Annotated in this window: 50 protein-coding genes, 2 pseudogenes, 1 riboswitch and 1 other annotated feature (1 of these 54 running past the window's edge); of the genes and pseudogenes, 15 read left to right on the top strand and 37 right to left on the bottom strand. The window is 29.8% G+C overall.

Annotation, left to right across the window (positions count from 1 at the left end; genetic code table 11):
* On the top strand, window positions 1–99 hold the final stretch of the coding sequence (locus L1S46_RS20980) for a galactose ABC transporter substrate-binding protein (RefSeq protein WP_236897613.1). It extends 954 nt beyond the left edge of the window; 99 of the gene's 1,053 nt are visible here — the last part of the coding sequence; its start codon lies beyond the left edge, outside the window; the stop codon is at window positions 97–99.
* A gap of 275 nt (window positions 100–374) precedes the next feature.
* Here L1S46_RS20980 and L1S46_RS20975 read toward each other — a convergent pair whose 3' ends face one another.
* Entirely contained in the window at window positions 375–1,061 is a 687-nt protein-coding gene (locus L1S46_RS20975) for a hypothetical protein (protein ID WP_236897612.1), read from the bottom strand.
* 532 nt (window positions 1,062–1,593) lie between these two features.
* Between L1S46_RS20975 and L1S46_RS20970 the strand changes: the two genes are divergently transcribed.
* Complete coding sequence (locus tag L1S46_RS20970) at window positions 1,594–3,189, top strand: NHL repeat-containing protein (protein ID WP_077828878.1); 1,596 nt, start codon at window positions 1,594–1,596, stop codon at window positions 3,187–3,189.
* A gap of 231 nt (window positions 3,190–3,420) precedes the next feature.
* On the opposite strand, the gene L1S46_RS20965 is transcribed toward L1S46_RS20970, so the two are convergent.
* From L1S46_RS20965 to L1S46_RS20880, 19 genes are all read right to left on the bottom strand, one after another.
* Entirely contained in the window at window positions 3,421–5,415 is a 1,995-nt protein-coding gene (locus tag L1S46_RS20965; RefSeq protein WP_077828879.1) for a methyl-accepting chemotaxis protein, read from the bottom strand.
* A 662-nt stretch (window positions 5,416–6,077) separates the two neighbouring features.
* Window positions 6,078–6,734 carry a 3-oxoacid CoA-transferase subunit B gene (locus L1S46_RS20960; protein WP_077828880.1) on the bottom strand — a complete coding sequence of 219 codons (657 nt, stop codon included), beginning with the start codon at window positions 6,732–6,734 and terminating at the stop codon, window positions 6,078–6,080.
* Window positions 6,734–7,390 carry an acetate CoA-transferase subunit alpha gene (atoD, locus tag L1S46_RS20955; protein WP_026889037.1) on the bottom strand — a complete coding sequence of 219 codons (657 nt, stop codon included), beginning with the start codon at window positions 7,388–7,390 and terminating at the stop codon, window positions 6,734–6,736. The genes L1S46_RS20960 and atoD overlap by 1 nt, the downstream gene beginning before the upstream one ends.
* A gap of 44 nt (window positions 7,391–7,434) precedes the next feature.
* The gene (locus tag L1S46_RS20950; protein ID WP_023975780.1) at window positions 7,435–7,734 is read right to left on the bottom strand and encodes a hypothetical protein; all 300 of its coding nucleotides are present in this window, start codon (window positions 7,732–7,734) and stop codon (window positions 7,435–7,437) included.
* Window positions 7,735–7,738: 4 nt separating this feature from the next.
* A complete protein-coding gene (locus L1S46_RS20945) occupies window positions 7,739–9,094 on the bottom strand; it encodes an acyclic terpene utilization AtuA family protein (protein ID WP_238900840.1) in 1,356 nt (451 codons plus the stop codon).
* Window positions 9,095–9,479: 385 nt separating this feature from the next.
* The gene (locus tag L1S46_RS20940; protein WP_077828882.1) at window positions 9,480–10,778 is read right to left on the bottom strand and encodes a citrate:proton symporter; all 1,299 of its coding nucleotides are present in this window, start codon (window positions 10,776–10,778) and stop codon (window positions 9,480–9,482) included.
* 452 nt (window positions 10,779–11,230) lie between these two features.
* Complete coding sequence (locus tag L1S46_RS20935) at window positions 11,231–12,571, bottom strand: sigma 54-interacting transcriptional regulator (RefSeq protein WP_173707034.1); 1,341 nt, start codon at window positions 12,569–12,571, stop codon at window positions 11,231–11,233.
* Window positions 12,572–12,712: 141 nt separating this feature from the next.
* Window positions 12,713–15,805 carry an efflux RND transporter permease subunit gene (locus L1S46_RS20930; protein ID WP_077828884.1) on the bottom strand — a complete coding sequence of 1,031 codons (3,093 nt, stop codon included), beginning with the start codon at window positions 15,803–15,805 and terminating at the stop codon, window positions 12,713–12,715.
* A gap of 12 nt (window positions 15,806–15,817) precedes the next feature.
* Window positions 15,818–17,080 (bottom strand): efflux RND transporter periplasmic adaptor subunit, encoded by a 1,263-nt coding sequence (locus L1S46_RS20925; protein ID WP_077828885.1) that lies wholly within the window; start codon window positions 17,078–17,080, stop codon window positions 15,818–15,820.
* Between the two features lie 686 nt (window positions 17,081–17,766).
* The gene (locus L1S46_RS20920) at window positions 17,767–18,465 is read right to left on the bottom strand and encodes a response regulator transcription factor (RefSeq protein WP_077828886.1); all 699 of its coding nucleotides are present in this window, start codon (window positions 18,463–18,465) and stop codon (window positions 17,767–17,769) included.
* A 174-nt stretch (window positions 18,466–18,639) separates the two neighbouring features.
* Window positions 18,640–20,094, bottom strand: a complete 1,455-nt coding sequence (locus L1S46_RS20915) for an ATP-binding protein (RefSeq protein WP_236897610.1) — start codon at window positions 20,092–20,094, stop codon at window positions 18,640–18,642.
* A 417-nt stretch (window positions 20,095–20,511) separates the two neighbouring features.
* Window positions 20,512–22,056 carry a DHA2 family efflux MFS transporter permease subunit gene (locus L1S46_RS20910; protein ID WP_077828888.1) on the bottom strand — a complete coding sequence of 515 codons (1,545 nt, stop codon included), beginning with the start codon at window positions 22,054–22,056 and terminating at the stop codon, window positions 20,512–20,514.
* A gap of 8 nt (window positions 22,057–22,064) precedes the next feature.
* A complete protein-coding gene (locus L1S46_RS20905) occupies window positions 22,065–22,718 on the bottom strand; it encodes an HlyD family efflux transporter periplasmic adaptor subunit (RefSeq protein ID WP_077828889.1) in 654 nt (217 codons plus the stop codon).
* A 15-nt stretch (window positions 22,719–22,733) separates the two neighbouring features.
* On the bottom strand, window positions 22,734–23,720 hold the full coding sequence (locus tag L1S46_RS20900) for an efflux RND transporter periplasmic adaptor subunit (protein ID WP_012059119.1): 987 nt from the start codon (window positions 23,718–23,720) through the stop codon (window positions 22,734–22,736).
* Between the two features lie 28 nt (window positions 23,721–23,748).
* Window positions 23,749–23,955, bottom strand: a complete 207-nt coding sequence (locus tag L1S46_RS20895; RefSeq protein WP_236897608.1) for a hypothetical protein — start codon at window positions 23,953–23,955, stop codon at window positions 23,749–23,751.
* 348 nt (window positions 23,956–24,303) lie between these two features.
* Window positions 24,304–25,878, bottom strand: coding sequence for a DEAD/DEAH box helicase (locus L1S46_RS20890; protein ID WP_012059121.1), 1,575 nt, complete (start codon window positions 25,876–25,878; stop codon window positions 24,304–24,306).
* Between the two features lie 125 nt (window positions 25,879–26,003).
* Window positions 26,004–26,195: a cold-shock protein gene (locus L1S46_RS20885; protein ID WP_012059122.1), complete on the bottom strand. Its 192-nt coding sequence runs from the start codon at window positions 26,193–26,195 to the stop codon at window positions 26,004–26,006.
* 416 nt (window positions 26,196–26,611) lie between these two features.
* Window positions 26,612–26,746 (bottom strand): hypothetical protein, encoded by a 135-nt coding sequence (locus L1S46_RS26420; RefSeq protein ID WP_272904572.1) that lies wholly within the window; start codon window positions 26,744–26,746, stop codon window positions 26,612–26,614.
* A 59-nt stretch (window positions 26,747–26,805) separates the two neighbouring features.
* Window positions 26,806–27,504 (bottom strand): FadR/GntR family transcriptional regulator, encoded by a 699-nt coding sequence (locus L1S46_RS20880; protein WP_077828890.1) that lies wholly within the window; start codon window positions 27,502–27,504, stop codon window positions 26,806–26,808.
* Between the two features lie 356 nt (window positions 27,505–27,860).
* On the opposite strand from L1S46_RS20880, the pseudogene L1S46_RS20875 reads away from it, so the two are divergent.
* Window positions 27,861–28,009: pseudogene (locus L1S46_RS20875) on the top strand (YvrJ family protein).
* A gap of 88 nt (window positions 28,010–28,097) precedes the next feature.
* Here the strand turns inward: L1S46_RS20875 and nhaA are convergent.
* Entirely contained in the window at window positions 28,098–29,312 is a 1,215-nt protein-coding gene (gene nhaA, locus L1S46_RS20870) for a Na+/H+ antiporter NhaA (protein WP_077828891.1), read from the bottom strand.
* A 104-nt stretch (window positions 29,313–29,416) separates the two neighbouring features.
* Window positions 29,417–29,472: a sequence feature (sodium ion sensor (DUF1646 type); this cis-regulatory element may regulate processes involved in with the transportation of sodium ions), on the bottom strand.
* Window positions 29,473–29,558: 86 nt separating this feature from the next.
* Window positions 29,559–30,176, bottom strand: a complete 618-nt coding sequence (locus L1S46_RS20865; protein ID WP_077828892.1) for a GGDEF domain-containing protein — start codon at window positions 30,174–30,176, stop codon at window positions 29,559–29,561.
* A 312-nt stretch (window positions 30,177–30,488) separates the two neighbouring features.
* Window positions 30,489–30,620, top strand: a riboswitch (cyclic di-AMP (ydaO/yuaA leader).
* A gap of 118 nt (window positions 30,621–30,738) precedes the next feature.
* On the opposite strand from L1S46_RS20865, the gene dapB reads away from it, so the two are divergent.
* The 8 genes and pseudogenes from dapB (at window position 30,739) to L1S46_RS20825 (ending at window position 37,111) form a co-directional block, all read left to right on the top strand.
* Window positions 30,739–31,599: a 4-hydroxy-tetrahydrodipicolinate reductase gene (gene dapB, locus L1S46_RS20860; RefSeq protein ID WP_077828893.1), complete on the top strand. Its 861-nt coding sequence runs from the start codon at window positions 30,739–30,741 to the stop codon at window positions 31,597–31,599.
* Window positions 31,600–31,664: 65 nt separating this feature from the next.
* Window positions 31,665–31,811 (top strand): hypothetical protein, encoded by a 147-nt coding sequence (locus L1S46_RS20855; protein WP_207652005.1) that lies wholly within the window; start codon window positions 31,665–31,667, stop codon window positions 31,809–31,811.
* Window positions 31,802–32,104: pseudogene (locus L1S46_RS20850) on the top strand (putative beta-lysine N-acetyltransferase); the annotation flags it as partial. The gene L1S46_RS20855 and the pseudogene L1S46_RS20850, both read left to right, overlap by 10 nt.
* Before the next feature lie 247 nt (window positions 32,105–32,351).
* On the top strand, window positions 32,352–33,932 hold the full coding sequence (locus L1S46_RS20845; protein ID WP_012059132.1) for a ClC family H(+)/Cl(-) exchange transporter: 1,581 nt from the start codon (window positions 32,352–32,354) through the stop codon (window positions 33,930–33,932).
* 175 nt (window positions 33,933–34,107) lie between these two features.
* Complete coding sequence (locus tag L1S46_RS20840; RefSeq protein ID WP_236897606.1) at window positions 34,108–34,506, top strand: hypothetical protein; 399 nt, start codon at window positions 34,108–34,110, stop codon at window positions 34,504–34,506.
* A gap of 291 nt (window positions 34,507–34,797) precedes the next feature.
* Complete coding sequence (locus tag L1S46_RS20835) at window positions 34,798–35,589, top strand: SDR family NAD(P)-dependent oxidoreductase (protein ID WP_012059135.1); 792 nt, start codon at window positions 34,798–34,800, stop codon at window positions 35,587–35,589.
* A gap of 413 nt (window positions 35,590–36,002) precedes the next feature.
* A complete protein-coding gene (locus L1S46_RS20830) occupies window positions 36,003–36,731 on the top strand; it encodes a DUF421 domain-containing protein (RefSeq protein ID WP_012059136.1) in 729 nt (242 codons plus the stop codon).
* Window positions 36,732–36,745: 14 nt separating this feature from the next.
* The gene (locus L1S46_RS20825; RefSeq protein ID WP_017209145.1) at window positions 36,746–37,111 is read left to right on the top strand and encodes a DUF4363 family protein; all 366 of its coding nucleotides are present in this window, start codon (window positions 36,746–36,748) and stop codon (window positions 37,109–37,111) included.
* A gap of 60 nt (window positions 37,112–37,171) precedes the next feature.
* On the opposite strand, the gene L1S46_RS20820 is transcribed toward L1S46_RS20825, so the two are convergent.
* Together L1S46_RS20820 and L1S46_RS20815 are read right to left on the bottom strand one after the other, a co-directional pair.
* Window positions 37,172–37,534 carry a DsrE family protein gene (locus tag L1S46_RS20820; protein ID WP_012059138.1) on the bottom strand — a complete coding sequence of 121 codons (363 nt, stop codon included), beginning with the start codon at window positions 37,532–37,534 and terminating at the stop codon, window positions 37,172–37,174.
* Between the two features lie 189 nt (window positions 37,535–37,723).
* Complete coding sequence (locus L1S46_RS20815) at window positions 37,724–40,210, bottom strand: CoA-disulfide reductase (protein WP_236897604.1); 2,487 nt, start codon at window positions 40,208–40,210, stop codon at window positions 37,724–37,726.
* Window positions 40,211–41,032: 822 nt separating this feature from the next.
* Here L1S46_RS20815 and L1S46_RS20810 point away from each other — a divergent pair.
* Window positions 41,033–42,409: a DUF2334 domain-containing protein gene (locus L1S46_RS20810; RefSeq protein ID WP_236897602.1), complete on the top strand. Its 1,377-nt coding sequence runs from the start codon at window positions 41,033–41,035 to the stop codon at window positions 42,407–42,409.
* A 208-nt stretch (window positions 42,410–42,617) separates the two neighbouring features.
* Here L1S46_RS20810 and helD read toward each other — a convergent pair whose 3' ends face one another.
* From helD to L1S46_RS20770, 8 genes are all read right to left on the bottom strand, one after another.
* Window positions 42,618–44,885 carry an RNA polymerase recycling motor HelD gene (gene helD / locus L1S46_RS20805; RefSeq protein ID WP_077828897.1) on the bottom strand — a complete coding sequence of 756 codons (2,268 nt, stop codon included), beginning with the start codon at window positions 44,883–44,885 and terminating at the stop codon, window positions 42,618–42,620.
* A gap of 417 nt (window positions 44,886–45,302) precedes the next feature.
* Window positions 45,303–45,848 carry a metal-dependent hydrolase gene (locus tag L1S46_RS20800; RefSeq protein ID WP_077828898.1) on the bottom strand — a complete coding sequence of 182 codons (546 nt, stop codon included), beginning with the start codon at window positions 45,846–45,848 and terminating at the stop codon, window positions 45,303–45,305.
* Window positions 45,849–46,086: 238 nt separating this feature from the next.
* A complete protein-coding gene (locus L1S46_RS20795) occupies window positions 46,087–46,560 on the bottom strand; it encodes a spore coat protein (RefSeq protein ID WP_077828899.1) in 474 nt (157 codons plus the stop codon).
* A 118-nt stretch (window positions 46,561–46,678) separates the two neighbouring features.
* The gene (locus L1S46_RS20790) at window positions 46,679–48,094 is read right to left on the bottom strand and encodes a HAMP domain-containing sensor histidine kinase (protein WP_077828900.1); all 1,416 of its coding nucleotides are present in this window, start codon (window positions 48,092–48,094) and stop codon (window positions 46,679–46,681) included.
* A complete protein-coding gene (locus L1S46_RS20785) occupies window positions 48,091–48,807 on the bottom strand; it encodes a response regulator transcription factor (RefSeq protein WP_077828901.1) in 717 nt (238 codons plus the stop codon). The genes L1S46_RS20790 and L1S46_RS20785 overlap by 4 nt, the downstream gene beginning before the upstream one ends.
* A gap of 113 nt (window positions 48,808–48,920) precedes the next feature.
* Window positions 48,921–49,175 (bottom strand): SHOCT domain-containing protein, encoded by a 255-nt coding sequence (locus L1S46_RS20780; protein WP_039771429.1) that lies wholly within the window; start codon window positions 49,173–49,175, stop codon window positions 48,921–48,923.
* Between the two features lie 200 nt (window positions 49,176–49,375).
* On the bottom strand, window positions 49,376–51,484 hold the full coding sequence (locus L1S46_RS20775) for a methyl-accepting chemotaxis protein (RefSeq protein ID WP_238900839.1): 2,109 nt from the start codon (window positions 51,482–51,484) through the stop codon (window positions 49,376–49,378).
* A gap of 205 nt (window positions 51,485–51,689) precedes the next feature.
* Window positions 51,690–52,277, bottom strand: coding sequence for a cupin domain-containing protein (locus L1S46_RS20770; RefSeq protein WP_023975525.1), 588 nt, complete (start codon window positions 52,275–52,277; stop codon window positions 51,690–51,692).
* A 242-nt stretch (window positions 52,278–52,519) separates the two neighbouring features.
* Here L1S46_RS20770 and L1S46_RS20765 point away from each other — a divergent pair, with 242 nt between their 5' ends.
* The gene (locus L1S46_RS20765; protein ID WP_238900838.1) at window positions 52,520–52,819 is read left to right on the top strand and encodes a hypothetical protein; all 300 of its coding nucleotides are present in this window, start codon (window positions 52,520–52,522) and stop codon (window positions 52,817–52,819) included.
* Between the two features lie 20 nt (window positions 52,820–52,839).
* Here L1S46_RS20765 and L1S46_RS20760 read toward each other — a convergent pair whose 3' ends face one another.
* Window positions 52,840–52,998 (bottom strand): hypothetical protein, encoded by a 159-nt coding sequence (locus L1S46_RS20760; protein ID WP_012059150.1) that lies wholly within the window; start codon window positions 52,996–52,998, stop codon window positions 52,840–52,842.
* Window positions 52,999–53,331: 333 nt separating this feature from the next.
* On the opposite strand from L1S46_RS20760, the gene L1S46_RS20755 reads away from it, so the two are divergent.
* Window positions 53,332–54,228 carry a cation diffusion facilitator family transporter gene (locus tag L1S46_RS20755; protein ID WP_236897599.1) on the top strand — a complete coding sequence of 299 codons (897 nt, stop codon included), beginning with the start codon at window positions 53,332–53,334 and terminating at the stop codon, window positions 54,226–54,228.
* Window positions 54,229–54,421: 193 nt separating this feature from the next.
* Here L1S46_RS20755 and trxA read toward each other — a convergent pair whose 3' ends face one another.
* The 3 genes from trxA to L1S46_RS20740 form a co-directional block, all read right to left on the bottom strand.
* Window positions 54,422–54,739 (bottom strand): thioredoxin, encoded by a 318-nt coding sequence (gene trxA, locus L1S46_RS20750; RefSeq protein ID WP_012059152.1) that lies wholly within the window; start codon window positions 54,737–54,739, stop codon window positions 54,422–54,424.
* Window positions 54,740–54,884: 145 nt separating this feature from the next.
* Entirely contained in the window at window positions 54,885–55,487 is a 603-nt protein-coding gene (locus tag L1S46_RS20745) for a TlpA disulfide reductase family protein (RefSeq protein ID WP_012059153.1), read from the bottom strand.
* Between the two features lie 9 nt (window positions 55,488–55,496).
* Window positions 55,497–56,174, bottom strand: coding sequence for a cytochrome c biogenesis protein CcdA (locus L1S46_RS20740; protein WP_017209161.1), 678 nt, complete (start codon window positions 56,172–56,174; stop codon window positions 55,497–55,499).
* Between the two features lie 301 nt (window positions 56,175–56,475).
* Between L1S46_RS20740 and L1S46_RS20735 the strand changes: the two genes are divergently transcribed.
* A complete protein-coding gene (locus L1S46_RS20735) occupies window positions 56,476–56,832 on the top strand; it encodes a NifB/NifX family molybdenum-iron cluster-binding protein (RefSeq protein ID WP_017209162.1) in 357 nt (118 codons plus the stop codon).
* Window positions 56,833–56,920: 88 nt separating this feature from the next.
* On the opposite strand, the gene L1S46_RS20730 is transcribed toward L1S46_RS20735, so the two are convergent.
* Window positions 56,921–57,367, bottom strand: coding sequence for a DUF134 domain-containing protein (locus tag L1S46_RS20730; RefSeq protein WP_012059156.1), 447 nt, complete (start codon window positions 57,365–57,367; stop codon window positions 56,921–56,923).
* Window positions 57,368–57,671 lie beyond the last annotated feature (304 nt).

Genomic DNA, 57,671 nt, shown 5'->3' with positions numbered 1-57,671 from the left:
TCTGGCAACAATCCTCTTAATGGTACCAATTATAAATTTGATGAAAGTGGAGTTACAATTAACATCCCTTATCAGGAATACAAACCACAAAAGCAGTAACTGAATCACCTAGCTACTGCTTATAAAATTATTTCCTAGTCTTTTCCTACATCAATTCTATAATTGAAGCATATAATAAACAAAAAAATACTAAATATAAATTCTATTTTATACAAAATAACTCTAAGCCCTCATTCTGAGTGCATATTCTTTAGAATATATATTCTGAACCATGTCTGTTAAGGGGTTAAGAATTGCATACAGTTTAAATTTTTGCTTTACAAAATTACTATATATAATATATCTTTAGATTTGAAACTATCTTTTTATGTAGCTTATCCTTGGAATTCACCATTTAAAAACTGCCCTTGCTTTTTTGTTCCATTTATCAAAATCAACGTGCCTGTCCCATCTTCTCTATCATGTTTAAATTCCCCTTCATATTTATTACCATTAGCATAAACTAATGTTCCCATTCCATTCATTTCTCCAGCCTTACACTCACCTTCGTATTTTGCACCATTTGCGTAACTAAATGTACCTCTTCCTTCTATTTTATCATTTACAAATTCACCTTTATAGATATTGCCAGTAGAATAAGTTAGTTCCCCATTGCCTTCCATTTTTCCATTTTTAAATTCACCTACATACACATCACCATCTGTATATGCATATGTACCGCTTCCTTCCATTAATCCATTCTTGTATGAGCCTTCATATCTATCGCCATTAGGACTAGAATATATCCCTTTACCTTCCATTTCATCATTTGCAAACTCGCCTGTATATTTACAACCATTGGAATAAGTTAATGTACCTTTTCCTTCTCTTTTATTATTTTTAAATTCACCCACATATACATCACCATTTGCATAAGTATATGTTCCTACTCCGTCCTTCTTCTCACTCTTTATCTGTCCAACATATTTCTCCCCATTAGAATAATCAATAGTCTTTTCTTTATTAGAATCACATGAAATAAGTAAACCTGAACCAAGTACAAGCAAAATTCCACCTATCATAATGGAAGAATAATTTCTTTTACTAAAAACACCACTTTTCATTTTCCATATTTTTTACATTAATAGTATTATAACATACTATGCTGACATTTTGTGCTCTAACTTAAATGTCTATATTACATTTAAGTTTCTGTGCTAATATCCATAGATTATGCATTAACTAGCTCTTTTAATAGATCTCTATGTATCTCCATGATTTTCAAATATACACTGCATAAAAATATTGGAACTAAATTTCACAAAAAATATATATTCTTTTGGCACAATATAACATATTTCTCAATCCTTTCTTGATTGAAAATTTTATTATTGGTATAATAAGGCATTATCAAAAAATAACTAGTCAACCGTTCTGTCTATTTGTACTTGTTATTCTGTTTCATATGTTTAAAACTAATTTTTTGAAAATAGAATAACTTTATATTTGCTCAATATATCTAAAAAGCCATATCATGAATATATATAAAAAAAACATGCTTAAAAATACAAGTTATGTGTATTGAATATTTTTTTACATTATGGAGGTAATAAAATGACATATATAGCTATTCTTTTGGTTATATTAAAATCTCACCCAGTGCTGAGTATTTGGGGATGTATTCTTTTTGGTATCATTAGTCAGTTTGCTTTCCCAAAAAAAGCCAAATTCTATTTAGCAAAATTTTCTATAATCTTTTTTGTGATTATTATTGCTAATATCTTTGTAGGACATTTTTTAACTAATATCATTATTGACAATTTTGGTGAAAAAGGTGAAGCTATGATTTTAGATAATTCGCTAACATCAGACCAATATAATAATGAAAGAGTCTATCGTTATAATGTTATGATTAAGCCAGAGAATGATGGCAATGCTATTTCAACTTACTTTTTATCATCAGATTTTAATATTATTCATAACGATTCACTTAATAGATACTCCTATCCTTCAACTGGAGTCAAGTTTAATGTAAAGTATATAAAAGCTTATCCAAAAGCTTTTGTTATTATAGCCAATGATGATAGTGAATATGGCAGACAAATTCAGATTAATAAGTATTCATCAGAAAAATCTAAGATAGAGAACCAACTAAAGATGGATCCTGAAAACTCTGATCTTAAAGAAAAACTTAAAGAATTGGACAATAAAATTCAATCTATTATTGATAGCAATAGTGGTAATACTAGTGAAAACGCAACAAAGCTTCAGCTTAATAATTATTTATTAGAAAGATCTAATATAGAAGATCACTTAAAACTGGATCCTGAAAACTCTACTCTCAAGAAAAAGCTTGAAGAGTTAAATATAAAAATTCTTTCTATTAATAACAGTAATTTTGCTGGAGAATTAGTCGCTATATTTGGCGGAAAAGGTACAGATTCTGGAAAATTAAATGACGCAAGATATATTACAGTAGATTCTGATAATAATGTTTGGATAGCAGATTACACTGATGGGAGGATTCAGCAGTTTAATAACTCTGGTGAATTCATTAAGATGATTCAAATAAATGGAGATAAAAATGATTCCAAACTGATTAAAGGACTATCTGCAGATATGAATGGAAATTTATACGTCTCTTCTGGCAGCACGATTCAAAAATACAAAACAGCTGACGGTAGTTTATCCGCAACTTTTAAGGGAAATGATTATTATGGCCCTTTAGCAGTTGATAAGGATAATAATATATATTTGCTAACTTCTTCAGCAACAGAAAACACATTATTTAAGCTAAACTCTGATGGAGCAATACTTGCTCGTTTTAATAATATTATAAAGAAAGCTAATAAAGATGATCCAGGTATGAATGCTGACTTGGCATTAGATGGCTCTGGTAATATCTATATCTTTAGTGAATATAGCAAAAAGATATATGTATATAATTCTAATGGAGATTTCATTAAATATTTAGATTTAAAACTTAATAATGAAGATACCAACATTGAGACAATTTATATAGATAATAGCGATAATTTATATGTAAAAAGTTTTAATAGAAATTATAAATTTGACCTTAATGGCAATTTACTTAACATTTTACCTGATAAAAATTACTATAGTACTAGTGTGGATTCAAACAACAATATTTATATGTCAGATAATGATGATATATTTGAATATAATCTAAATAATCCTGCGCAGGAATAAAGAATTGACTAGCCACAATGCTCTTTAAGTAATTTTTAATTATCTTTAATGAATATTTCTCAATGTTCTGCAGATAATATAATTGTTCAAACTCAAACACAAAAAGAGATAGCAATTCCCCCATTCTCCCTGCTATCTCTTTTCTATATATTAAATTCTATAAATTCTATTTTTTATCTTAATTCTTCAAACAACTTAGAGCTTTATGTAATAATAATTATAAAATCTTTTTTAAACTTTGAATCTATTTACTTCTTCTATCATTTGATTTATCATATTACTAAGAATTTGTGCTGAAGAAGCCACTTCTTCTGTTGATGCATTCATTTCCTCTGATGATGCCGAGATTTCTTGTGCTGATGCTGAAACCTCCACTGAAATTGAAGATAATCCATTTATTCTGTTCAAAATAGTATCCTTATCATTTTCTATCTTACCAGCAGAACTCTTAACTACTTCGATTTTAGGAATCACTTCATCTACTGAGTGTATTATCTTTTTAAATGATGTTATTGAATTATCTATAATTCTAGCTTGATTCGCCATTTCACCATCCATTGCAACAGACTCCTTAACTATAGTTTCGGTGTTATTTGATATTTCATTTATTAATTTGCTAATATTTTCTGATGAACCTTTTGACTGTTCAGCGAGTTTTCTTATTTCCTCTGCAACTACTGAAAATCCTTTTCCTGCTTCTCCTGCTCTAGCTGCTTCAATAGCCGCATTTAATGCTAATAAATTAGTTTGTTCTGCAACACTATTGATCAAACTTGTAATTTCATTTATTTCATTTATTTCATTTCCAAGTGATTTTATCTTATCATTAAAATCTTTAAATGAATTACTTACATTTATTACTGATTGATTTAGCCTATTCATTTCAGTGCTACTATCATTTGCCATTAAACTTATTCCTCTAGAATTAGAGTCCACAACTTGTATTTCTCTAACCATTTCGGATAACTTATCGCTAAATTCATTAAGAATTTCTGTTATATGTATTAATTCCTCAGACTGATTGCTTGTTCCTTTTGCAACCTCAGATATTGCCTCAGTAACATTTTGTGATACATTTGCTATCTCTTCTGAAATAGAAGATAAATTTTCTGATTGCCCATTAATATTTGAAGAATTTTCTTTTATTTTTTCAATCATTGCTCTTAAAGATTCCTGCATTGATTTCATTGCATTAGTCATGACACCAATTTCATCTTTTGATTTCAAATACTTAGCAGAAATTTCTTCACATAAATTTCCTTCTGCTAATATATTCAAATGTTTAGAAGTGAATTTCAGCCCCTTGGAAATACTATTTGAAATCAGATAAATTATAGCTAATCCAATTATCAAAAATACTACCGATGATAATATGACTAAAATTTTCAAGCTGCCTAATTCTGATAGCTGCTCGCTTTGAGTCACTGAAATTCCTACTGACCAGTCAGTCCCCTGTACTGGTGCATACCCTACAATTTTATTTTCTCCCTCATAATCATATTCACCTTCGCCTGTTGCTTTAGTAATCATTTTACTTTCAATGTCTGCTAAAGCTTGAATCTTGGGTTCTTTCTTTGCTTCTTCTATAATATTTGACATTTTTAAAACTAAGTCTCTATTACTATTTGCAATAGTTGTACCATTTTTATTTATCATAAAGGCTACACCTGTCTGCCCAATTTTTACTTGATCCGTTAAATCACTTAATTTATTTCCATCTCGTGTTTCAATTAAAACCCCTGAAATTTCATTGTTGTTTTTTATAGGAACTGCATATATAACAACTACCGATCCATCAGTTTTGCTTATAGATGGATCAGTCACATTGCTTTTGCCACTTAAAGCTATCTTAAAATATTCTTTATCTTTGACCTTAGTATGTGTGCCCTCAGAAGTAGTAACATTTCCCTCCTTGTCTATAATACTTAGTCTAATACCTCCGGTTCTTTTTACTTCCTCTGAAAGAATCTGAATTTTGCTATCTGCTGAATTATTCGTATCTTTTATATCTGCTCTTGCCGCAATAGACTCTAGAGAACTTAACTCACCTTCAATCCTGCCTTGAATATTACTTGCAGTTTGCTTTGCAATTTCAGGCAAGGTATTTTTCAAATTTGATTTCAATGCCTTTGATGAATTCATAAAAGAAATTATACCTAATCCTATACATATAATTCCAACTAATATTCCAAAAGACATCATTAATTTCATTTTTATACTTTTCATAGTGTCCGCCTTTCCATAATTGGTAATCTAAATTAAAGACTTTTCTCTAAATTAAAATATTCTCTCTAAATTATTAACTCTTCACCACTTCTAATATTTCCATCTATTTCATCATTTAATTATTAAGCAATTATAATGCCAATTTTTGGCTTAATGTTTTCAAACTTAGATATATAGCTATATCACTTATAAGTCGAACTTAATTCTTAGAGATTATTATTCTAATATTTTAGAATATTTTTCAACATAATAATTATATTTCACTCCTCAAGCTACTAAAATCAACAAAATAACTTATTCTAAGAAATTAGAAGTTTATAATTAAATTTCTAATTTCTTAGAATAAGTTGATAATATTTTTATAGGATTTATTAAACATAAAAATTACCTCCATTTATTTGGAGGTAATTTGCGATGAGAAAAATATTTTTCATTATATATTAATCAGTTATTTTCTAACTACTTAAATATTTAGAGATAGGATACTTTAAAATTTACATTACAGTCATTAAATAACTTAACTAATCATGATAAATTCTGCATAATTTACGTGTTTTGTTTCTTAACTATAGCAGTTCCAATTCCCGCTTCAAGCACGCCTTAAATTATTACTTCTAAAAATACTTATATTCTTAGTTATTTGTAACATTCTTTCATGAACACTACTGCATTTTACATAAATCATTAGCAATAATAAGCTCCGCCTCTGTAGCTGACTTAATTTCTTCAATTGTATATCTAGGATTATATTCTTTTAACACAAGTCCACTATTTGTAACTTGCATAACTCCCATTTCTGTAACAATAAGGCTAACTTTGCCTACTGCTGTAAGTGGTAATTTACAATCTTTAAGTATCTTTGGCGATCCTTTAGCTGTATGAGTCATTGCAATAATAACTTTTTTTGCACCACTTACCAGATCCATTGCACCTCCCATCCCTGGAACCATTTTCCCTGGAACCATAAAGTTTGCTAAATTACCTTTTTGATCTACTTCCAAGGCGCCTAAAACAGTTGCATCTACATGTCCACCTCTAATTATCCCGAAAGAAGTAGCACTATCAAAGAATGCAGCACCTGTTTTTATTGTAACTGGTTGTCCGCCTGCATTAACAATATCTTTATCCGTTTCTGCTTCTGCAGGTTCTGAACCTAAACCAACAAAACCATTTTCTGATTGCAACACGACATTAACACCTTTTGGTATATAGTTAGCAACCATAGTTGGAAGCCCTATTCCTAAATTCACTACATCCCCATCTTTTAATTCCTTCGCAATCCTCTTTGCAATAAATTCTTTTACATTTTCCACTGCCATTAGTTTTTACCTCCAACAATGTAATCTACAAATATTCCAGGAGTCATTACATGATTTGGATCTAATTCTCCAGCCTCAACAATCCTTTCAGCACCTGCTATTACTAAATCAGCTGCTGTTGCCATTAATGGATTGAAATTTCTTGTAGAACCTTTGTAAAAAATATTTCCCTGTGTGTCTGCAATAGATCCTCCTATTAATGCTATATCCGCTCTCAATGGTAATTCTAAAAGGTATTCTTTATCTTTTACTTTTAATTTTTGCTTTCCTTCTTCGCAGATAGTTCCAACACCTGTTTCTGTCAGAAATCCACCTATACCTGCACCACCACACCTAATTTGTTCTGCTAATGTTCCCTGTGGAACTAAATCTACTATTAATTCTTTATTGTTCATCTGCCTTCCTGTTTCAGGATTAAGGCCTATATGAGATGCTATAACTTTTTTTACTCGTTTGTTTACGATAAGTTTTCCAATTCCCTTATCCGGCAATCCTGTGTCATTTGCAATAATTGTAAGGTTTTTCACCCCTTTTTCAAGTATTGCATCAATTAATATTTCTGGAGTCCCTACTGCCATGAATCCTCCTATCATTACAGTCATATCATCTTTTATAAACTCAATAACTTCACTAACACTTTTAATTTTATTAGCCATACCTCTTCTCCTTTGCTAATAATTATAATATTGAAAATAACTTTCTATATCTCCATATCAAGTAAGACTGAACTTAAACTCTTACCATGCATATCTAGTGATAATGATCTTGTTACGCCTCCACCTAATGCATCATACATAACGAAGTTTAATGCACCAATATTAGGTAATTCATATCTTACAACTTCTCCATGTACTATGTCTTTAAACCATTCTTTTACTTTATCTGTAGTCACTTTTTCTTTTATCACTTTATAATCTTCGGCTTTATAAGCTATAAGTGATATATTCGAAATATTTCCTTTGTCGCCTGTTCTTGAATGTGCAATCTCTCTTAATTTCATTTTTCTATACCTCCTCGTAAACTACTTTTATATTTATATCTTCACTTGGCACAAATATAGAAGCTACTGATACAATTTCTTTAACACCTTTCCTTGCTCCACCGCCTCCAGCTGGACCATTTGTATAAAGTGCCTCAACTTCATTTCCAATTATTGCTGCGTCTTCTTTTTTTAATGTTCTTCCAGCAACTCTAAGTCTTACCTCTTTAAAATCATTCTTTCCTTCATTTAGATAATTACTTAAAGAATCTTTGTATAGCGAATTTACCCCAATAAGATCTACTCTTAACTCTTCAATTGGTGCATTTATATACTCTAATCTCTTTTTGATTATCTCTCCAGCTAGCACAGCTCTTTCATAGGCTCCTGAGCCACCATAACTCATTTCCCCCTCACCAATATAGCAATCTTTATAACCTACACTAGTTTTAAATAACCCAGTTTGCGCTTTCCCGCTTGCACCATTTACTAAAACTCTATCTTTTTCAATTTCTTTAATAGTTACTTTTGAGAAGTCTGCTATAACATCTGGTGTAAAATAATTTTCCGGATCATGAATTTCATATATTATTTGTTCTTTACAAGTATCCTCTGTAACTATTCCACCTGCATCTTCAAGTTTTGTAATTACTATTTCCCCATCCTCTGATATTTCTGCTATTGGGAAACCTAAGTTCCATAGTTCTGGTACATCCTTATATCCTGGATCCGCATAATATCCACCAGTCACCTGTCCAGCACATTCTAATAGATGTCCCGCTAAAGTCCCTTTACCTAGAAGCTCATAATTATTCTTATCCCATCCAAATTCAAACATTAATGGTGCTAAAGTTAGTGATGGATCAGCAACTCTACCGGTTATTATAATATCTGCTCCGTTATTTAAAGCCTCTATTATCCCCTGAGTTCCGATGTACACATTGGCAGAAACTATTTGCTCTTTTATAGCTTCCAATTTTTCTCCTGTTTCAAGTATTTTGTAATCCATATATTTATCTATATTTCCGAAAATGTCATCTCCAAGAACTGCCGCAATTTTTAATCCTTCAATCCCTAATTCTTTTGCAATTTCACTTACTTTTTTGGCTGCCGCCACTGGATTTGCAGATCCCATGTTTGTTATAACCTTTATTTTATTCTTTTTGCATAAAGGCACCACATATTTCATTCTATATTCAAGCAGTTCATTATATCCCTTGCTTGGATCCTTCAATTTTTGTTGTTGTCCTATTGCTATTGTTCTCTCTGCTAAACATTCAAATATTATATAATCAAGTTTTCCCTTTTTCATAATCTCCACTGCTGGTTCTATTCTATCTCCTGCATAACCAGCTCCTGAACCTATTCTAACTTTTTTCACTTTAATGACCTCCTTATTGTCAATAATTTATATATTAGTATACTTAGCAACTATTGTGCCAAATCTGCAATTTTGTAAATTTAAATTTCTAAATTTACCTAATGTACTATTCTCAGAATATTATATTAAGGAATATGTAGCTTTCTAGGCAAAGTTTTATTTCTAAAATACTAGAAATAAAACTTTATTAACCGCCCTCTACCTTATATGAATCTATCCAATCATTACAGCATCACTTGAATTTCTAGAATTTAAGAATTATTAGTACTACTTTCTAAAATTCTAGATTCCTTAACAACTTCTTAATAGATTAAATCATTTTACAAATTCCACTTAAAACTAAATAATTATAATCTTAAATATAGTACTTTATTAATACATATGTTTAGAATTTAATTACCCCTATGAGTACCGCCGTTATTAGCATTACAATTGTTACTGCAAAAGCATAAGGTATTGTTTTTTTCTGATGCTCTCCAAGCTCTACTCCTGAAAGTCCTATCAATAAGAATGTTGAACCTGTAAGTGGACTGATTGGGAATCCAGTAGTCATCTGTCCAAGTAATGCTGCTCTGCCTATTTCTATGGCTGGAACACCAAATCCTTTTGCAGTTTCTGCAATTACTGGTAACACTCCAAAATAAAATGAATCTGGATCAAATATTAAACTAGCTGGCATTCCTATAATACCTACAATAACTGCAAGATGTTGTCCAAGCGCATTAGGAACTATAGAAATTAATACTTTAGCCATTGATTCAATCATTCCAGAATTTTGCATAATTCCTACAAATGCACCTGCTGCAAATAATATACTAGACATCAAAAGAGCTTCCTTTGCATGAGCATCAATTCTTTTCCTTTGCTCTTTTACATTTGGATAATTTATAATTAAAGCAATAGTGAATGAAATCATGAATACTGCTGTTGGTGCAAACATTCCTTTTATAAGTATTCCAATTGTAATAATAATAGTTAAAATATTAACCCAAAATAATTTAGGCCTAAAAAGTTTTTGTTTTTCTTCATCAATTATCATTTCACCTATATCAGTATTTAAAAGGTTTTCCTTTCCAATTCTTCCAACTTCCTTCTTAGCTAATCTATAATCTATAAATAATATGAATATAGCACCTACTAGAATAGGTACAAGAAGTGGGTTGAATAATTCCGTAGAAGATACCTTAAGAACAGACATTGCTCTAAGAGGAACTCCTCCCCAAGGCTCCATATTAACAAGACCAGCTGATAAAGCTACCACGGTTGCTAATGTGGTCCTTTTCATTCCTACTGCATCAAATAACGGAAGTAATGCTGGTATGACTACCAAGAAAGTTACTGCTCCATTACCATCCAAGTGAACAAACATAGATAGAATAGCTGTACCTAATACAATTTTTACTGGATCTCTTCCAACTAATTTAAATATCTTCTTGATAATTGGATCAAATGTCCCTGCATCAGTTAAAATTCCAAAGAATAACGTTGCAAAAATGAACATAGTTCCGGTTGGCGCTATGGATGTAATACCCTTGATTATAAAATCACCTGTACTTTTCCCAAATCCGCCTATTAGTGCTGCTACTGTCGGCACAGCTATGAGAGCTGTCACTGGCGTAGCTTTATTTGTCATTATTAGTGCTAGTAGGATAACTATAGTTATGAAACCAAGTATAGCTAACATTAATAACCCTCCTTTAATTTATATTTTCACTTTTATATATAGCAATAGCTGTGCCAAAATTAATTATTATCATATTTATTTTAGAATATTAAGAAAAATATGAAAAAAAGCACTATTTTTATATGTTGAAAACGTTCTTGATTGTTATAGTTAATGCGGATTTCTGCATCTTTAACTTCAAAATTTATTAATATAAAATAAGACCTATTACTCTCATGATTTTTATATTAAATTTAATAAACCGTCAATAAATATTCTAAAATCTTAGAATTACTTTCTGACGGTTTATCAAAAACTAGTTAATTGGTCGTTAATACCTCCAATCCTTGTTATCTTTTTAACATTGTATAGGTTAACATTTTCAATAGATTATAACCCTGTAATTAAGTTTTAAAAATTCATTCTAAAAACTAAGAAATACAAAATGCATCATTTATAATATTTTAGAAATATTATTTTAATTTGTTGTAAAGTGTAGCCAATGAAATTCCTAAAGCTTTCGCGGCCTTCTTTTTCCCTTCAACAGTATCTCCATAAACAGTAATAGCTTCATTTATTACTGAAATCTCTGCATCCTTTATTATTTCCTCAAGAGATTTTAATTTCATAATATTCTTTTTTATCCCCTCTGTCTGAATAATTTTAGGAAGATGTTCAGGATTAATAATATAGTCATCTGTCATATTCGCGGCAAACTCAATAGAATTTTTCAACTCTCTGATATTACCTGGCCAATCGTAATTATATAGTAAATTAACAGCTTCTTCAGAAATTTCGATATTTCTTTTTATTTTATAAGCCATTTGATTTATGAACTTATTTACTAATGGTTTTATATCTTGGCGTCTATTTCTTAATGGTGGTATGTTTATTGGAAATATTGCTATTCTGTAGTATAGATCCTTTCTAAATTTATTTTCTTCTATCATTTTTTCTAAGCTCTTATTAGTAGCTACTATTATTCTAACATCTATATGTATTTCTTTTAGTCCACTTACACGCCTAATAGTATTTTCTTGAAGTACTCTTAATAATTTTGCCTGAAGTCCATAATCTAGTTCAGATACTTCATCTAAAAAAAGCGTCCCTCCGCTGGCCAATTCAAAAAGTCCTTCTTTTCCTCCCTTTTTAGCCCCAGTAAATGCACCATCTTCATATCCAAAAAGTTCACTTTCTAATAAGTTACTATCAAACGTAGCACAATTTACTGCAACAAAAGGTCCATTTTTTCTATTGCTATATGCATGTATGGAATTAGCATATAGCTCTTTACCAGTTCCACTTTCACCAGTAATAAGTATATTAGATTCACTCCTTGCAGCTTTTTGAGACAATTTTTTAGTTTCCTCTGAATTTATATCAACACAAATTATGTCATCAAAAGTATACTTGACTTTATTCATGCTCTTAACTCTTTTTTCAAGATTACTTATTATTAAATTTGATTTATTTAATTGTTCTGTAAGTTTATATATTTCAGTTATTTCATTCAATATAGAAATACCACCAATTATTTCATTACTTTCAATAATTGGCACCATATTTACTATATATTCAGCATCTCCTACTTTTCTAGGAACCCTTAATAACTTTTCACCAGTTTTTATTACATGTGGAAGTCTAGATCCTGTTCTCACCTCAGACAAAGGCTTTTCAATTATATCTTCTCCACTAACTTCCGTTATCCTTGTATATGCCGGATTAGTATATTTTATAATCCCATTTTTATCGGCTATAAGAACTCCATCATGTAAGGAATCCAATATTATTCTTAACCAATTAGTTATCTCCACCATTCTCACTCCATTCCTTAAAAATATTTGTTAATTTTAATAATATCATAACTCCTTGTCTAAACATAGTTGAATTAATTCTTGATAGTTAAAAGAGACTATCCAAAACTGAATTTTGAATAATCTCTTTTATCTTTCACTTTATAAACTTATATTTCCATTCATATCTTCTGTTCCTTGTGATTCTTTAGAACGAATCTTTTTTCTAAACTTTCTTTTCAAATCATCAAAAACTGTATACATGATTGGTACTACAAATAATGTTAAAATTGTAGAAGTAACTAGTCCACCAATTACGGCTTCTGCCATTGGTGCACGCATTTCAGAACCCATACCCTTAGATATGGCAAGAGGAATCATCCCAAAGATCATAGCTAAAGTTGTCATAACTATTGGTCGCAATCTTATTAACCCTGATTGCTTTATAGCCTCTTCTCTTTCCATACCTTCGTTAATTCTTTGTTTAGCCGCATCTATAAGCAATATTCCGTTCTTTGCAACTAAGCCCATAAGCATTATTATACCTATTATTGACATTAAACTTAATTGAGTTTTGCAAACAAATAAGCCTAAAACAGCTCCAATGATTGCAAGTGGCAAAGAGAATAGTATAGATATAGGATCAACAAAGCTTTCAAACTGCGCTGCCATAACTAAATATAAGAATAATGCAGCCATAGCCATTGCTTGTTCTAAACTTCCAAGGCTGCTTGTCATAGATCCCCCAGCTCCTCCTAAAGATACTGAAATACCTTCTGGCATATTCATTTGAGTTTGAATCTTTTTCATGAAGGTATTCATGAAAGTACCTGAAGCTGAACCCGAAATATTACAAGAGATCTGCAATTCTGCAAGTCTATCATATCTAGTCAATTGTGCTGACGCTGTTTCAAAAACCTCGTCCGTTACTTCTGATAGCGGAACAAGCTTATTATTTGAACCTGAAACATAAACTTGTTTAAGATTATCAAGACTTGCACGTTGATCTTTTTGTAAATACAATACTACGTCATCTCTATTTTTTCCATCATCATATTTAGTTACAGTCGTACCACTAAATAAAGTCTTTAACGTAGTCGCAGCATCCGAACTGCTTACTCCTAAATCTGCCGCTTTATCGCGATTAACTTCTAAAGCTATTTCTGGAAGACCTGATTTATCATTACTACTTATTTCTCTTACCCCAGACTCTTTAGCCAATTCTTCTTTTACTTTTTGTCCAAAAGCTTGAAGCTCTTCCCTATTGTCTCCAACAAGCTCAAAAGTAGCATCTTTTGATGATCTTCCACCACTTGCCATAGAGGCAGCTGCTACTGACACTTGTGCTCCTGGTATGTTCTGTAGATTTCCACTAAGTTTTCTAGCAAAATCTCTTGAATTTTCTTTACGTTTGTTTTTGTCTGTTAGTTCTATTTTAATTGATGAACTATTTTTTGAAACAGTAGTATACATACCACTGACTTCTGGATATTTCTTAATAATACTTTCAATTTGTTTAGCTTTTTCTGATGCATTATCTAATGTTATACCTGAATCAAAATTTGCACTTACAGTCACTTGATTATTATCTGTTGATGGCATCATAGTAAATCCAAGAGATGAAATAAGTGTAAGACTTCCTGCAAACATAACTCCTGCAACTATTATAATTATTAGTCTATGATGAAGAGACATAACTAAAAGCCTTGAATACTTATGCGCTAAGATATCAAACTTACTATTAAATCCCTTAAAGAATTTGCTAAGAATATTTTCTTTCTTATTTCTTTTTAGTCTTAGCATTTTAGATGACAGCATAGGCACAAGAGTAAAGGATATAAATAATGAAACTGCCATACTAAATACAACTGTAAGTCCAAATTGAAAGAAGTATCTTCCAATTGTTCCACTTACCATTGATACCGGCAAAAATACAGAGATAACAGCTGATGTTGTAGCTATTACGGCAAAGCCTATTTCAGATGTCGCTTCTCTAGCTGCTTCTCTTGGGGATTTTCCCATATGCAAATGCCGCACAATGTTTTCTATAACAACTATCGCATCATCTATTAAAAGCCCTACTGCAACTGATAATGCCATTAAAGTCATTGTATTTAGAGAAAAAGCTTTTACTTTCATGCAAACAAAAGTTGTTATTATTGAAATTGGAAGTGTTGTTGCACTTATAAGGGTACTTTCCCATTCATTTAAAAATAAGAATACTATGACAACTGCTAGTATACACCCATCCCTCATAGTTTCTAAAACACTATCTATAGTGCTTTGTATTGATACTGAGTCATCACTTACAATATCAACATGTACCCCTTTTGGTAAAGAGGATTTAAGCTTAGTCAATGTCTTTTTTACATCATCTGCCAATTGAACAGTATTTGAACCAGATTGCTTAACTATATCAATACCAATTGCTGGCTTTCCATCGTAATATGCATAACTGCTTCTATCTGCAACTCCGTCTTCAACTTCTGCAATATCTTTTACTCTAATTTCTGTACCATTTTTATTCGCTATTAAAATATTTTTAAAATCATCTACTTTTTTTATCTTGCTGCTTATTTTAACAGAAATCTCATTATCTTTATCAGTAATCTTACCTGTAGATTGGTCTACATTATCTTTTTTAATGGCATTTGATACATCAGTTGTTGCAAGTCCATACTTTAAAAGCTTATTATTATCTAACTTTATATGGATTTCTCTTGTATCTTCACCAGATATATTTACTGACCCAATACCAGACACTGTGTACAGTTTCTTTTCAATATTATCAACAACATCTGATAATTGTTGGTTATCATCTAGTCCGTAAACAGCAACAGATAAAATTGATGTTGCTGATGAATCGAATTTAGAAATAATAGGTGTATCTATGTCACTTGGTAATCCCCTAATACTTGAAACTTTATCTCTAACTTCTTGCGCTGCAACTTCTGGATCCTTATCTAAATCGAATTGTATATTAGTCCTTGAACTTCCTTCTGTCACAGTTGATGTTATATGACTAACTCCTGAAATTTTTCCAACTGCATCTTCTACAGGTTTTGTAACATTTGTCTCTATATCTGTTGGAGATCCTCCTGTTTCTGTAATCGAAACTGAAACTGATGCATTCTCAGCTTCTGGCATGTCATTAACAACTAATCTTTCATAACATACCATACCCACAATCGCAAAAACTAACATGATAACTGTTATAAATACTGGTCTTTTAATACTAACATTTGCTATATTCACCTATGGTCCCTCCTACTTAGAAGTTGTGTCTTCTGTGCTGTCATCTTGCTTTACTACTGCATCTACTTCACTACCGTCTTGCAGTGTACTTGTATTTGAACAGATTATTTGATCTCCATCTTTAATGCCGGAAGTTATTTCTACATTATTACCATTAGTTTCCCCAATAGTAACTTTAGTTTTCTTAGCCGTTCCATTATCATTAATAAAAACATAATAGTCGCCCTCATTTCCTACCAAAGCATTAACTGGTACAGTGATTATTTCATTGTTTTGATCACTTACAAGCGTTACCTTTCCATAAATACCTGGCAATAAAGACTTATCACTGTTATCTATTTTAACTTTGCAGTTAAATACCCTTGAAGTTGGATCAGCTGCTGCATCAATAGTTTGTATTGTTCCATTATGAGTTTGGTCACTTCCTTCAACTATAACTGTAGCTGCCTGTCCTATTTTTACTTCACTTATTTTTTCTTGTGGTACCTGTATTGTTGCATATACAGATGATACATCATTAACAATTGCAAGGGCTGTACCTGTAGATGCCATTTGCCCAACATTCATACTTTTACCACTTATTACTCCACTTATCGGTGCTTTAATTACTGTATTGGCTAAATCACTTTGATTTTTAGCCAAAGCCACCTTCTGTGCTTCTAAATTTGCTTTTGCTGTTTCAATACTTGCTTGTGAACTTTGAATACTTGCATTTCCTGAATCATAATCTGCCTTAGCTGAATTTAAAGTTTTTTCAGATGCTTGAAGATCTGTTTGTGATATGGCTCCACCATCAAATAATGTTTTTTGTCTATCATAATTACGCTGAGCATCATCTAAATTAATTTTATATTTTTGCAGGGCTGCCCGGGATACATTTAATGATTGCTCCGCTACTTCTACTTGTTTCTCATTTACATCTATTTGAGCTTGTGCAGTTTTTATACTATTTTGTATATCTTGATCATCCAAAGTTGCTATTGTATCGCCTGCATTTACATATTGTCCATTTTCAACTGATACTGAAACAATTTTCGCTGCTATTTTACTTGTCACTGTACCTTGCTGAACAGCCTCTAAACTAGCCTTGTATGTATCGCCTGCATTTTTTTCTACTGTTTTAGCTGTCTGTACTTCTACCGATGTTTTGCTTGCAACTGCTTGAGTTGGTTTGCCTTTAGCACTTGCTGATAACTTACTTTTAAGCGCAATTCCTCCCCCTGCAATAACTGCAATAATCACAGCATACACAACTATTTTTTTCACGTTTTTCATTGTGATCCTCCTCTATTTGTAACATCATATATTCACTTTTCTTATATAATTACTTCTACATCTTCTTGTGCTTCCACTCCTCTTAAACGCTCCTATAGGATAATTTTCATTTTTGCTCATGTTTATTAAACTTCCGAGAATTTAACATTTAACTTATCCGTAATTCTTAGAAGCATAATTTTTATCTAATCCCATTGTCATTAGTTATATTTTATATTTCCATATTATGTAGAACACTATTAATCTGGGCATCTATGTATATTTTTTCATATCTTTATAAACAATTTCTAAACTTTTTTAGATTTTAAAATATAATCTGAAACTAACGATATAAATTCCAAGATAAAAACATAAGTGGCTACGCAACACACTCTCTTGATAACTTTTTTTGCAAGTTAGCCCCATATTATTTGTCTATTTATTTATATAACTGCCTTTGAAAACGCAAAAGTTTCGCTCCTTTCTAGTATTATAAATACTAGAAAATAAAAAGATCTTAGATTAATAAATTTATTATTAGCCTAAGATCTTTTCTTAATTTTATAGATATATAATTTAAACATTCAAATTTTTAAATAAACATATTTACAAATTTGTCAAAACTTCAATCTTAAATATTCATTAGAAATTATAACTTAAATATAAGTAATATTGCTTATCTCATTTGTGATATTTTTAATAACGAACTATAATTTAAATCTGTATCCCGCGCCCCACACAGTCTCAATAAATTGAGGATTACTACTATCTTCCTCAATTTTATCTCTTATTCTATTAATATGCACAGTAACAGTTGCAACATCAGCAAAGGAATCCATGCCCCAAATTCTATCTAAAAGAATTGTTTTTGAAAATACGATATTAGGGTTTGTTGCTAAAAATAGCAGAAGTTCAAATTCTTTGTTAGCCAATTTAACTTCTTTATCAGCAACATATACCCTTCTTTCCCTTTTCAATATTTTTAATCGTTTAAACACCATGACTCCATTATTTATATTATCTTTTTTCCCCATTGAAGTTAATCTATCATAGCGTGAAAGATGTGCATTTACTCTAGCGACAAGCTCACTTGGGTCAAAAGGCTTGACAATATAATCATCCGCTCCAAGATTAAAACCTTTTATTTTATCTACCGAATCCTTTTTAGCTGTAACCATTAGTATAGGTATCTCTTTATTACTTCTTATCTCTTTACAAAGCTGAAACCCATCTTTACTTGGAAGCATTAAATCAAGCAGTATTAAATCAAATTCTCTATTCAATGCGAAATTTAATCCATCTTCTCCATTAAAGGCAATTTCAGTTTTAAATCCGCTTACCTCAAGATAATCCCTTTCTAGTTCTGCAATCAATTTATCATCTTCTATTATCAATATTTTTCGCATCTTCTTTTCTCCCATTATGTTTATATGCAATTAAGCTTAATAGTCAATATATTTTTTCTTATCACAGTCAATATATGAACCCTAGGCAATACAATTCATTTTTTATCGTTTAGTCCACAATTCCTTCTAGCTTAAGATATATTTTTATAAATTAAACTTTTTAGAGTATATATGTTAAATTTTATTATTAATCGGAAAAGTTATAATAATAGCTAATCCATTGTCATTTTCAGCAGTAATTGTGCCATTATGAGCTTTTATTATATATTCGCAAATTGAAAGCCCAAGTCCACTTCCTTCACTTGAATTGGCTCTCGATGGGTCTTCCCTATAAAAACTAGCAAATAGTTTTGACAAATTTTCTTCTAAAACCCCTGGTCCATCGTCCTTTATTTTTAAAATAACGCTGTCTTCCACTTCTTCTATGGTAATATCTACCTTACCATATTCTTTCACTTTGTATTTTACACTATTCTCGAGTATATTTGTAAGCACTCTTCGAATTTCTTCAAAATCCATTCTAATAAAAATATTATCTTTACAATTATTTTTATAAGTTAAATCAAGCCCCTTACCTCTAAATTCTAGTATAGCATTGCTAAAAAAATCTAAAAAGAACTCATTACAATTTATATTTTCAAAGTTAAAAGGAAATTTTCCAGTATCTAATTTGGAAAAGAAAAATAATTTATCTACAAGCTTGTCCATATCACAAGTTTTACTATATATAATTTCATAATATCTTTCACGTTTTTCATCTGTATTTGCAATTCCATCCTTTAATCCTTTTGAATATCCTTTAATTGTTGTTAATGGTGTACGTAAATCATGAGATATTCCTGCGACCAATTCCTTTCTATTTTGCTCATATTTTAGCTGCATATCAATTGATTCTTTAAGCCTTACTCTCATTTTATCAAAATCCCTACAAACTTTTGCAAATTCATCTGTCCCTTGATAACTCAGCTTAAAATCAAGGTTCCCTTCTTCTATTTGTCCCGCACCATAGCTTAGTAGCTCTAAAGGTTTAATCAAACTTTTAGCTACTCGTGACGATAATATCCCATTAGTTAAAATAATTATAAGCAGCGCTACTATGAATACAACCCCCATGTAACTTAATAGAAATGTTCTTGCCTCTGCTTTCATTTGCTGTCTGCTCATTAAATTATTATTTGATTTTACAGCAAGCATATTAATATTTTTTCCATCTTTATTTAAACTATTTTTAACTAAACTAATAGAATTAACCTCAAGGACTATTGAATCTGAAGATGTAAGAACGTCTCGCTCAAGCTTGGACATAGCATTTTTATCAGCATCAGTTATATTAGAAAATATTGTGTCGCCGTCACTTGTAATTATAAAGTCATAACCGGCATTTTTAAGATCTTCCTTCGTCTTGTTATAATCATTAATTTTATCATAATTATTCCTAATTTCTTTATTATACATAAATAAAGTTTTCTGAATAAATGATATTCCACTATCCTCTTCAAAAACTTTTATTTTCTTACCATATATCTCTGTAAATCCTTCTAGAACTCCAACTGCAATAACTACTATCAATATTGCTGGAACTATCAACATAAAAAGATTTGACATAGCCAGCCGTTTTTTTATCATCATAATTACAATATCTCCTTCTAATTTCTCTGTTAATCAAATACTTTCGCTAAAATATGCCCCACAAAATGGCTAATTTTTAGCTTACTCTCACAAATTAACATAATTATAATATAAAATACCACTTTATTCATCGTTAATCAATGCTAGTATTTTAATAATTCAATCATTCTAAACTAACCTATCAATAAATTCACAACCAATATGTCCACTTATAATAATATGGCCTACTGCTACTATAAAACTACTCATTTTTACACATCTGCTCCTTATATGTATAAATTTTCACTTTATCTAGGCATGAGATGAAAGTATAACAGCTCCAAGGTCAATCTTTACCTTAGAGCTGTTATTATTAATTCTATATCATTATGACAATTAATGATTTTATTCGTAAAATACCTCATTAAGTCGTTTTTATCATTCTGCCACTGCTGCATCTGTTTCTTCTTGTTTGCCTTGTTTTAATAAAAGTGTTGGAATTATTACAATAGCAGTTATGATTGAAATTATAAACATTGTCTCATTAAGTGCTTGAAGCTGTGCCTGACTTGCAACTTCGCCAAAAATCTTACTTAAAGCAATTCCTTTAGCATCACTGCCTGATATCCCACCCTTAATAAGTGCACCTTGAAGCATTTCAAATAACTTCATGCTATTTTTATTAAAAGATGTCACTTGTGAAGCTAAGTTAGAATAATCAACCACATTTCTATGCTGCATAATACTTGTAATAATTGTGACACCTATAGAAGTCCCTACCTGCTTTACTGTATTAGTTAAAGCAGATGCATTTGACATTGCTGCCTTTGGTAATCCACTAAAACCTACTGTTTGAACTGGTGCCATAAGAAATCCCACACCAAAGCCTCTAATCATTAATAGAATCGTAATATCTATATTAGGTGTATCCAACGTAATTTTTGACATACTATAGCTGTTAATTCCTATCAAAACCAATGCAAATACAGCAAATAATCTAACGTCAAATTTATTACCAATTTTCCCATATAAAATCATAGATATAGCTGTTGCTATTGCTTCTGGAAATAAAATCAAGCCTGTACTCATTGAATCAAGTCCCCTTATTTGTTGAAGAAATATTGGCATAAGAAACACACCACCATAAAGAGCTAACATTGCAATATTCATGATAATATTACTCATACAAAAAGTGTAATTCTTTAAAAGTTTTAAATCAAGCATAGGTTCTTCAATGAGTAATTCATTCACAACAAATATGATAAGACTGTAGCACCCAACAATCATAAGCACTATATTTTTTATATCGTTCCAGTCCAAATCACTTTTCCCAAGTACATAGAGAACGCAGGACATTCCAATACTCGAAGTCAAAAATCCAATAATATCGAATTTCTTTGAGGACGTATGTTCTGATTTCTTAAATATAAGTATAGCCATTATTATGGCAACTATCCCAACTGGAAGATTTATAAAAAAAAGAAATCTCCAATTGAAATTTTGAATAATATATCCACCTAAACTTGGTCCTAAAGCTGGAGCAGCCATTACACACATTCCCATTAACCCTATAGCCATTCCAATTTCACTTTTATCAAAAGTAGTCATTAATATCGTCATACCAAGCGATATTATGCAAGCCCCTCCAATTCCTTGAATTACTCTTGCAATTATCATTATATTCTCATTCCATGAAATACCGCATAATAGTGAACCTAAAGTAAATAAAATTAATGCCATAACAAATACGCTTTTAGTGCCAAATTTATCTCCAAAATAACTTGTTGAGGGAATTACAACTCCTAAGGTTAGGGTATATGAACTAACAACCCATTGTATTTGATCTATTGATGCGTTAAATGTCTGCATCATTTTAGTAATAGAGATATTAATAATACTGGTATCTAGGTTTACCATAAAAATTGCCATAATTACAACGCTCATAATAAGCCATTTAGATGAAGATTCTTTTTTATTTTCCATACTTCCACCTACTTTATATGTATTTTTATATCTGCATTTGTACCAGGTAGAAGATTAGCATCATTTTTCTCAAATTCAATTTTTACAGGTACCTTTTGAACAACCTTAGTGAAAGTTCCACCAGAGGAGGATGGTAGAAGTGAAAATGCTGAATTTGAAGCTTTTCCTATATACTCAACTTTACCTTTAAATGATTTCCCTTCAAATTGATCAATTTTTATATCTACACTTTGTCCTTCATGTAATTTTTCAACCTTGATTTCTTCTATATTAGCAGTTATATAAAGCTTTTCTGGGTCAATCATTACTGCAAGTGTCGATCCAGCCGAAACATATTGTCCCTCCTCAGTTTCCTTTTTAATAATTATCCCATTAGTTGGTGCTCTAAGTAACGCTGAATCAATATTAGCATCTGCTAAGCCATTAGTATCTAGACGACCTAAAATTTGATCTTTTACATCTTTATCCCCTTCTTTTGCATTAAATTCAAGAAGTTTACCTGATACTTGCGGAGTTATGCTGATAAAATCTCCGTCAACCTTTGCATCTTCTGTTGAAACAAAGTTTTCATTGTTATACCAGTAATAAAAACCTACTCCACCAAGGGTAATTAACATTGCACATAATATTAATAAAATTATTGTTTTACGTTTTTCTTTCATCCCTGTCATCCTTTCTTAGCCTTTTATACCAACTTCAGCAAACATGCCTGGTTTCAATTGCCCCTTTGAATCTGTTAAAACTATTTTAACTAAAACATTGGAGTTTTGAGAGTTTAATGTTGAATTTATTACTGATATGGTTCCTTCAAATTCTGAATCTTCTATTTCGGATACTTTAACTTCTACAGCTTGTCCTTCTTCCAAATCTTTTACAAGCCTTAGAGGTGCATATGCATTCACACACAAAGCATCTGGATTAGATATTGAAATAAGTGTGCTTCCAGGCGCTGCCATTTCGCCTTTATTTATATTCTTAACAGTAACTTTACCTGAAATAGGCGCTGTAATGCTTCCATTATTTAATGCCACCTGCGCTGTTTTCACTGCCTCTTCAGCTTGATGTACTTGAGCCTTGTAAACATCTATACTTGTTTCTGTAGCACCATTTTTAAGCATTTCTAATTGTTCTTCTGCAGACTTTTGTCCTGACTCAGCTGAGGTAAGTTGCTGCTGTGCAGTTTCAAGCTGCACCTCTGTAGCTGCGCTAGCATCAAATAAAGCTTTTGTACGATCATAATTCTTTTTAGCAACATCATAGGTTGCTTTAGCGCTATCCAAAGCTGCTTGCGCTTGTGATATTTGTTCAGGCTGAGTGCTATTCATAGCATTATTCAAATTTGCATTTGCAGTATTTACTGCTGCTTGTGCCTGATCTACCTGCGCTTGAAGATCCTGAGTATCTAATTTAATCACGGCATCACCTTGATTTACAGTTGATCCTACATTAACTAATACATCTGAAACTCTAGCAGAAATCTTTGAAGATACATTAACTTGATTATCAGTCTCAATCCTTCCAGCCATAAGATATATGGAATTTTGCTTATTAACCTCTTCTACTTGAATAGCATTTTCATTCTTATTATTTTTTACAGCGCATCCCGTAAAAAGAGAGGTTCCTATAAGCGTTGATAATATAATTAGCAATACATATTTCTTCATAAATTAATTACTCCTTTAACAAACTAATCTATTTTATGCCTTCATCTGAAATTACATCTCGTAGGTCATTAGGTTTTATAATTTCAAAGATTGGATCTAAAACCTTAAATAAAGCTATTAAATCTTCTCTTAATGAACCATGATTAGCGATTTCTAATTCTATCGATAGTGCTTGCTGGCTTATAACAGCAAGTATAAGATAACATTTTTGTGGCCATCGGAGATAAATCACCACTCTACTAATCCAATTAATAATCTAGAATTTACAAAATCTAAATACTACGAATGTTATACTTCTTTTAAGGTACACGAGTACCTTAAAAGAAGTATAACATTGGAAATTACAAAATGCAATACTAAATATTAGCATTAATAAATCATAAATATCTCTGAAACTTCGGAATCCTTAATAGATGTAAGTTCTGCCATTTTCTTTTTAATGTGCATATTCTCAAGAATATATATTTTTTAGAATATTACCATATTGGTTCTAGTATTCTCTCCCTATGCCAAGAACTATAAAAAAAATACCTATAGACCAAACACTTTCTTCATGTGTCTTGTTCATAGGTATAGTTTTAAATTATCTTTTTGATTTTGTTGAAATTTCGACATTTAGCTTTCTTCCAGCAAATTTCTTTCCAGTGCAATGCTTCATTATGGATTCCGCTGCAGCCTCTGTTACATTTACAAATGAAAACTTTTCAAGAATATCAATATCTCCGACATCTTCTCTTTTTACCTTTGCATTCTCATTAAAGAAATCCACTAGCTTCCTTGGATTAATCTTATCCAAGCGTCCTACATTCAAAAACAGTCTCTTGTAATCTGTCTTCGAACCTATTTCATTTTCAGTATAGTCATAGTTCACTTCTTTACTATATACCATATCCATTAATGCCGCTGCTACTTCTACGAGATTAAACTCTTCATCAAGTTCTGTTGCCATTGGTATAAATTTCTTATAGCTATCCTGCTCCAAAGTTTCCTTTATCTTTGAAAACATATTTTTGTACTTTGAAACAAATATTTCATCAACAGTAGGAATTTCTCTTCTTCTTATCTTGCTTTTTGTAACCTTTTCAATATGTTTAAGAGACATATATTCCCTTGCAGTAACCAATGTGTAAGCAACACCTTTTCTATTTGCTCTACCTGTTCTGCCTATTCTGTGAACATAGGATTCTACGTCCTGAGGCAAATCGTAATTTATTACGTGAGTTACATTTTCAACATCTATGCCTCTTGCAGCAACATCAGTTGCTATCAGAAATTCTAAACTTCCTTCTTTAAATTTTCTTAAGGTATTTATTCTCTGATTTTGATTCATATCTCCATGCATTCCTTCAGCAGTATACCCTCTTCCCTGGAGGCCTTCTACCAGTTCATCAACATTCCTTTTGGTCTTGCAAAAGATTATTGCAGAAGTAGGTTCATCAACATCCAGTATTCTGCATAGTGTTTCAAACCTATCCTTGTTTTTAATTTCATAATAGTATTGATCCACTGTAGCTACAGTCATTGCATTTTTTAAAATGGCTATGTGTTTCGTTTCAGACTTCATATATCTTTTAGCAAGTCTTTTGATTTCTTCAGGCATAGTAGCTGAAAACAACATTGTCTGCCTGTCTTGATTTGAATTTTTTATTATTTCTTCTATATCATCAATAAATCCCATGTTTAGCATTTCGTCAGCCTCATCCAATACAAGGAATTTGATAGAACCTAAATTCAAGACTTTTCTTCTTATTAAATCCAACACTCTACCCGGAGTTCCTACTACTATATCTATTCCCCTGCGTAAAGCTGAAATCTGCCTGTCAATAGGTTGCCCACCGTATACAGGAAGTAACTTAATCTTAGTAAACTTAGCTATACGATTTAGTTCATCATTTACCTGTATAGCAAGCTCTCTTGTAGGAGTTAGTATGATACTGCTTATCTTCCCCTCTGAGCTTCTAATTCTGCTCAAAACTGGTGCTCCAAATGCCAGTGTCTTTCCAGTTCCAGTTTGTGCCTGCCCAATAACATCATGGCCTTCTAGAAGAACTGGTATTACCTCAGCCTGAATCTTAGATGGTTCTTCAAATCCCATTGCATCAATAGCTTTAAGAATATTCTCATCAAGACCCAATTCGCTAAATACTTTATTTTCCACATTAAACCTTCTTTCTGTTTTTTTATAGTATTTGTAAATTTAATAAATTTATTTCAATGAAAAACCACCTTAAACAAGGTGGCAAAATTAGCTAATATATTGTTAAGCAACATACAAAAGTTATTTTATACTCTTTGAATATTAGTTGCTTGAGGGCCTTTTGTACCTTTTTCAACATCAAACTGAACTTTATCGCCTTCTTGTATACTAAATCCTGAAAGAGAAGATGAATGTACAAACACATCCTTTTCCCCCTCTACCTCTATAAACCCAAATCCTTTTTCCGAATTAAAAAACTTTACTGTACCTGTTTTCATAAATATCCTCCTTAATAAAATATTGTATTTTGACTTGTTAAGCATTACCACTTTTAAAAATAGGTGATAATTTATTATTTATCTAGACCTATTTTTCTCATTATTAAGTATTCCCATAATTTCATAAACAATACTTTTTAAAGAGCAAAATAAACTATGCCTTCTTATTAATGTTGTATTTTCATTGATTTGATTTTTTAATTATCTCCAAATCTTATATCTTGATTATATTATACACTTAATTCGTTTGTAATTTCCAGTTATATTTTTAATTAATGAATATATTGTAATATTCTACTAAGAATATAGTAAATTATCTATTAGATTTATTTAAAAACTATGCATTTTTTTCTTATGAAAATCTCTTTCAAAATGCCCTATCATATTCGCAACAGTATTTTCACTCTTTTTAATCATCACAGGTGAATATTTAAAAAGTTTTTCATTCCCATATATTTCAAAATTTCATCAAGGTCAGTATCAACAATTTTTCTTAGTGTTATTTCATCATCTGCAATATATGGAAATTGTTCATATGGATTTTTATTCAAATTATTCCCAACCTCCCATATTAGGTGTGAATTTTATATTTTCCATTTACAAAGTAGCCCTAATTTTCATATCCATAAGATTTCCTAATTAGATCGAAATGTTCTTGCATAGCATTGTAAGCTAGTGATTCATCCCTTTTCTTTAAATTTCTTAATAAATTCTCATGTATCCATAATAAGCTTTCTTTTGTATTTCCCTCATGAAAAATTTGCATTCTAGCATTCCGTATGAATTCGTCTACAAGTTGAGATATAACATTAAGTACATTAATTAATAATACATTTCTTGAAGCCTTTGCAATTAATTGATGGAACTTAATATCTAATTCAACACTTTCTTCTTCATTACTAGCAATATACATCTTGTCCAATAATTCTGTTAAGAGTTCAAGCTCACTATCTTCTATATTTTTAGCCGCTAATTTAGAGCATTGAAGTTCTAGCGTTTCCCTTAAATCATACATTTCTTTTGGCGAACTCTCCTGCAGCATAAACATTATTGAAAGAGGTTCAAGCAACGAGTTATTAAAATTTGTTCGTATATAATTTCCTGCTCCATGTCTGCTTTCTATTAATCCTATGACTTCTAAAGCTCTCATCGCTTCCCTCACAGATGCACGCGATACCTCAAGAGATTCTGCCATCTCTCTTTCCGTAGGTAATTTATCTCCCTTTTTTATTTCTCCATATTTTATTTTATCCTTAATTTTCTCTATCACTTGATCATATACTTTTGGATTTTTATTAGGTACAAGCATATGTTATGTATCCTCCTTTTCTTATTGATATTTCTTAATACATTATACATCAATTTTCTAAATTCTAATATTCTGAAGAACATGTATTCTTCTATGGTAATATTCTTCACAATATTTATTCTTTGCCATATTAGCATCATACGATATTTAAACGTATATCCAAAGCTCATATTTAAAAAATGGCACTGTATTACTTTTATGAAAGCACTACTATGAATTGCAATTGATAATATCGAAAATTTAACAATTTTAAATATTCTATTGTTAAACTAGTCATCAAATATCAACTTGTATTTAAATTCACCATGTTAAATATACATGTTAGCCATATATCTTTAATAGGAGGTGATAACATAATGGATACTAATGAATTAATTAGTATCGTGGCTAACAATGGTTTTCCTATAGCGGTAACTGCATATTACTAATCCGCTTGGAAAAACAAATTGGAAGCCTATCTAATTCAATTAATAAATTAAATACTATAATATCAGCAAAACTTTGAATAGCTCTAGATGTAAATCCTAGTGATGATTCTAATAAAGTGGATTAAGTAAAGGCTATAAACATTGAAAATTCAATGCTTATAGCCTTTAGCTTTGTTTGTAGCTTAATTTCTCATTTTTAAAATTTATAAATTTAAATACTATTGTACCATATGTTGCAGCTAAAATTGATGCAATCATAATACACATTTTTGCTTCAGATAATATATTGGCATCTGCAAATGACAATGATGACACAAATATTGACATAGTAAATCCAATGCCACCAAAAACACTTGCACCATATAAATGTCTTTTGGTTACATTAGATGGAAACTTAGCTATTTTCAATTTTATTAAAATAAATGAAGTTCCAAATATACCAATTTGCTTTCCTACAAAAAGACCAAATATAATTCCTAATGAAGCTGGTGAAAACAAACTGCCTGAAAAATTATCAGTATTAATTATTATACCTGCATTTGCAAACGCAAATATTGGCATAATCACAAAGCTAGACCATGGTGTTAAAATATGTTCGAGTTTATACAATATTGAAGTTTTAAATTTATGAATATTTTCTCCAATTGGCAATGACATGCCTAGTAAGACTCCTGCAATTGTTGCATGTATACCGGATTTTAAAAGACAAATCCATAGAATTATACCTAAAATAATATAAATAGATGTATATTTAATTTTAAATTTATTAGCCAAGATAAGCGTAGCAAAAACTATTAATCCTAATAAAAGCGCTATCCATGAAATTTGACTATTATAAAATATTGCTATTACTATAATAGCACCCAAATCATCAACTATAGCGAGTGCAGTAAGAAATACAACTATTCCTTTTGGAGCATTTTTTGCAACTAAAGAAAGCATTCCAAGTGCAAATGCAATATCTGTTGCCATGGGTATCCCCCATCCTGTAATGGTTGGCTCCTTATAGTTAAATAATGCATAAATAATTGCAGGCACAATCATTCCTCCTATAGCTGCAGATATTGGAAGTATTGTCCTTTTAAAAGATTTTAGTTCCCCAAACACAACCTCTCTTTTTATTTCCATACCAACAACTAAGAAAAATATAGCCATCAATCCATCATTAATCCAGTGAAGAACTGACATTGATAATGAAAACACACCATATCCAATCGTTATATTTGTGTGGAATATGTGCTCATAGCCTCCTGAAAAGCTCGAATTTGCAATTATAATTGCTGCAATAGCGCAAATTAAAAGAATTATACCACTAGAAGACTCACTTTTTAAAAAGTATAAGAATGGACTTAATATTTTAGTTTTTATTTTATCTTTCATTATTACCCTCCTTTTTAATGCGATGCTAGCTAGAATATTACTTAAAAATGTTTTGGCTTTATTAAAAATCTCCATAAAAAAAGAGGCGGTAAAACTCAAAAAAGAGCTTCCCACCCCAGAAACTAATTGCTTGAAAACAAATTATATAATTTGCCCAACCGTATCTAACCACATTAATTCATTTTATATTATATATTATATTACACATTAATTTAATAATCAAGATTTGCTCAATGCGCTTAATGACTATTTGCTATATTTTTTAAACAAATCATCTAGGGCTTCTCTAAGAAGAAATGCTTCGGTTCTATCATTTGCTTTTGACAACCTTGATAATCTATCAAGTTGAGTCTTAGTGAAATAATTAGATTTTAGTACCATACTCTCTGCTTCAGAAAGACATACTCTATTCTTACCTAATTCTTTTGCCCTAAATAATGCACTATCAGCTACTCTAAAAAGTTCAACTACATTTTTAGCATCTCTTGGATAACTCGCTACACCGAAACTTAAAGTAAAATAAACATTATCATCAGAATTTTCATCTAAATTAAATGTATTATCTGATAAATACCTTCTTATTTCTTCAAGCTCCATAAAGCTTCTTTCAGCTCCCTTTTTTACAAGTAGAATATTAAATTCATCACCTGATCTAAATATCATGTCTGTTGAAGATAAATTGTTATTTAAAATTGAAATAAGCTTTTTTATCACCTCATCTCCAATAGAGTTACCATATAAATTATTTAAATTCTTAAAATCATCAATATCTGCAACAACTATGCTAAAAGGACCTTCATTATTAGATATTAATTCCTCCATTTTAATTATTAATTCCTCTTTTGATGTAAGCTTGTTATCCATAAATAACCTCCATATATAATTAAGTCTTATTATAAATCACTCTATTTTCTTATAAATATACTATGACTTAATTATACTAACACCAACATATATATGCGTCAATATATACTAAACATTAATATCCTTTTTGCTATGCTATATATTCAAAAATCCTATGAATATTTAAAATTATTTATTATAATTTCTAAAATATTAAATTCATATATATGTTAAGCAAAAGCCAATATTTGATTTAATATATACGTATCTATATATATTGACATATATATGTTGAAATGATATGCTTATATACAGATAATGACAAAAAAAAGAATAATTATAACGCTGAATCTTTTTGAGCGGGAGAACCATTTTTTGGGGTGAATCTTATTTTAGGATAAGTAGGGTTATTTTTCTTCAATCCGAATCCGTCAGCTAATCTCGTAAGCGTTGAAGAGAAGTTTTTGTATACTGCTAATATACTTTTTTTAGTATACCCATAAATATTATTGCTTAATAAGCTATAGAGACTTCTCTATAGCTTATTATTTTTTAACTAGTAATTTAAAAAAGGAGGCTTCTTATGTTAAAAGTATGTTTAATTGGACTTGGAAAAACAGGAAAAGAAATTGCAAAAATGATATTCAACCAAAGGAATATAAAAATTGTAGCTGCCATGTGCAGCCCTGGGAGCTTGAAAAAGCATATTGATCTAGGTGAAGTAATTGGAATTCAAGAAATTGGTATAAAAATTGAAGGAACTAATAAACTAGAAGAAACACTTGTACTTTGCAGGCCAGATGTCGTAGTCGATTTTTCTACGCCTGAAGCTACTTTAAAGAACTCTAGAACAATATCTCAAATGGGGATTAATATGATAATAGGTACCACAGGATTTTCAGAAGTAGATTTAGATAAAATAAGAAATCTAGCCTATAGAAATCACACTGGCATAGTGTATGCTCCCAACATAACTCTTGGAGTAAATGTGCTGATGATATTAACCAAATTAGCTTCCATCCTATTAAATAATTATGATTTTCAAATTTCTGAGATACATCATAGAGAAAAAAAGGACATTCCATCTGGTACTGCTTTAAAGATAGCTAATGAAATAAAAGATGGGTTAGTTTACTTAGGTAAGGATATTTCTAAAGAAAATATTCCAATTAATTCAGTTAGAGCTGGTGGTGTTGTTGGAAAACATGAAGTTATGATTGTTGGAGAAAATGACAGAATTACAATTTCTCATGAATCCTTTTCGAGAAAAGTTTTTGCCAGTGGAGCAATCCATGCAATAAGTTTTATACAAGATAAGATTGGATTCTATGAAATGAGTGATGTTTTAAGCTTATCAAAGATAATAAAAGATTTATATGCTCATGAAAATAATTTTGACTCTAATAATAATCTTGATAGTCTAATAGCCGCAGATATTCAATAATCAATTAGAATTTACAAATAAATATGCTAACGTTTGAGAGGAGTTTTTAATTTGTAAAAGAAATTATGAAGGTACATTGTGCACCTATACTGAACCTTCTGATAAAAGCCATGAATGCAAGAATTGTGGAATATGTGATAAATCTAAGAAAGACGAATATAAAGGTCTTGAAAAACTCTATAGGGATGAAAGAATTTGTCGCCAAAAAGTAACGTTAGAATGAAAAGATATGGATATGGAAAATTTAAATGCTGAAATAACAGACTGCGCTACTTCCCCTGCATATAGAGGTAAAGGGATTCTTGCAAATGTAATCTATTCTTTAGAATGCGATCTTAAATCTAAAGGTTTTCTTACTTTATATAGTTTATGTAGGGCTATAAACCCTAGTATAAACTTTGTATTAAGTAAGCATAATTATAAATTTACAGGAAGAATGGTAAACAACTGCAATATATGTGGCACTTTTGAAGATATGAATATTTGGGTAAAGAATATTAATTAATAATTGGAGCTTAAGCTTAAATTATAATATATTTAATAAGAACTAATTGACTGCTTTTTCAGTTTTAGAGAAAAGGCAGTCTTTTTTATATTTATAAACTAGTGCAAATTTGTTATGAATTATTCACCTTTAATAAAATTAAAAATCACATTAACTATTAACATGTTCTCATACATATGATAACATATATATGTTTGTATAATTATATAGCAAATAATTTTCATGTAAATAAATTGGAGGAATAGAAATGGAAAAAAAACAGAGTACCTATAGCACTTTGTTTCATTGGCATAGTTTTAAATTAAAACTTGTATTTGAAGGAATATGCATAGGTATGGTAACTGGTTTAGTAATTGTGCTATATCGTTTAGCACTTGAAGAAGCAGGATATCTTTTAAGTTATATTTATAAGCTTATATCAATTAACCCCATTATTATATTACCATGGATTATGCTGCTGATAGTCATTGGCTACATAGTGGGATTGATGGTAAAAAACGAACCTATGATTAGTGGTAGTGGAATACCTCAGGTTGAAGGAGTTTTACTTAGGGAACTAGATATGACTTGGTGGAAAGTCATTCTCGGCAAGTTCTTTGGAGGTGTCCTTTCAATAGGTTCTGGCCTTTCATTAGGAAGAGAAGGTCCTTCTGTTCAATTAGGTGCAGCAATAGGACAAGGATTTAGTAAAGTCTTTAAAAGAATAAAAATTGAGGAAAAATATCTTATTACTAGTGGTGCTAGTGCAGGACTTGCAGCTGCATTTAACGCTCCTTTAGCTGGAGCAATGTTTGCATTAGAGGAAGTTCATAAAAACTTTTCACCATTAATTTTACTTTCTGCACTCTCCTCTGCATTATCAGCAGATTTTATTGCAAGCAGCTTCTTTGGACTAAAGCCAGTATTTAATTTTGGAGCTTTTGCTACATTGCCACTAAACTTTTACTTTTATGTAATCATATTAGGTGTAATTGTAGGATTTCTCGGGGTCCTTTTTAATAAAGTTCTTTTAAAGACGCAAAACCTATATATAAAACAAGCTTGGCTAAAAAAAGAATTTAGAATTATAATTCCTCTATTATTATCAGTAGCCCTAGGTCTTTTATTACCAGAAGCTTTAGGTGGAGGTCATGAACTAATAACTTCATTAACTGAAGGTAAATTTTCTTTAATATTATTAGTTATTATTCTAGTTATTAAATTTTCATTTACTATGGCTAGTTTCGGCTCAGGTGCTCCCGGAGGAATTTTCCTTCCGCTACTTACAATTGGAGCACTAATTGGAAATGTATATGGCGAAGTTCTTATGCATATTGCTCACTTAGATATCATTTACATAAATAATTTTATAATCTTAGCTATGGCTGGATATTTCGCCTCAGTAGTAAAATCGCCAATAACAGGAACAATCCTAATTACCGAAATGACAGGTTCATTTAACCATTTGCTTGCTTTGGCTATTGTCTCGGTAATATCATATATTGTAGCAGACCTTCTTGCTTCTAAGCCTATATATGAAGCTTTACTAGAAAAATTTCTGCAAAATCAAGGTGATAGAACACCCATTGGCGATAAGATAAATAAAGCTATACTGGAATTTGCTGTATGTATAGGATCGAAGTTAGATGGTAAACAAATCAAAGATGTAAAATGGCCATCTCGCTGTCTCCTTGTAGCAGTTAGACGTGGCGAAAATGAAATAATTCCTAAGGGAGATACTGTTATTTTGCCTGGAGACTATTTAACTGTCTTAACTAATGAGGATAGAGTTCCTAAAATAAATGATACCCTATTATTAATGTCTGAAACTTCTGACATTCTAAAATAAATATATTATAATTTAATTTGTCTTTTAAATAAAAATAAACAGGTATGATTTCTTTATATAAAATCATACCTGTTTATTTCTTTAGAAAATATTCTATATTAAATCTTTATGTTTCATTCACTAAACTTTCATACGCCTTTAAAGTACAACTTATTTAATTATTGAAACAAAATTTTTGATAAATTCATTTGTAATTAAATCAGCTGTGTATAATCACATCAACCATATTAGCCAATATATTATAGTATATCAATCTTTAGGGCAAAAATATGCACAAAATCAGCAACAAAATAGTCTGACTCAACAACAATCTGATATTTCACATCCAACCCCAAGTGAAATAGCCGCTTTTGCAAGTTGCCTTGGCATATATGTCGTTCTTTCATATATTAATTTTTCTTTTATTAGACTTTACGAAGTATATAACAATATTCAAGAAGGTAATACTAACTTTACTATTACCCCTAATATAAATATAACTATTGGTTTCACATATTCTTGTATTGGTACTTTATTACGAATAATTGGCGCTATCCAAAGAGTTGATGAAGAATCTCAAATAACCATTCTATAATCAAAAGTCTAACTTATTAGACATATAATACTCTGTATTTTTAATTTCATAATTAAATAGTTTTAAAATAAAATACCGCAAATTCCTATTGTGAACGTGCGGTATTTAAGCTATATTAATTTAATTCATCTATAAATATATTCACTCTATTAATATTTTTGTTAAATATAGAGATAATAATAACGTAACTCTTACATAAATGTATTCATATAAATTGCATTTTTAAGTTTTTATTCAAAAATACAATTTATAAATATCATATACTATACTTAAGTAAATTAAGGTGATCTCATGAAAAAAATTCTAATTACCGGCTGTGGTTCCGGTCTTGGACGTAAAGCTTCATTTGCTTTAGCAAATAGAGGTCATTATGTCTATGCAACAACTCATACTGAAGAACAAGCCAATGAAATTAACTCTTTCAATAAAAAATATAACCTTCCTATTGAAAGCTTTAAATTGGATATTTTAAATAGCAATGATAGATTGAAGATAACTAATCTTGAAATTGATGTTTTAATAAATAATGCAGCCATTGGAAATTCAGGTTCAGTGGCTGAAGTGGATTCTGATATATATCGGGAAACTTTTGAAACAAACGTTTTTTGTCCAATTGAATTGACTCAACTTGTATTAAAACAAATGATTCCTCGAAAAAAAGGAAGGATAATTTTTGTATCATCTTTGGCTGGACGCTCCCCCATTCCATTTTTATCTCCATACTGCGCAACTAAATTTGCACTGGAATCCATATGTCCGTCTTTAAACGAAGAACTTAAAGAACTTAAAAATGTTAATATTCCTGTAATATTAATAGAGCCAGGAAGCTATGCTACTGGATTTAATCAGAAAAATATATCAAAACAATTTAATTGGATGAAGATTCATTCTTATTTCAAAAATAATATACATTCCCTAGAAAACAAGCAATATACATACTTTAAGCTGACAGAATCCACTAATTTTGATTCTATTATAGATAAATACATAAAAGCAGTAGAAGACAGATATCCAAAGGAAAGATATGTATCCCCTTCAAGCCAAGGCGCTTTCATTAAAATTAAAAACATCCTAAAAAAATAACTAAAAAAAACCAATAGAACTTAGTAATTCATTATATCGGTTCTATTTGTTCTTAAAAATCAAAAATAACTCTTATGTTATATATTTATATATGTAAATTCCAAAATAGTAAACAGAAATTATTATGATAGCAATGTTGTAAGGCTAATTTTTCTTTGATTCCTTTAGTTTTTTCTATCAATGCCTTTCCAATTGTTCCTGTAGAGATAGCGTGGAAACAATAATCTATAAAAGTAAAGATCGATATAAGCCATACACGTCCTAATGATTCCTTCTCGGTTTTTATGTATTTATTTGCTACCTCCGAAAAACCTTTTATTCTTCCGGAACTACATAAAAATTAATTTAACAGTATAAAATATAATTCAAGTAGAATAATAAATATATCCTGTTAAGATCGGAGGTACTGATAATTGAATGAAGGATTAGTAGTTTTTGTGCGTGCTATTATTGCATTCTTTTCTTTACTTATTTTCGCAAAGATACTTGGAAAACAACAAATAAGCCAACTGACATTCTTTGATTATGCCCTTGGAATAACAATTGGATCAATTGCTGCAACTCTTACTACGGACTTATCAAGCAGGGCATGGCCTCATTTTGTCGGATTGCTTACTTGGTGTTTACTTGGATATTTAATGGAGTACATTACCGAGAAATGGAGATACGCTGCAAAATATATCGAAGGCGAACCTACAATTGTAATTATGAATGGCAAGATAATGGAAAGTGCATTAAAAAAAATGAAATATACAGCATCAGATCTCATGGGACTATTAAGAGTTAAAGATATTTTTGATTTGTCTCAAGTAGATTTTGCAATTATTGAGCCAAATGGCCAATTATCTGTTCTAAAGAAACCAGAGTATGAACCTTTAACACCTAAGGATATGAGTATTCAAAAAGAACCAAGCGGTATAAGTACTGAACTCATATATGATGGAATTCTTATAAATGAAAATTTGAAACAACTTAATAAGACTGAAAAATGGCTTATGAATCAACTAAAAATTCATAAAGTTAAGGATGTTTCAGAAGTATTTCTTGCGACCTTAACTCCTTCTGGCTCCTTATATATAGACAAATATGATGATCATATGGTAAAAGTAACTGATATTGGTGATTATAAAGGACCATATTAAAGGAGGAATTTATCATGAGAAAATTTTTAGTAATATCGATACCTATAGTTGCACTAATTTTTTTTGTATTAATCATGCTTAGTGGCAATATTTTGAAGGAACCTATGGGCAATGATGATAACATTCCTGAATCAATACAGCTACTTATACAGGATATAGAATCAGGAAATTGGGAAAGTGCCAATATTAAAACAGACAACCTCTCTAATTCATGGAAAAAAATAGCCAAAAGAGTTCAATTTAGTTCTGAAAGAGATGAAATAAATCAATTTAATATATGCATCTCACATCTTCGCGGTGCCATAATGGCTAGAGATAAATCTAGTTCACTTATTGCTTTAAATGAGGCTTATGCTCATTGGAATGACCTTGGAAAATAAATATTAGAGCTTTTCTAAATAAATAATCTGCTTGTTAAAATACTTAAAACTATAAATTATTCATGGTTTTATGTAACTATAACCGTCACTTTGCTTATTTACAAGTTCCAAAATTCCGGTAGGAACAATATCTACAAACGACATTAAATCTTCCTTTTTTATACTATAAGATTTTAACGCATTGTTGCACGCAACAAACTTAATCCCTTTATGATCTAACTCTTTCATTTCACTGCTAATCCTTAAATCTAATTCATTATCGTAAGCATAAGCCTTTACAGCTTCTGAATTTGCTAAAATTTCAATATTAAAATTGTTAATATTTATAGCCTCCAATAAATTATTTGTATTTTTTAGGACTATACTCCATTTACTTAGTTCATCTATATGAAATATAACTTTATATTCTAAAATGATAGTCATCTCCTTTTAAAAATATACTATAAGCTTCATATATCTTTATTTTTCAATTAATAATATGAAGCCTATAAAGATTTTATATGGAATTTTTTAAGCACTTTTTTATTTTCCATATTGTATTTTTTCACAAAGTCTATTTTCTTACTAAACTCTATCCTTAAATATAATATCAAGAATAGCAGATATTATATACTATATAAATAAATTTAATCCAGAATCTTCTGTTGCCCCCAGATATGAAGCAACTCCACCTATTTCAACTCCATCAATAAATTCTTCTTTTTTTATTCCCATTAAGTCCATACTCATTGAACATGCAACAACTTTAACCCCCATGTCTATAGCATTTTTTATTAAAGTTTCTAGGTTATCGACATTATGCTTTTTCATTATTTGCTTTATCATTGCAGGTCCCATTCCCATCATGTTCATTTGTGATAACGGTAATTTCCCAGGATGAGCTGGTAACATAAAGTCAAACATTTTTTCCATCATATCCTTAGAAACACTAGGCTTATCTGCACTCTTTAGTATATTAAGCCCCCAGAATGTAAAGAACATAGTAACTTCTTTCCCCATAGATGCTGCTCCTGTTGCTATTATAAATGAAGCTATTGCTTTATCTAAATCTCCACTAAATACAACCAATGTTGCTCCATTCTTTTCCACAACATTTGGTGAAGAAACATTTTTCCTTAAGGTTGCTGATGTTCCCTTTTGAATATATGCTATGAAGGCTTTTTCTTTATTATCAAATTCAGATTTTAATAAAGTATTTCTTGTTGAATCACACCATGATTTTATATCTTTTGTAAATCCAGGATCACTTGCTTTAACTTCTAATATATTGCCATCTTCCATCTTCTTAATTTCTTCAAATACTCTTTTTATTGGACCTGGACATTGCAGACCGCATGCATTTAACGTAGTATTTGCATTTATTTCTGTTATATCTAGATCTTCTAATTTCATTACAGCCACCTCATCTTTTATTTCTTCATTATTTTCATATTGATTTTTAATGCTTTCTTCTGCTCTTTTTACATATAGATATGTCTTTACACCACCATCTATATTTGCGCACCGTATTCCATTTTGTTCTAGAATTCTGCAAGCAACATATCCTCTAAGTCCAACCTGACAAGTTACGTATATGTTTTTATCTTTTGGAATTTCATTCAATCTACTTCTTAATTGCCCAAGAGGAATATGAATAGAATTATCAAAACCTCCCGCAACTAATTCGAACTCTTCTCTAACATCAATTATTAATGATTTTTCTTTGTCTAATTTATCTATTTCGTTCCATTGAATTGTTTTCTCAAATCCTTCAATAATATTTGATGCATAGTATCCAAGCATATTAACAGGATCTTTTGCTGAATTATATGGAGGTGCATAACAAGGTTCAAAATCTTGTAAATCAAAGACTGTAAAATTTCCTTTAATAGCAGCTGAAAGTACATCTATTCTTTTTTCAACTCCATCAAGTCCTACACCTTGAGCCCCAAATATTTTTCCTGACTTTGGATCAAATAGCAATTTAAAAGCTATTGGGAATGATCTAGGGTAATATCCAGCATGAGAGCCTGGATGAATATGAATAGTCTCGTATGCTATCCCTAATCTCTTTAGTATCTTTTCGTTATTGCCTGTTGTTGCTACCGTATAGTCAAACACTTTTGCAACTGATGATCCAAGAGTTCCTTTGTATTCAGTATTTTTTCCACATATATTATCTGCTACTATTCTTCCTTGTCTATTAGCTGGCCAAGCAAGTGGAATCATTGTTGGCTTTTTATTTACAAAATCCATAACTTCTACGGCATCTCCTAATGCATAAATGCTTGGGTCAGAAGTTTTCATAAATTTGTCAACTACTATTGCGCCTCTTTCATTTAAGTTAAGATTAGCTTCTCTTGCTATTGTTGTTTCTGGCTTAACACCAATTGATAATATAATCATATCAGTTGTGATTTCTTTTCCGCTACTTAGTATTATCTTTTTACCTTTACTCTCGAATGCAGACACTCCATCTTTTAATATTAATTCTACATTTTTATCAATTAAGTGTTCATGTATTATACTTGCCATTTCTATATCTAGAGGAGCCATTACCTGCTCACCTGCTTCTACAAGTGTAATATCAATTCCTCTAGCATGAAGATTTTCGGCCATTTCAAGTCCTATAAATCCACCTCCGATTACAGTTACATGTTTAGGCTTGTTGTTATCTACATAAGATTTAATTTTATCTGTATCTGGTATATTCCTTAAAGTAAATAAATTATCACATTCATTTATCCCAGGTATCACCGGTTTAAGTGGAGCTGCGCCTGGAGATAAAACTAAAGTATCATAAGTTTCTTCATATTCCTCATTTGTTCTATAATTATTTATTTTAACCTTTTTATTTTCTTTATCTATACTTATAACTTCATTTAAATTTCTTATATCTAAATTAAACTTGCTGCTCATTTCTTCTACTGTTTGAACTATTAATTTTCCTCTTTCATCAATAGTTTCTCCTATATAATATGGAAGTCCACAATTAGCAAAAGATATGTATTCACCTTTTTCCACCATAATTATATCAACATTTTCATCTAGCCTTCTAAGTCTAGCTGCTGTAGATGCACCACCTGCAACGCCACCAACAATAATAATCTTTTTATTCATAAGAATCTCTCCTTTTAATTAACTAACTAGTATTGGAAATCATAAAATTGCTATTCTTTTATATCTTCAAGATATATTCATTAATCTCGTTTTCTGCATTGCAATATATCTTAATTTAAGTTTAATTTATATAGTTATTATTGTCTGTGACTTTATCACACATATGACTTTTTAGATTATTCTTTTGAAAATTGTGTTATATTTTTATCCTGGTTAATGCTGCAACCTATATATATTGTGCAATATTATAATAAAATTTCTGTATATTAAAACAGGTAGTCTATTTTTACTTAGACTACCTGTTATGTACATAAATTCATATATTATCATACATATTAAACTTAAACTATTAATTTATGAAGCGTGTATAATCTTTTAAATTTCTAATTTATAAAATTTTATAATAGTTCTTCAAATGTTATAGGCATATGATTTGATATCGTTTAGTAATAAAACTATCTTAATCTATTTTGAACTCTTAGTATTTGTATAAATTGTTTAAATAAGTTAATCGTGATAAATATATACTTCTAAAAAGATTTTTATAAGCAAAAGCGAATTAATTAAAGTCCCTAAATAATCAACTATTGCTTATTATAGAGAAAAGAAAATAGAACAAAAAATCTAAAAATAACACATTTGCTATTTCTTTAGATATCTTCCATCACTTATCAAGCTAATTGTTGAGAGTCATCAATCTCAAAAGAGATGTTTAAAGAATAATTTATTCATATTGCATATATTTATGACAACTATTTGTCACAAACTTATAGTAGTATATTTTTTGGAAATTATTTTATTAATAAAGAGGCGGAAAAATTTATGCAAAAGAAAAAGAAAGTATCCATTTTTTTAATATTATCAATATCTTTATCAGTTTTTATATTCTTTCATCCACTTTTTTACTACAAGTTTTTAGATAAGGATTTAACTGTTATAAACAATACTGTATATGCTAGTTCACTTCCAGATAATACTTTTAAAAGCACATATACTCCAAAAATCAAATTCGAAGATAGACCTGTAACAAAGGTTAACAGCATAAGTTTAAATATTTTAGATGAATCTAATATTACTAATGTTCCTATGCTGCTTAAATCACAGAGATACTATATACCACTCAATTTTATTTGTAATAAACTCAACTATACTATTGATATTTCAAATAATAAAATTTCTTTATCTAACAAAGATGATAAAATTTCTTTAACTGAAAATTCTTATACTAAAAATTCTAGGACAGGCTCTCTTCGTGGGGATCTGATAAATAATGATGGCGTTAACTATATTTCTATTTCTGATATAGAGGAACTTTTTAATTTAATTGCTATTTTTGACTTTAAAAACAATAATATAAGCTTACTTGATAACAGCGTCTCAATACCTGAAAATTCTTCAATATCTTATAGTGATAAAGTTGCTTTAATAAGATTAGAAGATTTCGGATGTGGAGGTAATTATTCTAGTGATAAAAATCAAACAAAAATAAAATTAATGGCGAGTCTTTTTTATTCACAAGGAATGAAATATCACGTTAGCTGGATTCCTAGATTTAAATCTCCTACTGAGAATATTGATAATGATTTATTGACAACTGACAATATAACAAATGTTGGATTTGTCAATCTATTAGATTATCTCATTAATAAAGGTGGTGAAATAGGACTGCATGGTTATACTCATCAACATGATGATGAAAAAAGTGGACCTGGTAATGAAATGACTAAAGATGTGAATAATACAGTTGATCAAGTACGTGCTATAGTCGAAAAGGGAATTGATACTGCAAGTGCTTTAAATATTCCTATTTCTTACTACGAAAGTCCTCATTATGGGGAAACTGAACTTCAAAGAAACGTTATTGAAGATTATTTTCAATTTATATATGAACCTTTCGACAGTACACGAAACAATATATATAATTTAGATGACTACCATTTATTTGTTCCAACACCTTTAGGATATGTACACAATTCAGACCCTACATCCATAACTGATGGGCTTAATAATGATGATCCTGATATACTTCATAGTTTTTATTATCATCCATTTGTTGAATTAAATTATGTACATTTTAATATTGATGATAATAAACTTAATGTAACCTATGATGAAAATTCTCCATTGCAAAAAATAGTTAAAACTCTTAAATCCGATAATTATGTTACAGTTCATATTGATGAACTTATAGATAAATAAATTCAAAAACTTTCAAATTTATTTATTTATCTTTTTTACTTAATAAAGATTATTGACATATGCCACTAATAATATCATCATAATATATAAACGGCATATGTTAATAATCTTTTATTATATAATCAACTTAAACTTCTATAACTTTAAGTAATGTATTAGCCTATATGTTCTTTCCTTTCCACTAACTTTTATAGCAAATAATTTCTCTCTAAATTAAATTTGTAGCCTCATCTTTTATTATTATATATTCTAAATGTAATGCCCTAGTTAATGAAACATATAATAACCTTTCATCTAAAATGTTTTCTTTATAGTTGTCTTCACTTGGATTCAATATTATTGTGCAATCAAACTCCAATCCTTTTGTTAAATATGATGGAATTATTATTAAATCTTCTGTTATTTCTTTTTCCTTGCCTAATATTAGTTCAAAATTATATTTGCTCTTTCCTTTTAGAAGTTTGTATATCTCTTCACCTTGTAGCATATTTTTTGTAATTATTGCTATTGTTCTTTTTCCGTAGTTCTGCACTTCATTAATGATTTTCTCTATAGCTGAAGTATATTCATGCTCACTATAAATCTTTACTATTTTAGGCTTTTCACCATGTCTTAAAACTGGTTTAGCATCTTTAAGTCCTAAATTTTGAGATTGTAACGTCTTCTTTGCAAAATCAATTATTTCAACTGTTGATCTATAGCTTTGCGTCAGCTGAATATAGGTTGCATTTCCTTCAAAAACTTGTTTCGTTATATCCTCCCATGTCTTTAGACCTTTATAATAATAAATACCTTGAGCTAAATCCCCTACTAAAGTTAACGCATTACCTTTAGCAAAACTATTAACTAAGTATACTTGGAATGGACTATAATCCTGAGCTTCATCTACTATAATATATTTAAATTTTTCTTCCTCATCAATTCCTTCAAGTAAAATTCTTATATATGCAAGAGCTGGCAAGTCATCTTCATCGATTATATTCTTCTCAAAATTACTATTAAATTCCTCCTTCATATAATCTGCCAATACCTTAGGAATCTTACTTCCAGTTGCTGTTTCAAATAACTCATCATTATAAAAATTATAATAGATATCTCTTGAATTTATATCCTTCCAATTTTTAAAGTAATTATTAAATTCCTTTTTACCGTTACTCTTTACATTTTCCTTTATTTTGTCTCTCTCTTCATATAGACTTATAAGCGATTTTCTTCTTTCTGGTGAATCTTCATTTTCCCTTCTTATTTCTCTTATTTTCTTTTCCCATTCATTATCTATTTCTATTAATAAACTTTCTATTCTCTCTTTTATTTTTAAATTTAAATATCTTTTTATCTCCTTTTTTCTTTTGTTAATAGGATAAGCTTTTAGATCTTTTATATATAACCTCATTATTTCTTTTTTATGAAATAATATCTCATTTCCAACTTTAATATCTTCAATATGAATTGCATCTTTTTCCATTAATGCTATATATCTATCAAGCATTGTTTTAAATAGCATGGTTCCTTTAACTTTGCTTGAATTTACAATAAGCTTTTTTAAATTTTCATCATTTTCTTCTATTATCCTTAATAATTTTTCATCCTTATTATAAACTTTTCCTTTTAGTTTTAACTTTGATAATACCATTTCCTCAAAGGTACTTTGATTTACTTCTTCCGCTCCAAGGCTAGGTAAAATATCTGAAATGTAACTTAGAAATAGTTTATTAGGAGCTAAAACTAAAATTTCATCTCCACTCATGCTTTCTTTATATCTATAAATGAGATAGGCTAACCTGTGTAACGCTATTGTTGTCTTACCTGAACCTGCTGACCCCTGTACTATTATAGGCAGATTTTTAGGCCATCTTATTATTTCATTTTGTTCTTTCTGAATTGTTGCAACAACTTCTTTTAGCTTTTTCCCACTGCTTTCTTCAAGATTTATCTTTAAAAACTCATCAACTAAATTTTGTCCTTCTTCTTCATTTATAATGATGTTATTTATTCCTTCATCAAATACTTTTTCTATATCACTATTCTTATATAAAAATTTTCTTTTTAATTCTAGCTTTCCTTCAACTATTCCTTGTGGTGCTTTGTAATACGCATCTCCACCAGTTCCGCTATAATAAAGATCCGCAACTGGCGCTCTCCAATCAACAACAATTTCTTCTCCATCTTTGCTATTACTTATACCTTTTTTCCCAATGTATATACTTTCGGTAAACCCCATATTTTCTCTAAAATCTACTCTACCAAAATAGGGCTCTATTAACGATTCTTCATATTTCTCAATATCTTGAGATAAATAATTAAATATTCTTTCATTAGCCTGCTTTTCTTCACTAAAGCTCTTTACTTGTTTATTTAAAGTTTTAATTTTTTCCCCTACTTCTCCAAATTTTTGTTTCTTTTCTTTTAATTCTTGTTTTATTATATCTTTCTTCTGCAGTAATACGTCTCTTTCTTCATTCAAAATTGTATCCATATTTACACACTATATAATGACAGGTAGCAAAATTCATTATACTTTTCCTTCCATTAAGATAAATTACTATAATTAGGTATTATACCATAATATCTTTAATTAATAATTTAAATTTTCTAATAAATTTTCACTTCTAGATCAATGTATATTATTTTACTAAATACAGTCAGAAATACCCGCTTAGTAGTTGTTTTTTGAACACCAAAACATAAAATTAAAAACTCAAGTAATTGTTATTAGAATCACTTGAGTTTTTAACGTTTTGTAGATACATAATATTATTTTTTCATTTACTTTGAGTCATTTTACTCTTATCTAAAAGTTTAGATATACCAGATGTTTCCCAATCTTCTATCTCACTAGTGGCTTCATCAAAAGTCATTCCTTTCCCCACAAGTATACCTATCACGATTAACTCTATAACTTTCCTTTATTTAAAAAACATCTTATTTCTTTTTTCCTAAAAAGTCTTATAAAGAAATATGCGATAATAGCAAAGCCTATTAATTCAGGCAAATAATAAGTTGGATCTGTAATAAGTCTAACAATATCACTATTTACCCAATTGCCTTCAGGTCTTGCAGGAAACTTCCATCCAAAGTATGGCCAAAACAATATATTAGGATATAACCACATGCTATCTAATACTAAATGAATAGAACTGGCGATACCCAAGAATAAAATATTATTTTTTCCATTTCTATTTATCATATATATGCCTATCAAAATCAGAACTAGAGAAAGCATCAAGGTATGTCCAAATATTCGGCTATTATGAAATACACTGCGAAATACCCCAGCACCAATTGGCTTATCAATAATATCAGGTAATATTGATCCAATCAAAACATATCTATAATCAACAAAAACTTCCTTGCCACTTAACTTATTATCTTTATGTAAAATCACTTCATATGCCTTTATCGCTTCAGTTGTTAACCCCAAATGTCCAAAAAAAATCATTCATTTTCCTCCATTATTATAAAAACTATTTTTTATCGTTTCTAGTTTTTTAATTGCAATATAATCTATTTTTTTGTTACAACTAATTTAACAAAATAACTTTTCATTAAATTTTATCACTAAGACTCTTATATAGTCAATTTTACCCTATAAAACATAAATATAAATTATTAAAAGTACAAAAAAACTCAGCCTAAAAAAAGCTAAACTTTCTTATACTTTTAATAATGTTTTTTAATTATTGAACATTATACATGCCTTTACTCTCCATATACTTAAATATAGATTCTCCATGCTTTTGTTCTTCTTTTTGTATATGATTTAATACATCTCGTACTTCAGTATCCTTGAATTCAAAAATTGCAGTATCATAAGCCCCTGACACATATTTTTCTGTCATTAATAAATCTGAGCATATTTCCTTATCTGACAAATTACTTGTAGTACTTTGAGATTTATTTACATTTTGATCAACACCTTGGTTTTGTTGTCCGCCTTGTTGTTGATTCATCTGAGGAACATTGCCACTTAGTAACTGATTAATTGTATTAAGATGGCTCCTTTCAATTTGCTCATTATTCTTGCAAATTTGTTTCAATTGTGGATCTTGTACCTGATTAGCATAATTTGAATATTTTTGTATACAAATTTCTTCATGACTTTTTTGGTCTTCTAGTAACATTTTTTCTTTTTGCGTTAAATTTACTTGCATAATAAAACACCTCCATTTTTATTCTTTGAAAGTGTTCTATTTTTTATTCATTTATAATTAAAATTTATCTTCCTTTTCTTTTACATCGCTAAAGCTATATTATAACTTCTTTGACCAGTTATAATTGATGGTTTAACGGAAAATGAATAGTAAATTTAGTACCTTGATTAATTTTACTCTCTAAAGATATATTCCCTCCATGGGCTTCAACTAAGGCTTTTGTGATTGTAAGTCCTATACCTGATCCTCCAGTATTTTTATTTCTTGATAAATCACTTCTATAAAACCTCTCGAAAATATAAGGTATATCTTTTTCAGGTATTCCAATCCCATTATCAATAACTTTAATGACTACATTCTCATTTTCCTTTTTTAATTCAACTTTTACTTTTCCGTTAGGTTTTAGATATTTGTAAGAATTTGAAAGCAAATTAGTCATAATCTGTTTAAATTTATCCACATCAATCATTGCTACTATATTAGGAGTTATACTGGTATCTAACTCATAATTTTCCTTGCCATAAAGTGGTTTAAAGGTATATATAATTTTTTCTAATTCTTTAGAAATATTAATCCTGCTTTTATTTAATCCTATACTAGTCTGCTCAAGTTTTGATAGATCACGAAGGTCATCAATCATTTTAGTCATTCTATCAATTTCTTCAAAAAAAACTTCAAATCTCTCACTAGTTGGTTCCCAAATTCCATCTGCAAATGCTTCTATATGAGTTTTTAATGTAGTTAAAGGGGTTCTTAATTCATGAGCCATATCTGAAGTTAATCTTTTTCTTAGCATTTCTTGACTATTTAAAGATTCTACAAGATAATTCATAGAATCAGACAGCTCAACTATTTCTTTAGTACTTGAATTTACCACTGCCTTTACATTTAAATTACCCTTTCTCATTTCGTTTGCAGTTTCCGTTATTTTAGCTAAAGGTTTTGATATTTGTCTTGAAATGATTATGCTAATAATAACTCCAAATATTAAAGCTGCAATAGCTGATATCAAAAATGAGTGATTTAATGTACTTATAAACGTTACTGATGCAGAAGATAAATAAGAAGTTCCAAAGTAACCCACAATTATCTTGCCTTCTTCCTTTTCATCAATATTTAGAGGATAGTTTTCTTCAGTGTATTCCCCCATGTTTATCCCAGAATAATTACGCATCATTCCAGCCATAGGTCCCATCATGTTTCCATTTCCCATCATTCCTCTATGCTGCAAATAAGATTTCCCTGAAGTATATATTGTATTATCATTTAAATCCCTAATTTCTATATATAATTCCTGTAATTCAGCATACCTTTGAATTTCATCATTATTTATTTGTGAAAAGTTTTTTTGTCCACCATATAGGTCATCTATGATTTTTACTGCATTATCTATTTTTTCTTTGTGTTCATCAACTAAGTAGTCTTTAAATTTATTCCCTACTGTATAATTTGATATAGCACTTGCTAAAATTATCGAACCCAATACTGCTAAAATAAAGCCTAAAGACAATTTCTTCACTAAAGATACCTTCATTTTTTTACCTCATCATTACTCGGAATGAATTTATATCCCATTCCATATACAGTTGTTATATACGTAGGTTCCTTATGATTACTTTCTATTTTTTGACGAATATTTTTAATATAAGAATCAACTGTCCTGTCAAACCCTTCGTAGTTTGCTCCAAAAGCTTTTTCCACTAATTTTTCTCTTGAAAATACTTGTGTTGGATTTGAAAGAAAAACTGTTAAGATTTTAAATTCATTTGTTGTCAAATTTGCAACCACGCCTTGTTTCTTAACTACCATCTTTTTAATATCTACTTCTAAATCTCCACTATTAAAAGTCAAAATATCTGCCATTGGAGAAAAATCTCTGTAAGCTCTCCTTAACAATGCCCTAACCCTTACTACAAGCTCACGAACACTAAATGGTTTTGTTAAGTAATCATCAGCTCCCATCGATATGCCTTCTATTTTCTCGTCCTCTTCTGATTTTGCAGTAAGCATTATAATGGGAACACTCGATACTGCTCTGATTCTATTGCATACTTCTTCACCAGTCATTTTAGGAAGCATTAAATCTAAAACAATCAAATGAATATTTTCGTTACTATATATATCTAACGCACTTTTACCATCCATGGCTGTAATAACATCAAAGCCGTCTTTTTCGAGGTATGCCTTTATTACATCTAATATATTTTGTTCATCATCTACAACTAATATTTTGAATTTATTATTCACATTTACACCTCCAGCACTCTTTTTGTGATTATATTATAGTGTAAGCCTATAAAAAAGACTAGAGCGAGACACTAAATCATAAACATCTCTCCACTCTAATCTTAATAATAAACCTAATTCTTTTGTGAAAGTACTGATTTTCTCTTCAAATATTCTTCTTGAGTTATTTCTCCTCCAGCAAATTTTTCATTAAGTATTTTCATTGCATCATTTGATTTATTAGTGTAGTTTTTAAATAATTTAAAAGCAAGCACAATTAATGCAATAAATATTAACATTCTAACTCCCATAGCTAAAAACATTCCCCCATATCCTATAGAGCTTGCTGCCCCAAAACCGCCATATCCTCCAAAACCACTACAAAACATATATAATTCCTCCTTACACTTATAAATTGATTATTTTCTATGTAACTAATTATACAAGTCAATTATGGAGGAATTATGGAGATTTAGTTAAAAAATCTGGTGCCCAATTAAATCAAAGACAAGTTTCAAAATTTAAAGTAGATTAGTTTTATATAAAAAATAGAAGCCTTTATAAGCTTCTATTTTTCTATGCTAATTCCCTATATCTTAAATATAGATACTGCTTCTAATAATTTATCTGCACATTCTTTTGTCTTATGTGTTTGTTCTACAACTTCTTCTGTTAAATTAACTACCTCATTTGACTTATTTGCAATTAAAGTTGTTCCTGTAGCGCCTTCATTAGTTGCCTCTGCAACTTCATTTATAGCTGTTATAATATCTTCTGTGGAATTAATAAGCTCGTCTGATATTTCACCTATAGTGCTAACTAATTCATTAAATACAATAGCATCATTTCTATATTGTTCCCCTGTGTCTACAAGTTTGTCATAATCTTTCATCACTTGAGTTCCAATAAAATTAATAACTTCATTTGATGTTCCTTTAAGGTCATTCACAGCCACAACAACCTCTTTATTTATCTGCTGTATTTCCATTGTCGTTTCTTTTGAGTTTTCAGCAAGTTTCCTTATTTCATCTGCAACAACTGCAAATCCTTTACCAGCTTCTCCTGCTCTTGCTGATTCTATTGCTGCATTTAGTGCTAATAGATTTGTTTGCTCGGTTATTTCTAATATCCAAACTGTTAATTCATTTATTTTATCTACTGCTTTAGATTTCTCCACTGCAACGCTTAAGCTTTCTTGCATTTTCAAAGTTATGCTGCTAGATTGCTCCCTTGATTGCAATGCATCAGATTTAAGTTTTTTAGCTCTTTCCTCAATTTCCTTTGCTGTTACCTCTCCGCTTCCAACTCTTGATTCCATGGTCTTTATTATGGATTTCATATTTACTGATGAAGCATTTACTTCCTCTGTAGATGCTGCCGTTTCCTCCATACTTGCAGATAACTCCTCAGTTGTAGCGGATACATCTGAAATTTGGTTATTTAAGTCTACTATATTATCTTGTGTAAAGTTTATTGAATCTAAAACCACATTACATTCACCTTTAACACCAGTTATTATATTCCTTAATGATTTTTGCATTTCATTTATAGACTTAAACATTTTTCCTATTTCGTCTTCTCTATCCACATATTTTTTGTCAACCTCTACTGTAAGATCTCCTTTAGCCAGTAACTCCATTTGTTCTTCCGCGTATCTTATTCCTTTTGTCATTCTTTTAATTACAATATGTATTACAGCAATAACAATTAATAATGATAAAACTGCTGAAATTAAAATAACATTAAATATTTTATTATAGCTTTCTAATGTTTTCTCTTTTGGAATCTGGCTGCATAGTATCCAATTAGTCTTTGTATTTTCTAAGTTAACCGGATCTGCTACCATTAAAACTTCCTGTCCTTTTTTTACCGAAGTTCCGTAAGTATAAAATTCTTTACCTTGTGAAGTTTCACTTATAACTTTTGCCCAAGTTGCATTATTTTGTTTTGCATCTTTCATCTTTAGGCTTGGATCTTCACCACTTGCCACATAAATACCTTGATTAGATATTAGTTCAACTGTTCCTCCTAGTGGTGTTTTTTCCAATACAAGTTTTTCTAATGTATCGAGCTTATAATCTATAGATATTACTCCTAAGAACTTTCCACTATCATCCAATATAGGCATAGCTAAAGATACCATTGAAATATCTTGTCCATTAACAGTATAAACTGTTGGTTCTGTAATATAAGTTCCTTTTAATTCCTTTGGCTTATTGTACCATGTCATATCTGTCTGATCATCATAGGCTGGTAATACTACTGTTTGATCTCCATTTCTACTTGCATAAGGTATGAACTTTCCATCCTCTGCAAACTCTTTTCTGCCTTTATAATAATCATCTCTTCCATCAAATGCATTCGCCTCAAATGCAACTGTAACTCCAAAAATTTCAGGATCAGTCTTTAATATTTCTTTTTGAATTTCAATAACAAGATCTCTATTCTGAGAATTAAGCTTAATTTCATTGGTTAGTGCCCCCCTTAAATCCTTACCTATTGTTTCTAGCTTTTCAAAGTTAGATGTGATTTGTGCTGCATAAGATAAAGATATTTCTTTTGCTAAAGTTTCACTATCCATTATGCTTTTAGACTTTATTTGTACTAATATACTTGCAAACACTCCTATATAACACACAAGAATTATTGATCCTATTATTATGCTTATTTTTGTCCCTAAATTAAACTTTTTAATCATGCAACGTGTCCCCCCTTATGTTCTAATCTATTGCAACAATATAAGTAATTATAGCACTAATTTGTCATATATTGTAGTTTCTTAACATAATTCTAACAGTTTTATACTAATCAGTATATTTATACTGACTAAAAAAGTCTAACCCTATGATCATAAATTACTAGGTTAGACTCGCATTAGTTTAATTCTAATTTTATAAAAAAATTTATTCAGAAGGTTTAGTTACATGCACTGTTCCACGTGGATGCTTAGGTGGCGCATAAATAGAGTATACCTTAAGAGGTTTCGTACCTGTATTAATAACATTGTGCCAAGTACCAGCAGGGATAATGATTGCAAAGTCATTACGGGCATTTGCTTGAAACTCTAGATTATCTTTGCTTTTTCCCATTTTAACAATTCCTTGACCATCTTCAATACGTATGAATTGATCAGTATCTGGGTGGATTTCTAGGCCTATATCATCGCCTACATCGATACTCATTAATGTAACTTGGAAATGCTCTCCTGTCCATAAAGCAGTACGAAAGTTGGTATTTTGCTTTGTAGCTTTATCAATGTTAATTACCAAAGGTTGTGGTCCATAGTCTTTCAAATCCATTTTGCTATTTCCAGTTGATGATTGTGGAATATCAGCCCTATAATCGTACTCCATTTCATCAAATAGCATAGAATATGGAACAGACCTGAAATTAGAATTCTGATATGTCCAATTATTATTGTATCCGTTCTCTAAGTTATAATCTGATGTTTCAGATGAATAATCTACTGAATACATTCCATCATTATTCATATTTTTCTTCCTTGTTTATTATTTCAAAAATATAATATGTTATAATTCCATGAATGTTCTATTTTTTAGTAAATATTCGTATTAAAAGATATTTTTTAATTTTTAACATCTACTTTAAAGCATAAAGATTTAGAGACGTCTTGTGAAGATTATAATTATTTATTTAATACATCATATACTCATATTATTTAAGTAAATATCATAGTTATTAATTATAAACTACATATAAGTGGGTGTAAGTCATGACAGGTTTTGAAAACTTAACTCCTGAAGATTCTTTAATTTTAACAAATGCAATTGCTATTTCACTTGCAAAAGGTAAAAACGCTGATGAAATAAATGTTATTGGAAATTTCCTTGTGGGTATAGGTTGTTTACTACTGACAATAGCCTCACAACAACAGTATTTAACTGTATTACAGGAATCTAGGAATTCTAATTCTACACAAAATAACAACAATAACAGCAACAACACCAATAATAATAATAATAATAATAATGCTGCTAAATCAACTGCAGCTGATGATGTAATAATTGGTTAGCTTTAGTAGATTAAATATACTTAATCTACTAGGGTTATCCCAAGATTTTCATAGAATTCCTTATTAATATCATGACATTCTTTAATACTATTATCTTTCCTAAATTTTATTACATATTGCTTCATTCCTTCTCCATATATGCCATCTAAATTTCCAGGATAATAAGCTTTTTCCTTCATTTTTCTTTGTATCTCAAAAACATCTGAGCCACTATCTCCAGGCTTTAAATTTACTAATCATTTTTTCAAAAGGGCCATATTGACCTGCGCAGTAATATATTTTTTATATATTTTAAATCTAGCATAATTCTTATACCCTATTCCATAGCTAATGATTAATTTAATCATTATAATCTCAATTCCAACACTAACTCTTATCACAATAGCTATCATTATCAATTGATAACACACTTCAACATTAACCTATTGACTTTTCAAGCATATAAATATATTATAGTGTTAATTTGTTTTATCAAATGATAAAACTTATGTTAAATTATGGAGGCGTTTTATATGAATGCAAAAGTTAAAGTTGCAAGATTATCTCTATTATCAAATAGCATCCTAATAACTCTAAAATTAATTGTTGGACTTGCTACTGGTTCAGTAAGCATAATATCTGAAGCTATACATTCGACTATGGATTTGTTAGCCGCTATAATAGCGTTTTTTTCAGTTAAAATATCTGATAAACCAGCTGATGATATACATCCCTATGGACATGGAAAAATAGAAAATGTTTCTGGCGTAATTGAAGCAATTCTTATACTATCAGCTTCTATTTGGATAATAATTGAAGCAGTAAAAAAATTAATAATTCCTGGATCTGTGGAATCAATTGGCCTTGGATTTATAGTTATGTTTATTTCCTCTGCTATAAATTTTATGGTTTCCAGAAAAATATATAAGGTTGCTAAACAAGAAGACTCTATAGCTCTTGAAGCGGATGCTCTTCATCTAAAAGCTGATGTTTATACATCATTAGGTGTAGGAATTGGTTTGTTTCTTATATGGATAACTAAGTTGAATTTTTTAGACCCAGTTGTGGCTATTTTAGTTGCCATATTTATATTAAAAGAAGCCATTGAACTATTGATCTCTGCATTCAATCCACTTTTAGATACTAAGCTATCTAATGATGAAATCAAAATTATTCAAAATAGCATAAATAAGTTTTCGAGTATCTATTGTAACTACCATAACTTTAAAACAAGAAAATCTGGACGAATTAGGTATATCGAATTACATTTAGTATTTCCTGAAAATATGCGAATTAAAGATGCTCACGACGTATGTGATAGAATTGAAAATGATATAAAAAAATCTCTAAATTACTCCGAAATTATGATTCACTTAGAATCTTCAGAGTATAATCCTAATTGCGCTAAATGTAAGAATAAGTGTGATTAAGGCTAAGCTATACAGAATATATAATCATAATAATCTAGATACAGTTATACTAAATAAAGCGATGGATTAAACATATTCCACCGCTTTATTTGCAAATCTGCCTTCATACACTTTTAAAAGTTATTCAAACAAAGCGAAACTTTTAAAAGTAGATTTTTGCAATCCGCCTGAATTTAAACCTATATTCTATTATTTATAAATGTGCATTAATTTTATTTAGTATATTTTGTTTTGGCATAAAGCCTGCTAAATTCTCCACTGGTTTCCCATCTTTAAATACAATCATAGTCGGTACTGCATATATTCCGTACTTTTCTGCTATTCTTTCACTTGCATCTATATCAACTTTAAAGAATTTAGCTTTCCCCCTAGCTTCCATACTAGCTTCTTCAAATACTGGAGCTAACATTTTACATGGTCCACACCAAGTTGCGAAAAAATCAACAACTGCTATTCCTTTTGAGTTCTCAACATTTTCAATAAATTCATTACTGCTTATTATTCTAGCCATAATTAACTCCTCCAATTTATAATTTAAATTTTTCTTTTCCTATACTTAAAGTATAGTCTTATTTTCAAATTAATTCTGTGACTTAATCACCATATATTTTACTTCTTTGATTAATCAATACTTTAATTTTAATTTAATGTTTATCTCATTTACTCAATAATAGCTGCACTTGACTTTTTAATTCATCTTCAGTTATTTCTCCTGAATGATCTTCAATTATATTTCCATCTTTATCAATAAATAAAGTTCTAGGTATATATATAATATTATAATTTATTGAAGCAGTTCCATCATTATCAAATAAAATTTTCATATCATAATCATTATCTAATATATATTTTTTAGCTTTATCCATTGTTTCTCTTTGACCATCTGTTAAATCCACCATTAAAACTGTTAATTCTTCTGCTTTATATTTACTTGAAAGTTTATTAAATAGAGGCATTTCTTCTTTACACGGAGGACACCAGCTAGCCCAAAAATTTACTATAACAGGTCTTCCTTTATAATCTGATAACTTCACTTTATTAAGCTTTTCATCATATACAACAAAGTCCTTTTCCGCTTTTTTATCTTGTACAGTAGGATTGTCAGTCTCTTCTTCTTTATCCTGAGAAGTATCTTTACTTATGTTTATATCTTTCTTATCATATTTGGGACCTAATGAGTTATATGCCAAATAAGATATAGCTAAAAATCCTGCAAAACCTATTGCTGTTACTGTTAATATTAATTTTTTATTTTTCATAAAAACCTCCTAGATTGTAAGGAATGAAATTAATTTGTTTAGATATCCAGTCATAATTGCAATTCCTACAATTATAAGGATTAACCCAGATAACATATTTATAATTTTGTAATTTCGTTTTATTAAGTTAAAAGTATCTTTTAAGCTATCTATTAAAATAGCGCATATTATAAAAGGTATTCCAAGTCCTATACTGTATATTAAAAGCATTAGTGTCCCTTTTAATATATCGTGAGAGTTAACTGCAATCATTAAAGCTGCACTTAAGAATGTACCTACGCAAGGTGTCCATCCTATTGCAAAAATCATTCCAAATAAAATTGATGATAAAAACTTAAAAGTTTTTATTTGCACATTTATCTTTGAACTTCTTTCTAAAAATGATATTTTAAATAACCCAATATAATTGATTCCAAAAACAATTAATATTAATCCGCTTATTATATTAATGATATTACTTTCAGTTTTTATGAAACTTCCAAAAGACCCTGCAAGACTTCCAAGCAACGTAAATATCACTGTAAATCCCAAGACAAACCCTAAAGAATTTACTAATGCATTATACTTATTCTTATTATTTGTTATATTGTCTCCTGCAAAATACGATATGTAAAGAGGTATCATAGGCAAAATGCATGGTGATATAAATGTTATAATTCCTTCTAAAAATAATAGAAAATATTCCATAGCTTGTCCTTTCCTTATAAACATGAGATTTTATAATATATTACCTTTATTACACATTATAAATTATTTATTAAAATTTTTATGTGATTTAGTCACATTTTAATAAAGACCTAATATATAGATAAATAGCTTTTACTAACTTAGATTTATGTTGTAATTAACTGAAATTATATATTTTTTTATTAATTTTATATTATTGACATATGCCATTAATAAGTTTATTATAATATATAAATAGCATATGCCAACAATTTTATTTGCTACATATGCTAGATTTATATACTTATTGGAGGTTTATATTATGAAAATTGCATTACCCTCACGTAATAACAATATCGATGATCATTTCGGACACTGTGAATATTACACGATCTTCACAGTTGATACACAAGCCAAAAAAATAATAGATTCTGAAACCCTTGAATCTCCAGCTGGATGTGGCTGCAAATCTAATATAGCATCTACGCTTTCTGATATGGGTGTTAAAGTTTTACTTGCTGGCAATATGGGTGAAGGAGCGGTAAGAGTTTTAAGCAACGCAGGAATAGAAGTATTACGTGGATGTTCTGGAGATGTAAAAGCAGTTGCTGAAAAATGGCTTGAAGGTTCTCTTATAGATTCTGGAGATTCGTGTCACAATCACGAATGTCATAACTAATATATCTAATAATAATAGACTCAATATTATATTGGTCTATTATTATTTACTTTCATAAGCTTAGGCTTCTATAACTTTAAATAACTTACTACTCTATATTATTTCCTTTACACCAATTTTTACAAAATCCTGCTTTTTTATTGCACATAACTTTATCAGATCCACAACTTGGGCATACCGCTCTATCTTGATCATAATTTATTTCATAAATTGTTTCACATTCTGCACATTTAAATTTACAAAGCTTTGTAGTATAATGACCACCACTTATCCTTATTGCCTTACCTTCCGTTAGAGCTGTAACTACTTTTTTTCTTGCGCTATCTATTATATTCTGAAATGTCTGCCTCGATACCTGCATTTTTTCAGCACATTCTTCTTGATTTAACTCCTCAATATCCTTTAATCTCATGGCTTCAAGTTCTTCCACTTTTAAAGCTATTTCTTCGATTTGACATTTTGGCTTTCCACATGGTACAAAATAATCATCTTCTGGGAAAAATTCCACTCTTCTAAATTTAGTTGGTCTTGCCACTTTTTTATCCTCCTTGGATTACTATATATTTAAAGCACGTAATACCTAAATCTATTATAAATATTGATATATATGATAAGGTTAAGTTCCTATATTTTTTTCTTAATCAAGTACCTTACTTTACTTACTAAAAGTTTAAATATAAGTTTATTAATGAAACCATATATTTAATTATACTAGATTAAATAAAATGCTTCAAATTTGTGTTAATACTTGTATTTAATTCATCAAAATCAGGACCACCCGTAAAACGGGTGGTTTGCTCTGCGCCTGTAAGGCTTTGTTGCTGGCTGTGCTACTCGCA

Origin of the sequence: Clostridium sp. YIM B02500 (assembly GCF_022324665.1) — a bacterium.
In the GTDB taxonomy this organism is placed as follows: Bacteria; Bacillota; Clostridia; order Clostridiales; family Clostridiaceae; genus Clostridium; species Clostridium beijerinckii.
This window is presented reverse-complemented; position numbering and strand designations above follow the sequence as displayed.

Coding starts and splice junctions, on each gene's coding strand:
- L1S46_RS20975 (WP_236897612.1), bottom strand. CDS start 1,061: ATGATAGGTGGAATTTTGCTTGTACTTGGTTCAGGTTTACTTATTTCA.
- L1S46_RS20970 (WP_077828878.1), top strand. CDS start 1,594: ATGACATATATAGCTATTCTTTTGGTTATATTAAAATCTCACCCAGTG.
- L1S46_RS20965 (WP_077828879.1), bottom strand. CDS start 5,415: ATGAAAAGTATAAAAATGAAATTAATGATGTCTTTTGGAATATTAGTT.
- L1S46_RS20960 (WP_077828880.1), bottom strand. CDS start 6,734: ATGGCAGTGGAAAATGTAAAAGAATTTATTGCAAAGAGGATTGCGAAG.
- atoD (WP_026889037.1), bottom strand. CDS start 7,390: ATGGCTAATAAAATTAAAAGTGTTAGTGAAGTTATTGAGTTTATAAAA.
- L1S46_RS20950 (WP_023975780.1), bottom strand. CDS start 7,734: ATGAAATTAAGAGAGATTGCACATTCAAGAACAGGCGACAAAGGAAAT.
- L1S46_RS20940 (WP_077828882.1), bottom strand. CDS start 10,778: ATGTTAGCTATACTTGGTTTCATAACTATAGTTATCCTACTAGCACTA.
- L1S46_RS20925 (WP_077828885.1), bottom strand. CDS start 17,080: ATGAAAAACGTGAAAAAAATAGTTGTGTATGCTGTGATTATTGCAGTT.
- L1S46_RS20920 (WP_077828886.1), bottom strand. CDS start 18,465: ATGCGAAAAATATTGATAATAGAAGATGATAAATTGATTGCAGAACTA.
- L1S46_RS20915 (WP_236897610.1), bottom strand. CDS start 20,094: ATGATGATAAAAAAACGGCTGGCTATGTCAAATCTTTTTATGTTGATA.
- L1S46_RS20910 (WP_077828888.1), bottom strand. CDS start 22,056: ATGGAAAATAAAAAAGAATCTTCATCTAAATGGCTTATTATGAGCGTT.
- L1S46_RS20905 (WP_077828889.1), bottom strand. CDS start 22,718: ATGAAAGAAAAACGTAAAACAATAATTTTATTAATATTATGTGCAATG.
- L1S46_RS20900 (WP_012059119.1), bottom strand. CDS start 23,720: ATGAAGAAATATGTATTGCTAATTATATTATCAACGCTTATAGGAACC.
- L1S46_RS20885 (WP_012059122.1), bottom strand. CDS start 26,195: ATGAAAACAGGTACAGTAAAGTTTTTTAATTCGGAAAAAGGATTTGGG.
- L1S46_RS20880 (WP_077828890.1), bottom strand. CDS start 27,504: ATGCTTGTACCTAATAAAAATCCAAAAGTATATGATCAAGTGATAGAG.
- nhaA (WP_077828891.1), bottom strand. CDS start 29,312: ATGAAAGATAAAATAAAAACTAAAATATTAAGTCCATTCTTATACTTT.
- L1S46_RS20865 (WP_077828892.1), bottom strand. CDS start 30,176: ATGGATAACAAGCTTACATCAAAAGAGGAATTAATAATTAAAATGGAG.
- dapB (WP_077828893.1), top strand. CDS start 30,739: ATGTTAAAAGTATGTTTAATTGGACTTGGAAAAACAGGAAAAGAAATT.
- L1S46_RS20855 (WP_207652005.1), top strand. CDS start 31,665: ATGAAGGTACATTGTGCACCTATACTGAACCTTCTGATAAAAGCCATG.
- L1S46_RS20845 (WP_012059132.1), top strand. CDS start 32,352: ATGGAAAAAAAACAGAGTACCTATAGCACTTTGTTTCATTGGCATAGT.
- L1S46_RS20835 (WP_012059135.1), top strand. CDS start 34,798: ATGAAAAAAATTCTAATTACCGGCTGTGGTTCCGGTCTTGGACGTAAA.
- L1S46_RS20825 (WP_017209145.1), top strand. CDS start 36,746: ATGAGAAAATTTTTAGTAATATCGATACCTATAGTTGCACTAATTTTT.
- L1S46_RS20820 (WP_012059138.1), bottom strand. CDS start 37,534: ATGACTATCATTTTAGAATATAAAGTTATATTTCATATAGATGAACTA.
- L1S46_RS20815 (WP_236897604.1), bottom strand. CDS start 40,210: ATGAATAAAAAGATTATTATTGTTGGTGGCGTTGCAGGTGGTGCATCT.
- L1S46_RS20810 (WP_236897602.1), top strand. CDS start 41,033: ATGCAAAAGAAAAAGAAAGTATCCATTTTTTTAATATTATCAATATCT.
- helD (WP_077828897.1), bottom strand. CDS start 44,885: ATGGATACAATTTTGAATGAAGAAAGAGACGTATTACTGCAGAAGAAA.
- L1S46_RS20800 (WP_077828898.1), bottom strand. CDS start 45,848: ATGATTTTTTTTGGACATTTGGGGTTAACAACTGAAGCGATAAAGGCA.
- L1S46_RS20795 (WP_077828899.1), bottom strand. CDS start 46,560: ATGCAAGTAAATTTAACGCAAAAAGAAAAAATGTTACTAGAAGACCAA.
- L1S46_RS20790 (WP_077828900.1), bottom strand. CDS start 48,094: ATGAAGGTATCTTTAGTGAAGAAATTGTCTTTAGGCTTTATTTTAGCA.
- L1S46_RS20780 (WP_039771429.1), bottom strand. CDS start 49,175: ATGTTTTGTAGTGGTTTTGGAGGATATGGCGGTTTTGGGGCAGCAAGC.
- L1S46_RS20775 (WP_238900839.1), bottom strand. CDS start 51,484: ATGATTAAAAAGTTTAATTTAGGGACAAAAATAAGCATAATAATAGGA.
- L1S46_RS20770 (WP_023975525.1), bottom strand. CDS start 52,277: ATGAATAATGATGGAATGTATTCAGTAGATTATTCATCTGAAACATCA.
- L1S46_RS20765 (WP_238900838.1), top strand. CDS start 52,520: ATGACAGGTTTTGAAAACTTAACTCCTGAAGATTCTTTAATTTTAACA.
- L1S46_RS20760 (WP_012059150.1), bottom strand. CDS start 52,998: ATGAAGGAAAAAGCTTATTATCCTGGAAATTTAGATGGCATATATGGA.
- L1S46_RS20755 (WP_236897599.1), top strand. CDS start 53,332: ATGAATGCAAAAGTTAAAGTTGCAAGATTATCTCTATTATCAAATAGC.
- trxA (WP_012059152.1), bottom strand. CDS start 54,739: ATGGCTAGAATAATAAGCAGTAATGAATTTATTGAAAATGTTGAGAAC.
- L1S46_RS20745 (WP_012059153.1), bottom strand. CDS start 55,487: ATGAAAAATAAAAAATTAATATTAACAGTAACAGCAATAGGTTTTGCA.
- L1S46_RS20740 (WP_017209161.1), bottom strand. CDS start 56,174: ATGGAATATTTTCTATTATTTTTAGAAGGAATTATAACATTTATATCA.
- L1S46_RS20735 (WP_017209162.1), top strand. CDS start 56,476: ATGAAAATTGCATTACCCTCACGTAATAACAATATCGATGATCATTTC.